This is a genomic window from Pseudomonas sp. HAR-UPW-AIA-41 (genome assembly GCF_002304225.1).
Taxonomy (GTDB): Bacteria; Pseudomonadota; Gammaproteobacteria; order Pseudomonadales; family Pseudomonadaceae; genus Aquipseudomonas.
Window position 1 is genome coordinate 166,793 of record NZ_NSLB01000005.1, and the last position, 54,627, is coordinate 221,419.

Annotated in this window: 55 protein-coding genes (2 of these 55 only partly in view); 31 read left to right on the forward strand and 24 right to left on the reverse strand. The window is 62.6% G+C overall.

Annotated elements, in window-relative coordinates:
- Positions 1 to 206, reverse strand: the 5' end (the start) of a protein-coding gene (locus CK486_RS11840) for a DUF721 domain-containing protein (protein WP_095940503.1). Its footprint begins 247 nt before the window's first position; the window shows 206 of its 453 coding nt (coding positions 1-206); the start codon lies at positions 204 to 206; the stop codon falls past the left edge of the window.
- A gap of 186 nt (positions 207 to 392) precedes the next feature.
- Here CK486_RS11840 and secA point away from each other — a divergent pair, with 186 nt between their 5' ends.
- From secA to CK486_RS11865, 5 genes are all read left to right on the forward strand, one after another.
- Positions 393 to 3,131, forward strand: a complete 2,739-nt coding sequence (gene secA, locus CK486_RS11845; protein ID WP_095940504.1) for a preprotein translocase subunit SecA — start codon at positions 393 to 395, stop codon at positions 3,129 to 3,131.
- 114 nt (positions 3,132 to 3,245) lie between these two features.
- A complete protein-coding gene (gene argJ / locus CK486_RS11850) occupies positions 3,246 to 4,463 on the forward strand; it encodes a bifunctional glutamate N-acetyltransferase/amino-acid acetyltransferase ArgJ (protein ID WP_095940505.1) in 1,218 nt (405 codons plus the stop codon).
- Positions 4,464 to 4,552: 89 nt separating this feature from the next.
- Positions 4,553 to 5,185: a glutathione S-transferase family protein gene (locus CK486_RS11855; RefSeq protein ID WP_095940506.1), complete on the forward strand. Its 633-nt coding sequence runs from the start codon at positions 4,553 to 4,555 to the stop codon at positions 5,183 to 5,185.
- Positions 5,182 to 6,120: a Nudix family hydrolase gene (locus CK486_RS11860; protein WP_095940507.1), complete on the forward strand. Its 939-nt coding sequence runs from the start codon at positions 5,182 to 5,184 to the stop codon at positions 6,118 to 6,120. The genes CK486_RS11855 and CK486_RS11860 overlap by 4 nt, the downstream gene beginning before the upstream one ends.
- Positions 6,121 to 6,142: 22 nt before the next feature.
- Complete coding sequence (locus CK486_RS11865; protein WP_095940508.1) at positions 6,143 to 6,724, forward strand: hypothetical protein; 582 nt, start codon at positions 6,143 to 6,145, stop codon at positions 6,722 to 6,724.
- A gap of 8 nt (positions 6,725 to 6,732) precedes the next feature.
- On the opposite strand, the gene CK486_RS11870 is transcribed toward CK486_RS11865, so the two are convergent.
- The 4 genes from CK486_RS11870 to CK486_RS11885 are packed head-to-tail and all read right to left on the reverse strand — an operon-like array spanning position 6,733 to position 11,245.
- Entirely contained in the window at positions 6,733 to 7,317 is a 585-nt protein-coding gene (locus tag CK486_RS11870; RefSeq protein WP_095940509.1) for a cob(I)yrinic acid a,c-diamide adenosyltransferase, read from the reverse strand.
- Positions 7,318 to 9,333 (reverse strand): ATP-binding protein, encoded by a 2,016-nt coding sequence (locus CK486_RS11875; RefSeq protein ID WP_095940510.1) that lies wholly within the window; start codon positions 9,331 to 9,333, stop codon positions 7,318 to 7,320.
- A 41-nt stretch (positions 9,334 to 9,374) separates the two neighbouring features.
- A complete protein-coding gene (locus CK486_RS11880; RefSeq protein WP_095940511.1) occupies positions 9,375 to 10,283 on the reverse strand; it encodes a putative 2-dehydropantoate 2-reductase in 909 nt (302 codons plus the stop codon).
- On the reverse strand, positions 10,280 to 11,245 hold the full coding sequence (locus tag CK486_RS11885; RefSeq protein WP_095940512.1) for a response regulator: 966 nt from the start codon (positions 11,243 to 11,245) through the stop codon (positions 10,280 to 10,282). Before CK486_RS11885 ends, CK486_RS11880 begins: the two co-directional genes overlap by 4 nt.
- Before the next feature lie 148 nt (positions 11,246 to 11,393).
- On the opposite strand from CK486_RS11885, the gene CK486_RS11890 reads away from it, so the two are divergent.
- Positions 11,394 to 11,873, forward strand: a complete 480-nt coding sequence (locus tag CK486_RS11890; protein ID WP_095940513.1) for a YajQ family cyclic di-GMP-binding protein — start codon at positions 11,394 to 11,396, stop codon at positions 11,871 to 11,873.
- Positions 11,874 to 12,013: 140 nt separating this feature from the next.
- Here CK486_RS11890 and CK486_RS11895 read toward each other — a convergent pair whose 3' ends face one another.
- The 6 genes from CK486_RS11895 to CK486_RS11920 form a co-directional block, all read right to left on the reverse strand.
- Positions 12,014 to 12,352, reverse strand: a complete 339-nt coding sequence (locus CK486_RS11895; protein WP_095940514.1) for a HopJ type III effector protein — start codon at positions 12,350 to 12,352, stop codon at positions 12,014 to 12,016.
- Entirely contained in the window at positions 12,345 to 12,641 is a 297-nt protein-coding gene (locus CK486_RS11900) for a DUF1244 domain-containing protein (protein WP_095940515.1), read from the reverse strand. Before CK486_RS11900 ends, CK486_RS11895 begins: the two co-directional genes overlap by 8 nt.
- Before the next feature lie 81 nt (positions 12,642 to 12,722).
- Positions 12,723 to 13,094 (reverse strand): dihydroneopterin triphosphate 2'-epimerase, encoded by a 372-nt coding sequence (folX, locus tag CK486_RS11905; RefSeq protein ID WP_095940516.1) that lies wholly within the window; start codon positions 13,092 to 13,094, stop codon positions 12,723 to 12,725.
- Complete coding sequence (folE, locus tag CK486_RS11910) at positions 13,095 to 13,652, reverse strand: GTP cyclohydrolase I FolE (protein ID WP_218192101.1); 558 nt, start codon at positions 13,650 to 13,652, stop codon at positions 13,095 to 13,097. It abuts the gene before it with no gap.
- A 19-nt stretch (positions 13,653 to 13,671) separates the two neighbouring features.
- Positions 13,672 to 14,382, reverse strand: coding sequence for a dihydromonapterin reductase (gene folM, locus CK486_RS11915; protein ID WP_095940518.1), 711 nt, complete (start codon positions 14,380 to 14,382; stop codon positions 13,672 to 13,674).
- Between the two features lie 276 nt (positions 14,383 to 14,658).
- On the reverse strand, positions 14,659 to 15,078 hold the full coding sequence (locus CK486_RS11920; protein WP_095940519.1) for a thiol-disulfide oxidoreductase DCC family protein: 420 nt from the start codon (positions 15,076 to 15,078) through the stop codon (positions 14,659 to 14,661).
- Between the two features lie 91 nt (positions 15,079 to 15,169).
- On the opposite strand from CK486_RS11920, the gene CK486_RS11925 reads away from it, so the two are divergent.
- Positions 15,170 to 16,102 (forward strand): MerR family transcriptional regulator, encoded by a 933-nt coding sequence (locus CK486_RS11925; RefSeq protein ID WP_095940520.1) that lies wholly within the window; start codon positions 15,170 to 15,172, stop codon positions 16,100 to 16,102.
- 153 nt (positions 16,103 to 16,255) lie between these two features.
- Positions 16,256 to 18,034 (forward strand): acyl-CoA dehydrogenase C-terminal domain-containing protein, encoded by a 1,779-nt coding sequence (locus CK486_RS11930; RefSeq protein WP_095940521.1) that lies wholly within the window; start codon positions 16,256 to 16,258, stop codon positions 18,032 to 18,034.
- Positions 18,035 to 18,125: 91 nt separating this feature from the next.
- On the opposite strand, the gene CK486_RS11935 is transcribed toward CK486_RS11930, so the two are convergent.
- Both CK486_RS11935 and CK486_RS11940 read right to left on the reverse strand, forming a co-directional pair.
- Positions 18,126 to 18,734, reverse strand: a complete 609-nt coding sequence (locus CK486_RS11935; protein ID WP_095940522.1) for a PilZ domain-containing protein — start codon at positions 18,732 to 18,734, stop codon at positions 18,126 to 18,128.
- Positions 18,735 to 18,804: 70 nt separating this feature from the next.
- Entirely contained in the window at positions 18,805 to 19,251 is a 447-nt protein-coding gene (locus CK486_RS11940; RefSeq protein ID WP_095940523.1) for a PAS domain-containing protein, read from the reverse strand.
- Positions 19,252 to 19,344: 93 nt separating this feature from the next.
- Here CK486_RS11940 and CK486_RS11945 point away from each other — a divergent pair, with 93 nt between their 5' ends.
- The 6 genes from CK486_RS11945 (at position 19,345) to CK486_RS11970 (ending at position 23,573) form a co-directional block, all read left to right on the forward strand.
- Complete coding sequence (locus CK486_RS11945; protein WP_095940524.1) at positions 19,345 to 19,797, forward strand: flavodoxin; 453 nt, start codon at positions 19,345 to 19,347, stop codon at positions 19,795 to 19,797.
- Between the two features lies 1 nt (position 19,798).
- Entirely contained in the window at positions 19,799 to 20,266 is a 468-nt protein-coding gene (locus tag CK486_RS11950; protein ID WP_095940525.1) for a cupin domain-containing protein, read from the forward strand.
- A 93-nt stretch (positions 20,267 to 20,359) separates the two neighbouring features.
- Positions 20,360 to 21,136, forward strand: coding sequence for a class II aldolase/adducin family protein (locus tag CK486_RS11955; RefSeq protein ID WP_095940526.1), 777 nt, complete (start codon positions 20,360 to 20,362; stop codon positions 21,134 to 21,136).
- Positions 21,136 to 22,017: an alpha/beta fold hydrolase gene (locus CK486_RS11960; protein ID WP_095940527.1), complete on the forward strand. Its 882-nt coding sequence runs from the start codon at positions 21,136 to 21,138 to the stop codon at positions 22,015 to 22,017. The genes CK486_RS11955 and CK486_RS11960 overlap by 1 nt, the downstream gene beginning before the upstream one ends.
- 2 nt (positions 22,018 to 22,019) lie before the next feature.
- Complete coding sequence (locus CK486_RS11965) at positions 22,020 to 22,550, forward strand: DUF1569 domain-containing protein (RefSeq protein WP_095940528.1); 531 nt, start codon at positions 22,020 to 22,022, stop codon at positions 22,548 to 22,550.
- A gap of 111 nt (positions 22,551 to 22,661) precedes the next feature.
- A complete protein-coding gene (locus CK486_RS11970) occupies positions 22,662 to 23,573 on the forward strand; it encodes an SDR family oxidoreductase (RefSeq protein ID WP_095940529.1) in 912 nt (303 codons plus the stop codon).
- A gap of 66 nt (positions 23,574 to 23,639) precedes the next feature.
- Here the strand turns inward: CK486_RS11970 and CK486_RS11975 are convergent, their stop codons facing one another.
- The gene (locus tag CK486_RS11975) at positions 23,640 to 24,713 is read right to left on the reverse strand and encodes a hypothetical protein (protein WP_095940530.1); all 1,074 of its coding nucleotides are present in this window, start codon (positions 24,711 to 24,713) and stop codon (positions 23,640 to 23,642) included.
- Between the two features lie 338 nt (positions 24,714 to 25,051).
- Here CK486_RS11975 and CK486_RS11980 point away from each other — a divergent pair, with 338 nt between their 5' ends.
- The 6 genes from CK486_RS11980 (at position 25,052) to CK486_RS12005 (ending at position 31,305) form a co-directional block, all read left to right on the forward strand.
- Positions 25,052 to 25,828 carry a hypothetical protein gene (locus CK486_RS11980; protein WP_141248902.1) on the forward strand — a complete coding sequence of 259 codons (777 nt, stop codon included), beginning with the start codon at positions 25,052 to 25,054 and terminating at the stop codon, positions 25,826 to 25,828.
- 105 nt (positions 25,829 to 25,933) lie between these two features.
- A complete protein-coding gene (locus CK486_RS11985) occupies positions 25,934 to 26,956 on the forward strand; it encodes a Glu/Leu/Phe/Val dehydrogenase dimerization domain-containing protein (RefSeq protein ID WP_095940532.1) in 1,023 nt (340 codons plus the stop codon).
- Positions 26,957 to 27,045: 89 nt separating this feature from the next.
- Positions 27,046 to 28,140: a pyruvate dehydrogenase (acetyl-transferring) E1 component subunit alpha gene (gene pdhA / locus CK486_RS11990; protein ID WP_095940533.1), complete on the forward strand. Its 1,095-nt coding sequence runs from the start codon at positions 27,046 to 27,048 to the stop codon at positions 28,138 to 28,140.
- Positions 28,133 to 29,119 (forward strand): alpha-ketoacid dehydrogenase subunit beta, encoded by a 987-nt coding sequence (locus tag CK486_RS11995; protein WP_095940534.1) that lies wholly within the window; start codon positions 28,133 to 28,135, stop codon positions 29,117 to 29,119. Before pdhA ends, CK486_RS11995 begins: the two co-directional genes overlap by 8 nt.
- Before the next feature lie 51 nt (positions 29,120 to 29,170).
- Positions 29,171 to 30,280: a dihydrolipoamide acetyltransferase family protein gene (locus CK486_RS12000; RefSeq protein ID WP_095940535.1), complete on the forward strand. Its 1,110-nt coding sequence runs from the start codon at positions 29,171 to 29,173 to the stop codon at positions 30,278 to 30,280.
- A 101-nt stretch (positions 30,281 to 30,381) separates the two neighbouring features.
- Positions 30,382 to 31,305, forward strand: a complete 924-nt coding sequence (locus CK486_RS12005; protein WP_095940536.1) for a GGDEF domain-containing protein — start codon at positions 30,382 to 30,384, stop codon at positions 31,303 to 31,305.
- Here the strand turns inward: CK486_RS12005 and CK486_RS12010 are convergent, their stop codons facing one another.
- The 4 genes from CK486_RS12010 to CK486_RS12025 all read right to left on the reverse strand — a co-directional run bounded on the left by CK486_RS12010 (position 31,306) and on the right by CK486_RS12025 (position 36,235).
- Positions 31,306 to 31,563 (reverse strand): YebG family protein, encoded by a 258-nt coding sequence (locus CK486_RS12010; protein ID WP_095940537.1) that lies wholly within the window; start codon positions 31,561 to 31,563, stop codon positions 31,306 to 31,308.
- Between the two features lie 97 nt (positions 31,564 to 31,660).
- Positions 31,661 to 33,103, reverse strand: coding sequence for a methyl-accepting chemotaxis protein (locus tag CK486_RS18085; protein WP_095940538.1), 1,443 nt, complete (start codon positions 33,101 to 33,103; stop codon positions 31,661 to 31,663).
- 117 nt (positions 33,104 to 33,220) lie between these two features.
- Positions 33,221 to 33,913 (reverse strand): 2'-5' RNA ligase family protein, encoded by a 693-nt coding sequence (locus CK486_RS12020; RefSeq protein ID WP_141248903.1) that lies wholly within the window; start codon positions 33,911 to 33,913, stop codon positions 33,221 to 33,223.
- Positions 33,914 to 33,919: 6 nt separating this feature from the next.
- Positions 33,920 to 36,235: a bifunctional diguanylate cyclase/phosphodiesterase gene (locus CK486_RS12025; protein ID WP_095940540.1), complete on the reverse strand. Its 2,316-nt coding sequence runs from the start codon at positions 36,233 to 36,235 to the stop codon at positions 33,920 to 33,922.
- 259 nt (positions 36,236 to 36,494) lie between these two features.
- Here CK486_RS12025 and CK486_RS12030 point away from each other — a divergent pair, with 259 nt between their 5' ends.
- The 3 genes from CK486_RS12030 to CK486_RS12040 all read left to right on the forward strand — a co-directional run bounded on the left by CK486_RS12030 (position 36,495) and on the right by CK486_RS12040 (position 39,125).
- Complete coding sequence (locus CK486_RS12030; RefSeq protein ID WP_095940541.1) at positions 36,495 to 37,232, forward strand: nitroreductase family protein; 738 nt, start codon at positions 36,495 to 36,497, stop codon at positions 37,230 to 37,232.
- Between the two features lie 135 nt (positions 37,233 to 37,367).
- Positions 37,368 to 37,961, forward strand: coding sequence for a TetR/AcrR family transcriptional regulator (locus CK486_RS12035; protein WP_095940542.1), 594 nt, complete (start codon positions 37,368 to 37,370; stop codon positions 37,959 to 37,961).
- A 54-nt stretch (positions 37,962 to 38,015) separates the two neighbouring features.
- Positions 38,016 to 39,125: an NADH:flavin oxidoreductase gene (locus CK486_RS12040; protein WP_095940543.1), complete on the forward strand. Its 1,110-nt coding sequence runs from the start codon at positions 38,016 to 38,018 to the stop codon at positions 39,123 to 39,125.
- A 53-nt stretch (positions 39,126 to 39,178) separates the two neighbouring features.
- On the opposite strand, the gene CK486_RS12045 is transcribed toward CK486_RS12040, so the two are convergent.
- From CK486_RS12045 to CK486_RS12060, 4 genes are all read right to left on the reverse strand, one after another.
- Entirely contained in the window at positions 39,179 to 40,414 is a 1,236-nt protein-coding gene (locus CK486_RS12045; RefSeq protein WP_095940544.1) for a glycosyltransferase family 1 protein, read from the reverse strand.
- Between the two features lie 32 nt (positions 40,415 to 40,446).
- Complete coding sequence (gene cysZ, locus CK486_RS12050; protein WP_095940545.1) at positions 40,447 to 41,184, reverse strand: sulfate transporter CysZ; 738 nt, start codon at positions 41,182 to 41,184, stop codon at positions 40,447 to 40,449.
- Between the two features lie 33 nt (positions 41,185 to 41,217).
- Positions 41,218 to 43,197 (reverse strand): diguanylate cyclase domain-containing protein, encoded by a 1,980-nt coding sequence (locus CK486_RS12055; protein ID WP_095940546.1) that lies wholly within the window; start codon positions 43,195 to 43,197, stop codon positions 41,218 to 41,220.
- 159 nt (positions 43,198 to 43,356) lie between these two features.
- Positions 43,357 to 43,938, reverse strand: coding sequence for a YajG family lipoprotein (locus CK486_RS12060; protein WP_095940547.1), 582 nt, complete (start codon positions 43,936 to 43,938; stop codon positions 43,357 to 43,359).
- Positions 43,939 to 44,071: 133 nt separating this feature from the next.
- Between CK486_RS12060 and CK486_RS12065 the strand changes: the two genes are divergently transcribed.
- The 4 genes from CK486_RS12065 (at position 44,072) to CK486_RS12085 (ending at position 49,506) form a co-directional block, all read left to right on the forward strand.
- Positions 44,072 to 44,296 carry a hypothetical protein gene (locus tag CK486_RS12065; RefSeq protein ID WP_095940548.1) on the forward strand — a complete coding sequence of 75 codons (225 nt, stop codon included), beginning with the start codon at positions 44,072 to 44,074 and terminating at the stop codon, positions 44,294 to 44,296.
- Positions 44,297 to 44,355: 59 nt separating this feature from the next.
- Positions 44,356 to 45,042, forward strand: a complete 687-nt coding sequence (locus tag CK486_RS12070; protein WP_095940549.1) for a response regulator transcription factor — start codon at positions 44,356 to 44,358, stop codon at positions 45,040 to 45,042.
- Positions 45,032 to 46,306, forward strand: a complete 1,275-nt coding sequence (locus CK486_RS12075) for a HAMP domain-containing sensor histidine kinase (RefSeq protein ID WP_095940550.1) — start codon at positions 45,032 to 45,034, stop codon at positions 46,304 to 46,306. The genes CK486_RS12070 and CK486_RS12075 overlap by 11 nt, the downstream gene beginning before the upstream one ends.
- Positions 46,307 to 46,779: 473 nt before the next feature.
- Positions 46,780 to 49,506, forward strand: coding sequence for a LuxR C-terminal-related transcriptional regulator (locus CK486_RS12085; protein WP_095940551.1), 2,727 nt, complete (start codon positions 46,780 to 46,782; stop codon positions 49,504 to 49,506).
- Between the two features lie 4 nt (positions 49,507 to 49,510).
- Here the strand turns inward: CK486_RS12085 and CK486_RS12090 are convergent, their stop codons facing one another.
- Positions 49,511 to 50,389: a hypothetical protein gene (locus CK486_RS12090; RefSeq protein WP_095940552.1), complete on the reverse strand. Its 879-nt coding sequence runs from the start codon at positions 50,387 to 50,389 to the stop codon at positions 49,511 to 49,513.
- Between the two features lie 96 nt (positions 50,390 to 50,485).
- On the opposite strand from CK486_RS12090, the gene CK486_RS12095 reads away from it, so the two are divergent.
- Entirely contained in the window at positions 50,486 to 51,142 is a 657-nt protein-coding gene (locus tag CK486_RS12095) for a TetR/AcrR family transcriptional regulator (RefSeq protein ID WP_095940553.1), read from the forward strand.
- Between the two features lie 245 nt (positions 51,143 to 51,387).
- Positions 51,388 to 52,341, forward strand: coding sequence for an alpha/beta fold hydrolase (locus CK486_RS12100; protein WP_095940554.1), 954 nt, complete (start codon positions 51,388 to 51,390; stop codon positions 52,339 to 52,341).
- Between the two features lie 57 nt (positions 52,342 to 52,398).
- Here CK486_RS12100 and CK486_RS12105 read toward each other — a convergent pair whose 3' ends face one another.
- Positions 52,399 to 53,235: a metal-dependent hydrolase gene (locus CK486_RS12105; protein WP_095940555.1), complete on the reverse strand. Its 837-nt coding sequence runs from the start codon at positions 53,233 to 53,235 to the stop codon at positions 52,399 to 52,401.
- A gap of 161 nt (positions 53,236 to 53,396) precedes the next feature.
- Between CK486_RS12105 and CK486_RS12110 the strand changes: the two genes are divergently transcribed.
- Complete coding sequence (locus CK486_RS12110; protein WP_095940556.1) at positions 53,397 to 54,449, forward strand: AraC family transcriptional regulator; 1,053 nt, start codon at positions 53,397 to 53,399, stop codon at positions 54,447 to 54,449.
- Positions 54,446 to 54,627 carry the beginning of an MBL fold metallo-hydrolase gene (locus tag CK486_RS12115; protein ID WP_095940557.1) on the forward strand. The gene runs 457 nt beyond the window's last position, so only the first 182 of its 639 coding nucleotides appear in the window; it begins with the start codon at positions 54,446 to 54,448; the stop codon falls past the right edge of the window. The genes CK486_RS12110 and CK486_RS12115 overlap by 4 nt, the downstream gene beginning before the upstream one ends.

Sequence of the window (54,627 nt, forward strand, 5' to 3'; positions counted from 1 at the left end):
CAGTGGCCGTTGCTGACGATCAGCAGGAGAGTGCCGTCGCGCCAGGAAGCGACCTTGCAGTGCTCGCGTGCCGCTGGCTCCAGAGCGGCGTCGAGCAGCGTTTGCAGGTGATCCAGACGCCGTGCGGCGCCCAGCAATGCCTGCAGTGGCTGGCTCTGGCGCAAGATGGAATCGGCGGTCTTCGCCGGTGGCGGGCGACGGCTCATGCGGGTGGGCTCCTGTGCGGTAAGTCATGGTAACAAAAGCCCCCGTCGTTCGTTGGCCTGCAAGCTGTCCATAGGCCTTTTCTCGTCAACGTTTCCGAGTAGAATGCCCCCTTTGCTCTAAGCCTCAAGGCAAGACGGGCGACGTCGAAGCGCCCCTCCACTCATACGCTCGGGAAGACACGGTTAATGTTTGCGCCTCTGTTGAGAAAACTGTTCGGAAGCAAGAATGAGCGCGAAGTAAAGCGCATGCAGAAGGCCGTACTGGCGATCAATGCGCTTGAGGAGCGCATGATTGCTCTGAGCGATGAGCAACTGACCGCCAAGACCGCAGAGTTCAAAGAGCGTCTGGCCAAGGGCGAGACCCTCGATCAGTTGCTGCCTGAAGCCTTTGCCGTGGCCCGCGAGGCCGGTAAGCGTGTGATGGGCATGCGTCACTTCGATGTGCAGCTGATTGGCGGCATGACCCTGCATGACGGCAAGATCGCCGAGATGCGCACCGGTGAGGGCAAGACCCTGGTGGGTACCCTGGCGGTGTACCTCAATGCGCTCTCCGGCAAGGGTGTGCATGTGGTCACGGTCAACGATTACCTGGCCCGCCGTGACGCCAACTGGATGCGTCCGCTGTACGAATTCCTCGGCCTTACGGTTGGTGTGGTCAGCCCGTTCCAGCCGCCGCAGGAAAAGCGCGCCGCCTATGCCGCCGACATCACTTACGGCACCAACAATGAATTCGGTTTCGACTATCTGCGCGACAACATGGCCTTCAGCCTGGAAGACAAGTTCCAGCGCGAGCTGAACTTTGCCGTGGTCGACGAAGTGGACTCCATCCTCATCGACGAAGCCCGTACTCCGCTGATCATTTCCGGCCAGGCCGAGGACAGCTCGCGTCTGTATCAGGAAATCAACCGCCTGATCCCGCGCCTGAGTCGCCACGTCGAGGAAGTCGAAGGTCAGGTGACCCAGGAAGGCCACTACACCATCGACGAGAAGACCCGTCAGGTGGAGCTCAACGAGGCCGGTCACCAGTTCGTCGAAGAACTGCTGGTGCAGGCCGGTCTTCTGGCCGAAGGCGAGAGCCTGTATTCCGCGCATAATCTGAGCCTGCTCAGCCACGTCTATTCGGGTCTGCGCGCGCACAAACTGTTCCACCGCAACGTCGAATACATCGTGCAGCAGGATCAGGTGCTGCTGATCGACGAGCACACCGGTCGTACCATGCCGGGTCGCCGCCTGTCCGAGGGTCTGCACCAGGCCATCGAAGCCAAGGAAAACCTGCCGATCCAGGCTGAAAGCCAGACCCTGGCTTCGACCACCTTCCAGAACTATTTCCGCCTGTACAAGAAGCTGTCCGGCATGACCGGTACCGCCGATACCGAGGCTTTCGAATTCCGCCAGATCTACGGTCTGGACGTGGTGGTGATTCCGACTCACCGTACCGTGGCGCGTAAGGACTTCAACGATCTGGTCTATCTGACCCAGGACGAGAAGTACCAGGCGATCATCGAAGACATCAAACAGTGTCAGGCCATCGGCCGTCCGGTGCTGGTGGGTACTGCCACCATTGAAAGCTCCGAGTATGTCGACAAGCTGCTGCAGCAGGCCGGCATCGAGCACAAGGTGCTCAACGCCAAGTACCACGAAAAGGAAGCCGAGATCATTGCCCAGGCCGGTCGTCCGGGCGCGGTGACCATCGCCACCAACATGGCCGGTCGCGGTACCGACATCCTGCTGGGCGGTAACTGGGAGGCCGAAGTGGCAGCCCTGGAGAACCCGACCGACGAGCAGATCGCCGCGATCAAGGCCGAGTGGCAGAAGCGCCATCAGCAGGTCATCGAAGCCGGCGGCCTGCACGTGATTGCTTCCGAGCGTCACGAGTCGCGCCGTATCGACAACCAGCTGCGTGGTCGTGCCGGCCGCCAGGGTGACCCGGGTTCCAGCCGTTTCTACCTGTCGCTGGAAGACAACCTGATGCGCATCTTCGCCTCTGACCGGGTGAAGAACTTCATGAAGGCGCTGGGCATGCAGCAGGGCGAGGCGATCGAGCACCGCATGGTGACCAACGCCATCGAGAAGGCGCAGCGCAAGGTCGAAGGCCGCAACTTCGATATCCGCAAGCAGCTGCTGGAATACGATGACGTGGCCAACGAGCAGCGCAAGGTGATCTACCACATGCGCAACAGCCTGCTGGCCGCCGAGAGCGTGGGCGAGACCATCGCCGAATTCCGCGACGAAGTGCTGACCGCCACCATCGACGCTCACCTGCCGCCGCAGTCGCTGCCCGAGCAGTGGGACATCAAGGGGCTCGAGCACAGCCTGGCCAGTGACTTCGCCATCAAACTGCCGGTACAGCAGTGGCTGGATGACGATCACCAGTTGTACGAAGAAACCCTGCGCGAGCGCATCCGCGAGCAGGTGCAGGCCGCTTATCAGGAGAAGGAAGAGCAGGCCGGTGCTGACGCGCTGCGCAGCTTCGAGAAGCAGATTCTCCTGCGCGTGCTCGACGACCTGTGGAAGGAGCACCTGGCGACCATGGATCACCTGCGTCAGGGCATCCACCTGCGCGGCTATGCGCAGAAGAACCCGAAGCAGGAGTACAAACGCGAGTCTTTCACCCTGTTCCAGGAACTGATGGATTCCATCAAGCGCGATGCCATCCGTGTGCTCAGCCATGTGCAGGTACGCCGCGAAGACCCGGCCGAGGAAGAGGCGCGTCTGCGCCACGAAGCCGAAGAACTGGCCAAGCGCATGCAGTTCCAGCACGCCGATGCCTCTTCGGTACTGGCGGGTGACGAGGCGCAAGAGCTGCCGGAAGGCGAGGTGGTCAACCTGCCGCAACGCAACAGCGAACCGAAGATCGGCCGCAACGAGCCGTGCCCCTGTGGTTCCGGCAAAAAGTACAAGCATTGCCACGGGCAGATCAGCTAACCCTGATCTAGCCTGAACGCGCCGCGACCAGCCTGGCTGCTCGCGGCGTTTTTACCTCACCTTCCCGCATCAGACGGCTTGCAAAGGCCGCACACTTCGACAAGGAGCGCACACATGGCTGTTGGTCTTGGCCCTTTGCCTACTCTGCACCCGGTTCCCGGTTTTGAACTCGGCATTGCTTCCGCCGGCATCAAGCGCCCAGGGCGCAAGGATGTAGTGGTGATGCGCTGTGCCGCAGGCTCGCGCGTGGCGGGCGTGACCACCACCAATGCATTCTGTGCGGCCCCAGTGCTGGTTACCCGTGAGCGACTGCAGGGCGAAGTGCGCTACTTCCTCACCAACACCGGCAATGCCAATGCCGGTACCGGCCCGGACGGTCTGGCCAATGCCCGTCGCACCTGTGCGGCGCTGGCCAGTCTGACCGGTGTGAGCGAAACCGCGGTACTGCCGTTTTCCACCGGCGTGATCGGCGAACCGCTGCCGGTAGAGAAGATCGAAGGTGCGCTGCAGGCGGCACTGGATGATCTGGCCGAAGGCAACTGGGCGCAGGCGGCCGAAGGCATCATGACTACCGACACCCTGCCCAAGGGCGCCAGCCGCCAGTTCCAGCACGATGGTGTCACCGTTACCGTCACCGGTATCAGCAAAGGCGCCGGCATGATCCGCCCGAACATGGCGACCATGCTGGGCTATATCGCCACCGATGCGAAGGTTTCCCGCGAGGTGCTGCAGGCTCTGGTGAGCGACGCAGCGAACAAGTCGTTCAACCGTATCACCATTGATGGCGACACCTCGACCAACGACTGCTGCATGCTGATTGCCACTGGTCAGGCTGCCCTGCCGGAAATCACCAGTACCTCCGGCGAGCTGTTTACCAAGCTCAAGCAGGCGGTGTTCGAGGTGTTCATGGAAGTGGCCCAGGCCATCGTCCGTGACGGCGAAGGCGCCACCAAGTTTGTCACTGTTGAGGTCAACGGCGGTGGCAACCATCAGGAATGCCTGGATGTCGGCTACGCCGTGGCCCACTCGCCGCTGATCAAGACCGCGCTGTTCGCTTCCGATCCCAACTGGGGACGTATCCTTGCAGCCGTCGGCTATGCCGGCGTGCCGCAGCTGGATGTGAGCAAGATCGACGTGTTCCTCGGCGAGGTCTGTATCGCCAGCCAGGGCGGTCGTGCCGCCAGCTATACCGAGGAGCAGGGCGCCGCGGTGATGGCCCGTGAGGAAATTACCATCCGCATCGAGCTGGGCCGTGGTGACTGCAGCGAGACCATCTGGACCACCGACCTGTCCCACGAGTACGTGCGCATCAATGCTGAGTACCGCAGCTAAGCGTTTGCCGGCGGTCGGCTGAGTTGACACAGGGGGCGCTTCGGCGTCCCCTGTGCATTCCCCCTTATGGTGTGCTGAGGAGTGCGGCAATGACTCTGCAACTGGTGATCGGCGACAAAAACCTGTCCTCCTGGTCGCTGCGGGCCTGGCTGGCACTGGAGCTGACCGGCGAGCCTTACGAGGAGCTGCCGGTTCGCCTGTACCAGACCGATACCCGCGAGCAGATCCTGCGTTATTCGCCCACCGGCAAGGTGCCGCTGCTCAATACCGAGGAAGGGCCGGTCTGGGACTCTCTGGCGATCGCCGAATACCTGGCGGAAACCTACCCGGAAGCGCATCTGTGGCCACGCGGCGAATACGCGCGGGCAGTCGCACGCAGTGTCTGTGCCGAAATGCACAGCGGCTTTGCAGCCCTGCGCAGTCATCTGCCGATGAACCTGCAGCGTGATCAGGCGCCGGATGATCTGCCCGAGGCTGCCTTGGCGGATATCCAGCGCATCTGTGCCCTGTGGCAGGATTGCCGGGCACGCTTCGGCACCGATGGCCCCTTTCTGTTTGGCCATGCCAGCATTGCCGATGCCTTCTATGCGCCTGTGGCCAGTCGCCTGCGCTGCTATCGCATCGATCTGCCGGCGGTTGCCGAAACTTATGTTCAAACCATCTATCAATGGCCGCCGTTCCAGCGCTGGTTGCAGGCGGCCCGCGAGGAAGTTCAGGCGTGAAACGAGTGCATGTAGCGGCCGCGGTGATCCGCGGCCAGGATGGCCGCATTCTGCTGGCCAAACGTCCGGATCATCTGCATCAGGGCGGCCTGTGGGAGTTTCCCGGCGGCAAGGTGGAAAGTGGTGAGACCGTGCGCGCCGCGCTGGCCCGTGAATTGAAAGAAGAGCTGGGGATTGAGCTGCAGAGTGCACGGCCGTTGATCAAGGTACGCCACGACTACCCGGACAAGCAGGTGCTGCTGGATGTCTGGGAGGTGTCCTCGTTCAGCGGCGAGCCCCATGGTGCGGAAGGCCAGCCTCTGTCCTGGGCGGCGCCCCGCGAGCTGGGCAATTACCAGTTTCCGGCGGCCAATCTGCCGATCGTGGCCGCGGCGCGCCTGCCGGAGCATTACCTGATTACCCCGGAGGCTCTGGAGCCGGCCGAGCTGCTGCAGGGCGTGCGCGAGGCGCTGGCCCGGGGCACGCGCCTGATCCAGCTGCGCGCGCCGAACATGTTCGATGCGCAGTACCGTGACCTGGCCGTGGACATTCAGGGTCTGTGTGCCGGCAAGGCGCAGTTGATGCTCAAGGGGCCGCTGGAGTGGCTGGGGGATTTCCCGGCGGCTGGCTGGCATATCACCGCTGAGCAGCTGCGCAAGTATGCCGATAAGGGGCGCCCGTTTCCGCGTGAACGCTGGCTGGCGGCGTCCTGCCACAGTGCCGAGGAGCTGGCCCTGGCCGAGCAGATGGGGGTGGATTTCGTCACCCTGTCGCCGCTGCAGGCGACCCAGACCCACCCCGAGGCCGAGCCGCTGGGTTGGGAGCAGGCCGCGCAGTGGCTGGAAACCTGCAACCGCCCGGTCTATCTGCTTGGTGGCGTCGGCCCCGAACATCTGGACCGCGCCTGGCAGATCGGCGCCCAGGGCGTGGCGGGAATCCGGGCGTTCTGGCCGTAAGGATTGAGGCAGGGAGTCAGGGATGAGCGAAAAGCAGATGGCGCTGCTGGATATGAGGCGCGATGGGGCTGAGCGAGTAAGTGCATGGCTATTGTTTGCAGCCATCCTCATTGCTCTGCCTGAGTATCAGGCAGGGAATTGGCTGGTCGATGTGCTGAAGTCGTTCAGTCACTGGCTGGCTGGAGGTCTGCCGCAGATCGAGCTGATCGCGCAGGGGCGAGCAAACCCTGAGCGATCCATGATTGCCTTGTCCCTGCTGCTGGTGGCGTTACCCCTGCTAACGCTGTTCTATCTGATCCGGCTGGATGGGCATGAGCTTGCTCGACGCTACCTGCAGCAGCGCCCTGTCAGGCACCTGATCCTGCTGGTAGCGGCGGTTGCATTCTTCGGTAGCGCGTTTGCGCTTGCGATGGGACATTCGTTGCAGATTGACTGGCATGCAGCGCCGACAGGTTTTTTTGAGAGCAAGATAAGAGCGTTGGTCGAGACCGATTTCGGACTCTCTATCGCTGTGGCGCTGCTGGTAGCTGTTCAGGCCTATGCCACCGCAGCCGCCCTGAAAACGCTGGGTCTGGCTGTGTGGCGGCTCTTTACGCGGGTTTGAGTCCGCACTCAGCTCTGCGGTTCCTTCTCTGCCTGCTGCCACAGCGCCTCGCTGACTTGCGTGCGCTTCGCAATCAGCCGGCCGGCGACGAACAGCAGGTCGGACATGCGGTTGACGTAGGCCATGCCGACTTCGCGCACTGGCTCGACGGCATTCAGGTGCTGGCAGCGCCGTTCGGCGGTGCGGGCATGGCAGCGGCAGACATGGGCCTGGGCCAGCAGGCGTGAGCCGCCGGGCAGGATGAAGTTCTCCAGCGAGCCGACTTCCTCGTTCCAGCGGTCGATGACCTGTTCCAGTCGCGTCACTTCAGCGGTGTCCAGCGCCTGGTATTCGGGCATGGCCAGTTCGCCGCCGAGGTCGAACAGGCGGTGCTGACAGGGGCTGAGCACCTCGATGATCTCTGTTAGTGCCGGGCATTTCGGCTCTTCCAGTGCCAGTTCGGCCAGCAGCAGGCCCAGCTGGCTGTTGAGCGTGTCCAGTTCGCCCATGGCTTCGACGCGCGGGTGATCCTTGCTCACGCGGCGGCCGTCGGCCAGGCCGGTCTCGCCTTTGTCGCCGGTGCGGGTGTAAATCTTCGACAGTCGGTAACCCATTCAGGACTCCAGATTTTGCGGGGCTTCGAGGGGCAGGCGCAGGGTGAAGGTAGTGCCCTTGCGCGGGCGTGACTGCACTTCCAGCTGCCCCTTGTGGTTGTTGGTGATGATGAAGTACGACAGCGACAGGCCTAGGCCCGTGCCTTCGCCGACTTCCTTGGTGGTATAGAACGGCTCGAAGATGCGTTTGCGCACCGTCTCGCTCATGCCCACACCATTGTCGGTGATCTGGATTTCCAGCCACGGCGCCTTGAGTCGGGTGCGCAGGGTAATGCGTCCGGGGTCGTTCTGCTCGCTGCGCTGGCGGATGGCCTGGGCGGCATTCTTGAGCAGATTGAGCAGCACCTGTTCGATCTCGTTGCCCACCACCGGGATAGGCGGCAGCTCATTGTCGAAGTCGCGGATGATCAGCAGGTTGCGGAAGTCGAGGTTGCCACTGAGGTCGAAGTCGTTGCCGGCGATTTCCAGGGTCTGCTCGATCAGGCTGTTGATGTCGCAGGGCAGCAGCTGACGGTTGCTGCGTCGGCTGAAGTTGAGCATGTGGCTGACGATCTTAGCCGCGCGGCTGCCGGCCTGATGGATGCCGTCCAGCAGGGCGGGGATTTCCCGCGCGTCGAGGTACTGGTTGATGGTTTCCAGCGACAGGTGCAGCGCCTCGGCCTGTTCGCGGTTGCGCGGCAGTTCGGTCGACAGGCGCCGGCGGATGTTCTGCACGTTGTGCAGGATGGCGCCCAGCGGGTTGTTGATTTCATGGGCCATGCCGGCGGCCAGTCCACCGACCGAGAGCATCTTTTCCGACTGCACCAGCAGCTCTTCCATCGCCAGGCGGCGGTTGATGTCGTCGATACGGATCACCACGCCGCGACCGGCGCTGCCGGTGAGGGGGTAGAAGGTCAGGTCGTAATGCTGCTGCTCGCCGTTCTGCTGCCAGCTGACCCGCTCGACCTTTTCCACCCGATGCCGTTCGATGCAGCGGCGCAGCTGGTTCTGGTAAGGCTTGAGGGTGGGGAAGGCCAGCAGCAGCGGCTGGTTCAGCGCCTGATCCATGCGCGTGCCGGAGAGGCGGCTGGCCTCCTGGTTCCACTGGGTGACGAACAGTTGCTCGTCGAGGGCGATCAGTGCCGAGGGCATCGAGTCGATGATGCTGTTGAGGTAGTTCTGGAAGCCGGTGAGTTTTTTCTCGATCTTGCTGCGGACCTGCACTTCCAGCTCCAGCTTGCGGTTGGAACGGCGGGTTTCCTCGGCCAGCTCGCGGGCCTGTTCGGAGGCCAGCTGCGCCTCGTCCCGGGCGCGCTTGAGCTGCTGTTCGCGGGCCTCGATGCGTTCGAGCATGGTGTTGAAGGCTTCGGCCAGACTGCCGATTTCGTCCTGATTGCCCGGCTCGGCGCGCAGGGCGTAGTTCTCCTCCAGGGTCACCCGGCGCGACAGTTCTTCCAGGCGCCGCAGGGGGCGGGTAATCAGGCGGCGCGACTGGCGCGAGATGGCAAACCAGAGCAGGGCGCTGACCAGCAGAATAAGCAGGCTGGCGGTCAGGGTGCCGGTAAAGAACGCATTGGGCAGCTCGCCGGAGGCGATCAGCAGCAGGTGGCCGGGCGCTTTGCCGTGCTGGGGCAGGCTGATCAGCTCGCTGGTGCGGTATTCGTTGTCCAGCCAGGGTTTGAGTTGGCTCATCTGCAGCGGGATATCGAGATTCTCGCCAAGCTGCAGCTGGGCCAGTGATACGCCATTGCTGTCGTACAGGGCCGCCGCCCGCAGTGGCTCGAAACCGCGCAGGCGCTCCAGCAGAGCCTGGGCGGTGACCGGCGAGGCGAGGGCTTCGCTGGTCATGGCCGGGCTGGCCACCAGCTGGCCGATACTGCGCATGGTCTGGGGCGCGACGTTTTCCTGGAAGATCCAGTAGGCGGCGCTGATGAAGGTCAGGTTGGCCATCAGCAGCAGGGTGCCGAGCAGAACCAGCAAGGCGGTGAGCAGCTTGCGGCCGACCGGCAGGTTGTCGAGGCGCTGGCGCAGGTTCATGGCGAATCGCCGCAGTCGGGGAAGGGCAGGGTAGCCCGAGCCTAGCGGCAGGGCAATCCGCGTTGCTGAAGGTACTGCTGCAGGCGTTGCTGCAGCTGCTTCAGGGCTGGCAGCGGCAGGCCGTGCTGCTCGGCGCTGCGGCAGGCATGGTTGAGCAGGTAGTCGATTTCCGTACGGCGACCCTGCTGCACGTCCTGGTACATGGAGGAGTAGTTGGCGGCGGTGGCGTCGATCACCTGCCAGACCGTCTCGTGCAGGCCGATGGCGGCCTCCGGTGCGCAACGGGCCAGCAACTGGCAAAGCTCATCACACAGCGTCTGCACTTCGCTCTCATGCGCGCGCAGCACGCCATTACGGCAGTCGTGCAATACCGTCAGCGGGTTGATGGCGCAGTTCAGCGCCAGCTTGCGCCACAGGCGGCTGTCGATATCGCTGACCCAGCTGACGGGAATGCCGGCGCTGGCCAGTTCGCCGAACCAGTCCGGTGCGGCGTTGGCCGGCGAGGTGCCGAGCCAGGTCTGCCCCTGTCCGGCGAAGACCACCTGAAAGTCGTTTTCGCGGTAGGCCCCTTCGGTGCTGCTGGCGCAGATGCACTGGCTGTGTGGCAGCAGGTCGGCTACCGCCTGCTGGCTGCCCAGGCCGTTCTGCAGCAGGATCACCTGGCTGCCAGGCAACAGGCGCGTGGCCACGCTGGCAATGGCATCGGCGGCGTCATAGGCCTTGCAGGCCAGCAGCAGGCGGCGAATCGGTAGCGGGTCGCCGGCGAGGCCGGCGGGCAGGGCATGGCGCAACGTCTGCTCGCCCTGGCGCACCTGCAGGCCACCGGCGCGCAGGTAGTCGGCAAGGCGCTGTTCGTTGCGCAGAATCAGCTCGACGCTGTGTCCGGCGGCGCTCAGTCGGGCGGCCCAGAGGCTGCCCAGGCTGCCGGCGCCCAGCAGGTGCCAGCTCATGCGCTGCCGGTCAGGCGCTCGGCGGTGACGCGGCCACTGTTGTAAGCCTCCGGCAGGCGGCGGCGGGCGTGTTCCAGCAGGGTTTCCGGCTTGACCGGCAAGGCTTTGGCATCCAGACCGACCAGGGCAATCCCGGCCTTGAGGGTGATGAAGCCCTCGCTTGTCTTGAAGGCCTTGAGGTTGAGTCCTTCATGTAGGCGCTTGAAGCTGCTCGGTGAGCATTCCTGCAGATCTTCGAGCATGGCGGCCACGGCGAAGTGCTGTTCGTCCAGGCTGGCGAGGACGTCCAGTGGGCGCATCAGTTGCTGCAGGCGATGGGCCACGCTGGTGCGCAGCTCGCTCAGGTAGGCCTCGCCGTGCTGCTGGCGCAGTTGCTGGGCGTCCTGCAGGCCGATCAGCAGGAAACACAGGGCGCCACCGCGGGAGTCGATCTGGCGCAGGCAGTCGCCGAGTTTCTGCATGAGGTAGCGCTGATTGCCCAGACCGGTGACCGGGTCGACCAGATTGCGCTGTTCGAGGCCGGCAATGTTCTGGGTCAGCAGGGTGTTCTGCTGGATCAGTTGCTGCAGGGTGCTGCACAGGCGGTCTGCGGCATAGACGCGGGGAACCAGTTGCTCGTTCATCACGGCTTTGTTGATGAAGTCGTCGACACCGCGGTCGAAGGCCTCATGCAGGACGTTTTCTCCTTCCTTGCCGGTGAGCAGAATGATGTAGGTGTAGTGGCGGGCCGCTTCATCCAGCTGGCGCACGCGAGAGGTCAGCTCCAGGCCGTCCATTTCCGGCATCAGCCAGTCGGCCAGCAGCACGTTGGCCGGGCGTTGCTCCAGCAGGGCCAGGGCTTCCTTGGCGCTGCTGGCGGAGCGCACATCCTGGTAGCCGGCGTTGGTAAGGGCGCGGCCGATCATGGTGCTGGAGAACTTGGCGTCATCCACGACCAGGATGCTGAGGTGGGGGTTGGGCATGGCAGACTCTTGCAGTGTGGGCTCGGGCGTCTGGTTCATGGCCAGGCGCTATTTAATTCTACAGTTATAATGACCGCGCGTTTTTATCGTCAAGCTATGCGTAGCCCTGCTGTGACACGGGTTACGCCGTTTATCTGGAGAATCAAGCATGCCTTCGTTCGACGTGGTGTCTGAACTGGACAAACATGAAGTCACCAACGCCGTGGATAACGCCATCAAGGACCTCGACCGGCGCTACGACCTGCGCGGCAAGGGCACCTTCGAGTTCAAGGACAAGACCGTGACGCTGACCGCCGAGGCGGAGTTTCAGCTGGAGCAGATGATCGAGATCCTCAAGCTGGCGTTGGTCAAGCGCAAGATCGACGTGCAGTGCATGGAGATCAAGGATCACTACGCCTCGGGCAAGGTGGTCAAGCAGGAAGTGGTGCTGCGCGAGGGCATCGACAAGGAACTGGCGAAGAAGATCGTCGCCCTGATCAAGGATGCCAAGCTCAAGGTGCAGGCCGCCATCCAGGGCGAGCAGGTGCGTATTACCGGCAAGAAACGTGACGATCTGCAGGAAGCCATTGCTCTGCTGCGCACTCAGGAACTGGGGATGCCGCTGCAGTACAACAACTTCCGCGATTAAGACCGCAACGATCTGCTGCGCGTCGGAAAAACTGCGTTGGAAGCGGCTTCGAAATGCGCATTTACGCTTTGTAAACTCCGCTTTCTCAGCCGCTTCCGCCTTGTTTTTCTCTAGCTCGCGAGATCGTATCTCTACGACCGTTATTTGCGTTTGATCGACTGTTGCTCGAAGCGCACGCCGGCGATGCCCGTGTCCATCAGCGCACGGATATTGCCGTGGTCAGTGCCGTCCGGGGTGGCCAGCACGCTGCGGTAGTGCTCGCCGAAAGCCAGCAGGGTCTCTTCCACGCTGAAGCCTTCCAGCAGGGCCAGGCCGAGCAGCTTGCACGAGCCTTCGTTCTGGCCGCTGGCGTTTTCTACCGCACCGTTGCGGAAGGCGCTGGGCTGGTAGTCGTAGTGTTCGGCGATAAAGGCCAGTGTGTCGGCGAAAACATGCTGGCCGCTGCGCAGGCGTGCGCGGAAATCATTCAGATCAGTCATGGGGTTTGCTCTTGTCGAACTGGGCCAGCTGTTCAGCGCTGGCTTCTTTCTGGTGTTGGGCTTTCCACTCTGCGTAGGGCATGCCGTAAATGCCGTCGCGGGCAGCCTCTGCGGTTAGCTCGATGCCCTGCTCGTCGGCGGCGGCTTTGTACCACTTGCCCAGGCAGTTGCGGCAGAAACCTGCCAGGTTCATCAGGTCAATGTTCTGCACATCGCTGCGCTTTTGCAGATGCTCCAGTAGGCGGCGGAAGGTGGCGGCTTCCAGTTCCAGGCGTTGTTGTTCGGTCATGTGCGATCCTCGGAGACAGGCCGCGGATCATAAGAGCCGGGAGGGGGCGGAGCAATGCCGGCGCGGCGGCCGGCATGACTTTCAGCGGTGCCCGGCCAGGGTAATAGACACCGACTCGGCAAAGCGCAGGGCATGCAGCTTGTCCACTTCCACCTCGGCGTAGCGTACGGCCGGGTGCTCCATGACCAGATCGAGGATTTCCTGGGTCAGACGTTCCAGCAGGGCGAAGCGGTTTTCTTCGACGTGACGAATCACTGCCTTGGTGATGGTGCGGTAGTTCAGTGCGTGATCGATGTCGTTGTCACGCACTGCCTCCTGCGCCGGGTAGAGGATGGTCAGGTTGATCAGCACATCCTGCTTGTTGAGGATTTCCTCTTCCTTGATGCCGATAAAGGTGCGCAGGCGCAGATCCTTGACGCGGATGCGCGCCATTCCCGGTTCCAGTCGCGGCATTTACTTGCTCCGTCCAATCAGGGTGAGGAATTCCTGGCGAGTGTTGCACGACTCGCGGAAGGCGCCGAGCATCACCGATGTGTTCATCACCGAGTTCTGCTTCTCCACACCGCGCATCATCATGCACATGTGCTTGGCTTCGATCACCACGGCGACACCGGCGGCGTTGGTCACCTGTTGAATGGCCTCGGCGATCTGCCGGGTGAGGTTCTCCTGAATCTGCAGGCGGCGGGCATACATGTCGACGATGCGCGCAACCTTGGACAGACCCAGTACCTTGCCGGTGGGAATGTAAGCCACATGGGCCTTGCCGATAAACGGCAGCAGATGATGCTCGCACAGCGAATACAGCTCGATGTCCTTGACGATCACCATCTCGTCGTTGTCCGAGGCGAACAGCGCGCCGTTGACGATCTCATCGAGGCTCTTCTCATAGCCGTTGCACAGGTACTGCATGGCCTTGGCGGCGCGCTTGGGGGTGTCCAGCAGGCCCTCGCGCTCCGGGTTTTCACCGAGACCCACAAGAATCTCGCGGTAGTGATCGGAAATAAGCGGCATGGCAATTTTCCTCGCGGCCTTATTTGAGATGGCGGCCGCCGTTGACCGTCAGGGTGGTGCCCGTGACGTAGGGGTTGTCCAGCAGATAGCGCAGGCTCTGGTAGATCACCTCGGCACCGGGCTCTATGCCCAGCGCAGATTTGGCCAGCGTCTTACTGCGGTATTCGTCGTCATCGTCTTCGTTGAACTGAATCAGTGCCGGAGCGATGCCGTTGACCTTGATCTGGGGCGCCAGCTGGGCGGCAAAGGACAGCGTCAGACTGTCCAGGCCGGCCTTGCTGGCGCAGTAGGCAATGCGGTTGGCGCTGCCCTTGCGGGCGACATCGTCGCTGATGTGCACGATGTCGGCCGGCTGCGAGCGACGCAGCAGGTCGGCGCAGTGCAGGTTGATCAGGTAGGGCGCCAGCATGTGCACGCTGAACAGCTGCTGAAAGGCCTGTGCTTCTTGGCCGGGTGTTTCGTTCAGCCAGGCCGAGGCGTTGTGCACGATGGCGCGCAGTTGATCGGTGTGCTGCCTGAGCTGGCTGATAAAGGCGAGGATGCCAGCTTCGCTGGAGAAGTCCGCCGGCAGGCAGGTAGCACCCTGCTGGCGCAGTTTCTCCACCCGGGGTCGTTCACTGCGGTAACTGATGATCACGCTCTGGCCGCTTTCCAGCAGTCGCTCGGCGCAATGCAGGCCGATACGCTGGCTGGCGCCGGTGATCAGGATGGGGGCGGATTGCGTGCTCATGCAGGCCTCGTGGGCAGAAAGAGTAGGGTTCAGCGACCGCCGGCATAACCTGACCAAAGCTGCTTTTGGCCGTCTGAACCTGATACAAACTTATACCACGATTTAATTTTGTACAACCATGCGCTGCGTGTGGATAAAGCGGGTGGGTGAGCTAAAAGCTGATTTTCCGGCATTTTCAGGGTGTTAGTGAGTTTCTTGGGAAGATGAATGCTTTCTCTTTGTTGTACATGTTTGGTTTTCTTGTAATGGAATTGCGCAGATTTATCCGGGAGAGGGTCAGTTCCGGCGTTTGCCGGGAGCGCAGCGTTCCTGAGTGCAGCGGCTGGCGCCATCGGGGTGGGGAAGCCAGGTCAGGCCGGGGCGGAGCCAGCAGAACAGCCGGTACAGTGGATGCAGCAGGCGGCGCAGCGGACGCCAGGCCAGTAGCCAGCTGAGTTGCCAGAGGTCGGCTGCCAGCCAGCTGGCATAGGTGGCGTCGAGTCCTTTCAGCCAGTGGCCGTTGGCGTCCTGTGCGTGCAGCACGGTCTGCAGTTGTATCAGGCTGAATGGTGTGCTGGCCGGGTCGAAATCCGGCTGACTGATATCGATCAGTACCAGCCGCTCGGCGCCGTTACGACGGCGTAGCAGGGCGACTTCTCGCGCGCACAGCGGGCAATCACCGTCGTAGTACAGGCGTAGTGGCCAGTGTGGCGGCATGATGAGCCTCCTTTGTACAGCTTTTGTACAATTTAAGCTGCCGAGCCCCTGAGTTACAATGCCGGCAAGCCCAGCAACGCGATGCCTAGCCATGACTGACCTCGTTTCCGCCTCCCTCAAGCAGGAAGAGCTGTTTCCGATTCGCGAGGTATCGCGGCTGACGGGGGTTAATCCGGTCACTCTGCGAGCCTGGGAGCGGCGCTATGGCCTGATTCAGCCCACCCGTACCGACAGTGGTCATCGTCTGTATTCGCAGGCCGATATCGATGCGGTACGCAGCATCCTCGCCTGGCTGGAACGTGGCGTGGCCGTGAGCAAGGTCGGCAAGATCCTCGAGCGCAGCGAGGCTCAGCGTGCGGCGGCCGCGCCGGTGTACGAGGAAGTGGCGCTGGGCGAGTGGGGTGAATGGCAGCGGCAGGTGCGCCGCGCTGTGGCAGCCTTCGATGAGGCACGTCTGGAGCAGGTCTACGGCCAGGTGTTTTCCAGTTACCCACTGCCGGTGGTGTTTCAGGATGTCCTGCTGCCGGTCTGGCAGGAGCTACTGCTGAGCCAGGACGGTTTCGGTCAGACCAGTGAGTGGCTGTTCCTCGATGCCTTCCTGCGCGGGCGCGTGTTGCAGCGCCTGCAGCTGGCGCGGGGGCAGGGCGCGCGGGTGGTGCTCAGTGCCATTCCCGGTCAGTGCCATGAGCTGGAGCTGCTGGTGGCGGGCGTGCTGCTGGCCAGCAGCGAGATTGCCCTGAGCGTACTGCCGTTGGGGCAGCCGCTGGCCGAGCTGACCCTGGTCTGCGAAAAGCTCCAGCCGCAACTGCTGGTGCTGTTCTCCAATCACCCGCCGGCTGCCGATTTCTCCCGTCAGTTGGGCAAGCTGGCGCTGGCTCTGGATTGTCCGCTGGCGGTAGCGGGTGAAGTGGCTGAGCTGGCCGAAGAACAACTGGCCGGCTCGCCGGTCGCCTGTCTGGGCAGCGATGCGCGCACCCTGCAGCGCCGCCTGCAGCAGCTGTTGCGCGGTCATCTGGATACCTGAGCCCTCCCTCTCTTTTGTGCTGCTTTGTGACCGGATAGCGCAGTCCGGGTCACTTTCTTGCTGTGCCTGAGCGAAAAGTACTTGCACGTCCTTTGCAAAAAGCTATACAAAAGCTGTACAAGAATTTGCCTTGTATAGATTTTGGAGGCCCACATGCCCGCTTACCGTGCCCCGTTACGTGATATGCGCTTTGTCTTTGATGAAGTGCTCGACTCTTATGCCACCCTGCAGTCGCTGCCCACGCAGCGCGAGTTCGGCAACGATCTCGGTGGCGCCATTCTGGAGGAAGCCGCCAAGTTGGCGGAGAACGTGCTTGCCCCGCTCAATGGCCCCGGTGACAAACAGGGTTGCCAGTACGATCCGGCGAGCAAGACGGTAAAAACCCCGGACGGCTTCAAGGCTGCTTATAAGCAGTTCGCCGAGGGTGGCTGGACCGCCTTGGCCTGTACCCCTGAGTTCGGTGGTCAGGGCCTGCCGCATGTGCTGAACATGATGGTCGAGGAGATGGTCTGCTCGTCGAACCTGTCGCTCGGCATGTACCCGGGCCTGACCCATGGTGCGATCAATGCGCTGACCCAGCATGGCACCCGTGAGCAGCAGGAGCAGTACCTGCCCAAGCTGATCAGCGGCGAGTGGACCGGCACCATGTGCCTGACCGAGCCGCAATGCGGCACCGACCTCGGTTTGATCCGCACCCGCGCCGTACCGCAGGCCGACGGCAGCTACGCCATCAGCGGCACCAAGATCTGGATTACCGGCGGCGAGCAGGATCTGGTCGATAACATTATCCATCTGGTACTGGCCAAGCTGCCGGATGCGCCGGACAGCGTGAAGGGTATCTCCCTGTTCCTGGTGCCCAAGTTCCTCGAAGACGGCTCGCGCAACCCGGCGTTCTGCGGCGGCCTTGAGCACAAGATGGGCATCAAGGGTTCGGCCACCTGCGTGATGAACTTCGAAGGCGCCAAAGGCTGGCTGATCGGCGAGCCGAACAAGGGCCTCAAGTGCATGTTCACCATGATGAACTCGGCGCGCCTGATGGTCGGGATGCAGGGGCTGGGTATCGCCGAGAGCGCGTACCAGATCAGTCTGGGCTTCGCCAAGGAGCGTCTGCAGAGCCGCTCGCTGTCCGGTCCCAAGGCTGCCGACAAGCCGGCCGACCCTATTCTGGTCCACCCGGATGTGCGCCGTATGCTGCTGCGCCAGAAGGTGATCATCGAGGGTTGCCGCGCGCTGGCCTACTTCACCGGCCTGCACCTGGATGTCGCCCACGATCACGAGGACGCCGAAGTTCGCCAGCAGGCTGACGACCTGGTGCAGTTGCTGACGCCGGTGGTCAAGGCCTTCCTTACTGATGAAGGCCACAACTGCTCCAACGAGGGCCTGCAGGTGCTGGGCGGCTCGGGCTTTACCGAAGACTGGGGCATCGAGCAACTGGTGCGCGACTGCCGCATCACCCGTATCTATGAAGGCACCAACGGCATTCAGGCGCTGGATCTGGTCGGGCGCAAGCTGGGCCTCGGCGGCGGTCGTGCCGTACGCAGTTTCTTTGCTCTGGTTGAAGGCTGGCTCAAGGCCAATCCCGAGGCGCCGCATGTGGCGGCGGTGGGCAAGGCGCTCAAGCAACTGCAGCAGGCCACCTTGTGGATTGCCAGCGAAGGCATGAAGGACCCCGAGCAGGCCGGCGCGGCGTCGGTGCCTTATCTGCGTCTGTTTGCCCTTACCACGCTGGCCTGGCTGTGGTCGCGTATGGCCCTGGTGGCTCAGCAGAAACTGGCGGCCGGCAGCAGTGAGACCCAGTTCTACGGCGCCAAGCTCAAATCGGCGGATTTCTATGTCGCCCGCGTGCTGACCGAAACCGACAGCCTGCTGGCCGAGGTTCAGGCCGGCAAAGCCACCCTGATGGCCTTTGCCGAGGATGAATTTGCTGCCTGATTGATTGCTTCACACAGCCTGCGCACTCCGGTAGCCGTCCCCACTTTTGGCTACCGGATTTTTTTGCTTGTAATTTTAGGACTGGAGCCGCTCAGCGCTGTTGCAGTTGCGGATGGCGCAGGCGGTGCTGCTGGAAAATGAAGTGGCGCAGGCGCTCGGCATGGCTGGCCGGCGGCATCTCCAGACGGAAGGCGGTGAAGTCGCTGCTGGTGTGGCGCACGCGGTTGCCGCGCAGCAATACCGGCTCCTGACCAGGCAGTGGCAGCCACAGGGCAAAACTGTCCGGCGGCGGCAGCAGATCGGTGGATTTCAGCAGCACGCCGGCGGGGGATAGCTCATGTACTTCCAGGCTGCTGGCCTGGCCATTGTCATGCAGCAGCGTCAGCGGGGTATCCAGCGGAAGCCGCCAGGGGCGCTGCACCCGGCCATTTTGAAAGATGCCTGGGGCCCCGAGCTCAAGGTGCAGGGCATGGAATTCGTCTTCGACCAGTTGCAAGGGAAAGCGCAGATGCTGGTCGCCGAATACGGCCTCCAGATGCAGCTCGGCCTGCCTGCCCAGCGCGGCAAACAGCGCATTGGCCGCAGCACCGCCGTCCACCCGGAATGTCGGGGTAGGGAGTGTGCTGGGGCTGAGGCTGTAGCCGAGAATCTGCTGGATAAATTCCAGTTCATCGCGGTTGAGCAGGGATCTTTCAGTCATGTCGAAATTTTGACGGAAATGGCTTGCTGATGAAACAAGCAATATTCAGTCCTTTCGACGGGTAATGATCTTAATCGTTCCGTTTGGCCAGTTCGGCCTTGAGGGCGGCAACTTCGGCTTCCAGCTGTTTGACCCGCTCGGTGGCTTCGACCTGCTCGGTGACATCCTTCTGGATGCCGATGTAGTAGGTCAGCTGATCGCCTTCGTTGAATACCGGGGTAATGGACAGTTCATTCCAGAAGGGCGAGCCGTCCTTGCGGTAGTTACGGATGATCTGCCGGCAGGGGCGATTGTCCTTAACTGCCTGGCGGATGGCCGCCAGGCCGGCCTGATCACGGTCGCCGGCCTGCAGGAAGCGGCAGTCCTGATACAGGATGTCATCGCTGTGGTAGCCCGTCAGGCGCTCGAACGCCGGGTTGACGTAGATGAGGATGTTGTCATCGCCTTCCTGTTCGGCGACCACGATGCCGTCATTGGAGGCGTTGACTACCAGTTGCAGCAGCTTGGCGTTGATCATCGGCGGACTTCCCGGTCGGATTACCCTGCATTCTAAGGCAAAGTACGCGGTTGCGGCATAATGCGCACCTAGCTCATGTATTTCGGAGTTTTCATGAAAGTCGCGATTCTCTCGGGTTCAGTCTACGGCACTGCTGAAGAAGTGGCCCGGCACGCCGAGCGCCTGCTCAAGGAGGCCGGTTTTGAGGCCTGGCATGCACCACGAATGAGCCTGGATGAACTCAAGGCGTTCGGGCCTGATGCATTTCTCACCGTCACTGCCACCACCGGCATGGGTGAGCTGCCGGATAACCTGCAGCCACTGTACTTTGCCATCCGTGACCAGTTGCCGGCCTGGTTTGGCAAACCGGCGGGGGTGATCGCCTTGGGTGACTCCAGCTATGGCGACACCTTCTGCGGCGGTGGTGAACTGGTGCGCGAGCTGTATGCCGAGCTCAGCCTGCAGGAAGTACTGCCGATGCTGCGTCTGGATGCCAGCGAGACGGTAACTCCGGAGGCCGATGCCGAGCCCTGGCTGGCCGGTTTTATTGCCGCGCTCAGGGGCTGATATGCACCCGCGTGCCCTGCAACTGATCGAGCAACTGGATTTGCAGCCGCATCCGGAAGGCGGCTTCTACCGCCGTGTCTTCGCCTCGGCGCAGCGACTGCCCGGCGGTCGTCTGGCCAGCAGCGCCATTCTCTTTCTGCTGCCGGGCGGGGCGATCAGCCGCTGGCACCGGGTGGATGCCGACGAGTTATGGCACTTCCATGAGGGTGATGGCCTTGAGCTGCTGATAGCCGAGTCGCCGGAGCAACTGCGTTGCGAGCGGCTGGGCCCGGTGGCGGCAGACAGCCTGCCGCAGCGCGCCGTGCCGGCCCATGCCTGGCAGGCAGCGCGGGCCTTGGGCGATTACTGTCTGGTGGGCTGCACGGTGGCGCCGGCGTTCGAGTTCGCAGGCTTTCGCCTGCTCAGTGATGACCCGCAGGCACAGCGTGAATGGCCGCGCCTGATCGCCGAATATCCCGAGCTGCTGTGACCGGCAAAGCCACGATGCTGGCTCGCCGGGCAACTGGTGAGGCGGTGGGCAGTCGCTAGACTCCATCGGCATAACAACACGCCGAGGTGAGTCATGACTGCCCAACTGAATCTGCCCAACGTCAAGGATCAGGTCTCCGCTGCCGAATGGCAGACCCGTGTCGATCTGGCGGCGTGCTACCGCCTGATCGCCCTGCATGGCTGGGATGACCTGATCTTTACCCACATCTCGGCCAAGGTGCCCGGCACCGAAGACTTTCTGATCAATCCCTACGGGATGATGTTCCATGAGATCACCGCGTCCAGCCTGATCAAGGTCGATCTGGCAGGCAAAAAGCTCATGGAAAGCCAGTACGAGATCAACCCGGCCGGCTACACCGTGCACAGCGCGGTGCACGAGGTGCGACCGGATGCCAACTGCGTGCTGCACACCCATACGCCCGCCGGGGTCGCGGTGGCGGCGCAGAAGTGCGGCCTGCTGCCGCTGTCGCAGCAGTCGCTGTTCGTGCTTTCCAGTCTGGCCTATCACGACTATGAGGGCGTGTTCCTGCGCGAGGACGAGAAGCCGCGCCTGCAGGCGGACCTCGGCGACAAGCACTTCTACATCCTGCGCAACCACGGTCTGGTGACCGCCGGCGGCAGCATTGCCGATACCTTCCTGATGATGTTCATCTTCCAGCGCGCCTGCGAAATCCAGGTCATGGCGCAGAGCGGTGGCGGTGAGCTGGTGCATATCCCGCAGGCTGTGCTCGACGGTGCCATGCAAATGATGGCCGGCGTCATGCGCACACCAGTGGGCATGGGCGGAGCGCTGCCGTGGCCGGCGCTGCTGCGCAAGCTGGATGCGCAGATGCCCGGTTACGACCAGTAATGGCGCTGACGGGGATTGCCCTGGGCGACTGGCGCGGCCGGGGCCGGACATTCGACTTCAGGGGGCAGGCTATCGCCTACTGGACGGCAGGCGCCAGTGATGCCGAGCCGCTGCTGCTGATCCATGGTTTTCCCACCGCCGCCTGGGACTGGCACCTGCTGTGGCAGCCTCTGGCCGAGCGCTACCGGCTGATCGCCTGCGACATGCTCGGTTTCGGCGACTCGGCCAAGCCGCGCGGGCATGCGTACAGCCTGCTCGAACAGGCCGATCTGCAGCAGGCGCTGCTGGCGCATCTGGGCGTGAACGGGCCCGTCCATGTGCTGGCCCATGACTATGGCGACAGCGTGGCGCAGGAACTGCTGGCGCGGCACGAGGAGGGGCGCTTTGCGCTGGCCAGCTGCGTATTCCTCAACGGTGGCTGTTCCGGAACCCACCACCCGGTGCTGGTGCAGAAGCTGCTGCTCAGCCCGGTCGGTGCGCTGATCGGCCGCTTGTTCAGCCGGGACAAGCTGGCAGCCAATCTGGCCCGCATCTTCGGTCCGCAGACCCAGCCTGCGGAGGCCGACGTGGATGCCTTCTGGAGCCTGATCCAGCGTCATAACGGCCCGGCGGTGATGCACCGGCTGATCCGCTACATGCCCGAGCGCCGCGAGCAGCGTGAGCGTTGGGTCAGAGTCATGCAGCGAACACGCGTGCCGTTGCGGGTAATTGACGGCGCGGCTGATCCCATCTCCGGGGCGCACATGGTCGAGCGCTACCGTGAACTGATTCCGAACGCCGACTGCGTGTTGCTGGAGACTATCGGCCACTATCCACAGGTCGAGGCACCCGAAGCGGTGCTGGCACATTATCTGGCGTTTCGTCAGGGCAGGGAGGCATGAACATGCAGAGACGACGGTTTTTCGGGGTGCTCGCCGCGGGCGGAGCGGTGGCGCTGGGCGCCGGTTACTGGCGCCTGCCGGCAGGTCCGGCGCCAGCTGCGCTGAGCATCGAGGCCGCGCAGGCACTGCTGCAGCGTCTGGCGGGCGAGCCGCTGGTCAGCCGTCAGGGCTGGTCGCCGGCCGAAGTCTTCAACCACTGCGCGCAGAGCATCGACTTCAGCATCGACGGTTATCCCGAGCTGAAGCCGGCCTGGTTCCGCCAGACCGTCGGACCACTGGCGTTCAGTGTGTTTGCCGCCCGCGGCGCCATGCGCCATCCGCTGGACCAGCCGATCCCTGGCGCGCCGGCCATCGACAGCCCGGTGGCCGTTAGCGATGCACTGGCCCGGTTGCAGCAGGCCTTTGCCCGTTTTGCCGCGCATCAGGGCGCGTTGCAGCCGCACTTTGCCTATGGCGAGCTGAGCCACGCCGAGTATGCCGAGGCGCATGTGCTGCACCTGTACAACCACCTGAGCCTGATCCAGCGCGGCTGATCATGCCGCTGTCTTATCGCTCATCATTCAGCGCCGGCGGCGATTGTTGCCGGCACGCGGAGCCTGCCCGACACTCGCGCCATCCCCAACTTTGGCGCAGGAGTTTTTCGCATGACTGAAGCAGTGCGTTTCGAAGACAAAGTAGTAATCGTCACCGGTGCCGGCGGCGGTCTGGGCCGTGCCCATGCCCTGCTGTTCGCCCGGCATGGCGCTAAAGTGGTGGTCAACGATCTGGGCGGCAGCACCCACGGCGAAGGGGCCAATGCCTCTGCGGCCGACAAGGTGGTGGCCGAGATCCGCGCCGCCGGCGGCACCGCCGTGGCCAACCATGACTCGGTGACTGATGGCGGCAAGATCGTGCAGAACGCTCTGGATGCCTTTGGCCGTGTCGACGTGGTGGTGAACAACGCCGGCATCCTGCGCGACAAATCCTTCGCCAAGATGGAAGACGCCGACTGGGACCTGGTCTACAAGGTCCACGTCGAAGGCGCCTACAAGGTCACCCATGCCGCCTGGCCGTACCTGCGCGAGCAGAACTTCGGTCGCGTGATCTTCACCGCGTCCACCTCCGGTATCTACGGCAACTTCGGCCAGTCCAACTACGGCATGGCCAAGCTGGGCCTGTACGGCCTGACCCGCACCCTGGCCATCGAAGGGCGCAAGAACAACATCCTGGTCAATGCCATTGCCCCTACTGGCGGCACGCGCATGACCGAAGGCCTGATTCCGCCGCAGGTGTTCGAGCAGCTCAAGCCTGAACTGGTCAGCCCGCTGGTGGTGTTCCTTGGCAGTGAGGCCTGCGAGGAGACCGGCGGCCTGTTTGAAGTCGGTGGCGGCTGGATGGGCAAGGTACGCTGGGAGCGCAGCCTGGGCATCGGCTTCGATCCGCGTGCCGGTTTCAGCCCGGATGACGTGGCGGCGAATTTCGCCCGCATCTGTGATTTCGAAGGCGCCGCCCATCCGAAGGACAACATCGAAGCGATGAAGGAAATGATGGCCAACCTGCAGAAGTACGCCGGCTGAGGATTGCCTGCTGACTGAATGCAACAAGGCCGGCGAAATGCCGGCCTTGTTGTTTCTGCCTGAGGCTTAGCGTGCTTGTAGCTTGAAGTTGTCGTCCGAAGGTTCCTTGCTGTAGGCGCCCTGGTCCTGCACCAGCTTCTGGGTGCCGCTCATCAGAGTATTGATGCGGCTGTCACTGGTCTTGGCCGACGCAGCCTGATTGGTGGTGCCGGTGATCAGTGGCGGGTTGAAGCTGAACGACCACAGGTAGTGCCAGACCGCCGCGTTGTGCTTCTCGGTCAGCTGGGTGGAGCCGAAATACCAGGGCTTGAGTTCGGTGAAGGCAGTCATGTTCATCAGGCCGCTGTTGCTGTCGCCGATGAAGCCGGTGCTGCTGGCACCGGAGGAGCGGTAGGCCTCGAAGATCACGCCCTTGGTTTTCAGCTCAGTCACGTAGCTGCGGCAGACCTCGCCGACCCACTTGTTGCCCAGATAGCTCTTGGCGTTGTTGGAGTAGAAGGGGTCGAGCAGGGCCACGCGCTTGGGCAGCAGGTTGCTGTTCATGCTGCCGGCGGTGACGGCGTCGCTGATCTTTTTGGCGATCACGATGGCCATCTGGTTGCCCAGCGAGTGGCCGAGCAGGCGGATGTTGCTGCCACTGTAGCCGGCCAGGTTGTCGCGGTAGCTGCGAAACAGCAGTTCGCCGGCGGAGATGCTCGGGCCGGTGCTGTACACGCCGCTGCTGTTCTTCCAGCGCATGGCGCGCGGGCCGGTGGCGGTCCAGATCTTCGCCTCGGCGTCCTTCACCTCGCCTTCATCGGCGAACTGGTTCCAGTAGAGGATGCCGACGTTGTAACCGGCGGCCAGCCAGGCGTAGGCCAGGTCGAGGTCCGGGCCACCGGCGTCCTTGCGGTTGAAAGTCTCGCGGTTCTTGGCCTGGCTCGAACCGTTCTGCCAGCCGTGGACGTAGATCACCGTGGGCTTGCTGGCGCTGTAGTAGGCGTTGGTCTGGCCGGGCACGGCCTTCTGCCAGGTGTCGCCATAGCCGAACCAGTAGAGGCCGTGGTCGAGGTTCTGGAAGGTGCTGTCGGGAAATACCCCGACGGCGGCGTGGGCGAGGCTGGACAGACAAAGCAGGCAGGACAGAAGTAACTGACGCATGCGGCGAACCCTCTTTTGTTGTTGTGTGGGGTAGCCAGCACAGTACGCCGCTGGTCGGTATTGACCATCGCCCAGATGGGGGAGGGGGAGGTATGACTTCTTGCGGTCACACAGTATGCGTAGTCTCGCTCGCCTGCTGCGCCCTGATGTCGCATGGCTGGCGAGGTGCGTCTGGGCTGTGGCACAGTCGCCGCACGGCCTGCTCAGGTCGTGTCAATGCGCAGTTGCAGGGTTGGTGGAGTGCCTGCTGCGGGTACCGACCTAACCTTCGTCCAGTGTCAGGCGAAAGGGGGCTGTGCCAGCTTCGACAAGGTAGTGAATGCGAGAGGGGTACTAGGATGTCATCTTTGATTCGTAACGGTTCGTTGGGGGCTCTGCTGTTGCTGGCAGGTCAGGCCATGGCGCAGGGGGACTCAGCTGCTTTGCTGGCCAGTCTTGAGCAGCAGCAGCTGACCAGCTATCGGCTGCAGACGCTGTTTCATCTGCACAGCATTCAGGAAGGGGCGGAGAACGTCGGCAGTCAGCTCAAGACGGAAAGCGCCAGCTTCCTCTCCCAACTGGAGCAGCTCGACGAGCAGGCCACTGGGCTGGGGCTGGATACGGAAATCAAGGCTGTGCAGGACGAGGGGCGCAAGTTTGCCGCCATCGTTGCCACCGACGAGCTGCTCGAACAGGGCTATGTTGATCTGCACACGGTCAACGATCTGTCGGCCAGCCAGCATGCGCTGCGTGAAGGTTATCAGCGCCTGGAAGAGCAACTGGCCAGCAAGGGCGTAAAAGGCAACCCTCTGCAGGATCAGGCCATCCTCATGCAGCGTATCGCCGCCGAGTATGTGCGCGAATCGGCCAGTCTCGACGGTGGTTCGGCGATCTACGACAACGCGCAGGACCTGGAAAAGCCGGTCGACCAACTGGCCCAGGAGTTCCGTCAGCAACTGGCCAGCCTCGATCAGCAGTATGCCGGGCAGGCTCAGGTCAGCCAGAAGCTGAAAAAGGTCGGCATCACCTTCGCCTATATCGAGAAGTCGTTGCAGAACTACAAGGAGCGCTCGGTACCCTATGTGGTCAGCCGCTACAGCGACAAGATCGTCGGCAGTCTGACCGCGAGTAACTGAACAGCTAGCGCGGGTTATCAGCCGGGCATTGCTTATGCCCGGCTGATCGGGTTGGTGTCGGCAGGGCTCCTATACTGAGGCTGAACGATCCTCTCGGAGCCGCCCATGTTCAGCCTGATGCAAGCCGCCCGGCTGGAGTCCCTGCACCTGGCCCGTGATCCTGACAGCGGGCTGCAAGCCATCATCGCCATCCACAACAGCCACCTGGGGCCAGCTCTGGGTGGCTGCCGTTATCTGGCCTACCCCGATGAACGTGCAGCGCTTGAGGATGCCGTCCGTCTGGCCCGGGGCATGAGCTATAAGGCGGCGCTGGCCGGTCTGCCGTTTGGCGGAGGCAAGGCGGTGATCCTGCGTCCGCTGCACATTCCCAGTCGTGCCCAGCTGTTCGAGGCCTTCGGGCGGATGATCGACTCCCTCGGCGGTGCCTATATCACGGCTGTCGACAGCGGCACCTCCAGCGCCGATATGGACTGCATCGCCCAGAGCACGCCCTTTGTCACCAGCACCACGGCGGCTGGCGATCCTTCACCGCATACCGCGCTGGGCGTGTTTGCCGGCATTCGGGCCAGCGCCCTCGACCGCCTGGGCAGCGACGATTTGCAGGGGCTGCGCGTGGCCGTGCAGGGGCTGGGGCAGGTGGGTTATGCCCTGGCCGAGCTGCTGGCTGCAGCAGGCGCTGAGTTGTATGTCAGCGATCTCGACAGCGGTCGCGTACAGCTGGCAGTGGATGAGCTGCAGGCCCGTCCGGTGGCGGCCGAGGCGCTGCTCACCACCCCTTGCGACATCCTTGCGCCTTGTGCTCTTGGGGCTGTGCTCAACCCGGCCACCGTGGCGCAGCTGCGCTGTGCGGTGGTCGCCGGGGCGGCCAATAACCAGTTGTCGAGTCTGGAGGTGGCCGATGCCCTGGAGCGGCGCGGCATCCTGCATGCCCCGGACTATGTGATCAACAGCGGCGGCCTGATTCACGTGGCCCTGACCTATCAGGGCGCAGGCGCCGCCGCCGTGACCGCTCACCTCAGTCGTATCGGTGGGCGCCTGAGTGAAATCTATGCCCATGCCAAGGCCGACAAACGCGCCCCGGCGCGGGTGGCTGAAGCCCTGGCCGAACAGTTGCTGTACGCCCGTTAGCTGCCAATCAGTGCTGACGGGGGAGTGTCATGGCCATAAGCCGTGGCGTGAAACCGACATGCCTATCCGGCGTGATAAGGAGTGAGCAGATGCCGCATCTACCGATCGACCTACCCTTTACCCGCTACCTGGACGCTGCCGGCCAGGTGGTCAGAGAGCTGCCGGCCTGGGCCGCGGATGGCCAGCTGCTGGTGCGCCTGTACCGGCAGATGGTGCTGACCCGGCTGTTCGACCAGAAGGCCGTGGCCCTGCAGCGTACCGGCCGGATTGGCACCTACGCGCCCACTTTGGGCCAGGAAGCCATCGGCGTGGCCATTGGCAGCCTGATGCAGCCCCGCGACGTGCTGGTGCCCTATTACCGCGATACCGCCGTGCAACTGCTGCGCGGGGTGAGCATGGGCGAGATCTTTCTCTACTGGGGTGGTGACGAGCGTGGCAGTGCCTACGCCAGTCCGGCCGCCGCCGAGGACTTTCCGCTGTGCGTACCCATTGCCACCCAGGCCCTGCATGCCTGCGGTGTGGCCACCGCGTTCAAGGTGCGCGGCGAGCACCGCGTGGCGGTCACCACCTGCGGTGATGGCGCCACAAGCAAGGGCGATTTTCTTGAGGCGCTGAATGTCGCGGGCGCCTGGCAGTTGCCGGTGCTGTTTGTGGTCAACAACAACCAGTGGGCCATCTCCACCCCGCGACGCATTCAGAGCGGCGCCCCGAGCCTGGCACAGAAAGCCATCGGTGCCGGCTTTGCCGGTGAGCAGGTGGATGGCAACGACATCATCGCCGTCTACGACCGCCTGCAGGTGGCTCTGGAGCGTGCCCGGCAGGGCAAGGGGCCACACCTGCTGGAGTGCATCAGCTACCGTCTGGGCGACCACACCACCGCCGACGACGCCACCCGCTACCGCTCGGCCGAGGAGGTCAAGCAGGCCTGGCTGGCCGAGCCGATCCGCCGCCTGCAACGCTATCTGGCCGATCAGGGATTGTGGGATGAACAGCAGGAACAGGCCCTGATTACCGAGTGTCAGGCGCAGCTGCAGGAGGCGGTGGACGGCTTCGAACAGACACCCGCACAGGACTGGTCGTCGGTGCTTGAGCACGTCTATGCGCAGTGGCCGGCGGCCCTGGCCGAACAGCGCGAGTGGCTGGCCGAGCGTGCCGTGCGCGCCGCAGGAGGCGAACATGAGTGAGGTCAAACGCAGTCTCCTGGAGGCGGTCAACCTGGCGCTGCACCGGGCCATGGCCGAAGACGAAAATGTGCTGGTGCTGGGTGAGGATGTCGGCATCAATGGCGGCGTATTTCGCGCCACCGCCGGCCTGCGCGACACCTATGGCTTCAAGCGGGTGATCGACACGCCACTGGCCGAAACCATGATCTCCGGGCTGGCCGTGGGCATGGCGGCGCAGGGGCTCAAGCCGGTGATGGAAATCCAGTTCCTCGGCTTCATCTATGCCGCCATGGAGCATCTGGTGTCGCACGCCAGCCGCCTGCGCAACCGTACCCGCGGGCGGCTGTCCTGTCCGCTGGTGGTGCGCAGCCCGATGGGCGCGGGCATCCGCGCGCCGGAACATCACAGTGAGAGCACCGAGGCGCTGTTCGCCCATATCCCCGGTCTGCGCGTGGTGATCCCGTCGTCGCCGGCACGCGCCTATGGCCTGCTGCTGGCGGCCATCGATGATCCCGATCCGGTGGTGTTTCTCGAGCCGACAAGGCTCTACCGCATGAACCCGCAACCGCTGGCGGACAACGGCCAGCGTCTGCCGCTGGACTGCTGTTTCACCCTGCGCGAAGGCAGCGACCTGACCCTGATCAGCTGGGGTGCCAGCGTGGTGGAAACCCTGCAGGCCGCCGAGCGGCTGGCCGAGCAGGGCGTCAGTGCCGAGGTGATCGATGTGGCAACCATCAAGCCGCTGGACTTGGCCACGCTGGAAGCCTCGGTGCGCAAGACCGGACGTTGCGTGATCGTGCATGAGGCGCCGCGCAGTGGCGGGATTGGCGCGGAGATCGCCGCCAGCCTTTACGAGCGGGTGCTGCTGGATCTGCAGGCGCCGATCCAGCGGGTCACCGCGCCGGACATTCCACCGCCGCTGTACCGTCTGGAGCCGCTGTATATCCCTGGCGTCGAGGACATCCTCGCGGCCTGTGATCTGGTGCTGCACTACGCCTAATCCCCTCACCCCGTCCCTCTCCCAGGGGGAGAGGGACGCAAGGAGATCATCATGAAGTATTTCAAACTGCCGGATTTGGGCGAGGGGCTGCAGGAAGCCGAGATCGTCGAGTGGCACGTCAAGGCTGGCGAGGCGGTCAAGGCCGACCAGTTGCTGGTCTCGGTGGAAACCGCCAAGGCCATCGTGGATATTCCCGCGCCCTATGACGGCGTGGTGGCGAAAATCTTCGGCGGCCCGGGCGATATCCTGCATGTCGGTGAGCCCCTGCTGGGCTATGAGGGGGAAGGTGACAGCGGCACGGTGGTCGGCGAGCTGGCCGCCGGTGGCGCCAGCGGCAGCGACAGCTTCTGCATCGGCGCGGCGCCCTCGACCCGTGAACACCTGGCGCCCCGGGCTACTCCGGCCGTGCGTCAGCTGGCGCGCCAGCTCGGGGTGGAGCTCAGCAGCCTGAACGGCAGCGGCGCCGATGGTCTGGTGACCCGCGCCGATGTCGAGGCGGCAGCGCAAACCCAGAGCAACCGTTTTGGCGGCGAAAAACTGCGCGGCGTGCGGCGCAGCATGGCCCTGAACATGGCGCGTTCCCATGCCGAGGTGGTACCGGTGGTGCTGGTCGGCGATGCCGACCTGCATCGCTGGCGCGAAGCACGCGACCCGCTGGTGCGCATTGCCCAGGCCATTGCCGTGGCCTGTCGCGCCGAGCCGATCTTCAACAGCTGGTTCGATGGCCGCAGCCTGAGCCTGAAAACCCATGAACAGGTCGATCTGGGCATTGCCGTGGATACCCCGGACGGTCTGTTCGTGCCGGTGCTGCGCAATGTCGGCGTCCGCAGCGCTCAGGACCTGCGTGACGGCATGGCGCGTCTGCGTGCGGACGTGAAGGCCCGCTCCATCCCGCCGCAGGAAATGATGGGGGCAACCATCACCCTGTCCAACTTCGGCACGCTGTTTGGCCGTTATGCCAACCCGGTGATCGTGCCGCCACAGGTGGCCATTCTTGGTGCTGGCGGCATTCGCGATGAGCCGGTGGCCTGGCAGGGGCAGGTGGTGATTCACCCAATCCTGCCGCTGTCGCTGACCTTCGACCACCGCGTGGCCACCGGCGGCGAGGCGGCGCGCTTTCTTAAGGCACTGGTGGATGCACTGGAGCAGGCTGAGGTGTAGGTGTTGGAGAGACAGCAGGCACCTGTTGTCGGCTGTCATGCCGGTGTCCTGATAGGCGGCTATGCTGCCAAGTGTATAAATGTGCTCGTAGAGGCCGGGCAATGGATGACTGGGTGAATGGAGGTGTTGTCAGCAGCGACTTGATGCGCGAGTTGCAGCTTTTCCGCGCCATTGCCGATCATTCCCAAGCAGTGATTGGAGCCAAGGACCTGGAGGGGCGGTACCTGTTCGTTAACGGAGAATACTCACGCCTCTTTCATCGTGCAGGTCATGAGTTCATCGGGCGTACAGATTTGGAGTTATTCCCGCCTGAGATTGCCAGGGAGTTCCGTAAGGCTGACCTTCGGGTGCAGAAGAACAGGCAGACGCTCCAGTTTGAGGAAGTGGCTCCAGTCGACGGCCAGTTGCGCCATTTCCTCTCGGTCAAGTTTCCCATCTTCGATCAGAACGGCGAGTTGTATGCCACTGGGTTAATTGCCACAGACATCACCAGCTTGCGGCAACTGAATAACGAATTGAAGTTGCTTGCAGACACCGATGGACTGACAGGGCTGCACAATCGCCGCAAGTTCTTCGAGATCGGCCAACAGGAGGTGCAGCGTGCGCAGCGCTATAACTTTGCCCTGAGCCTGGTGATGTTCGACCTTGATCACTTCAAAGCAATCAATGACCAGTTCGGGCATGCGGTGGGTGATCGTGTATTGTGCGATTTTGCACATTTGCTGGCCGGCAAGGTGCGCAGCAACGACAGCTTGGGGCGTCTCGGGGGAGAGGAGTTCGCAGTACTGATGCCGCACACCTCGGTAACTCAGGCTGTCAGTTGGGTAGAGCGTTTGCAGAAGCGTCTGCGCAACTGGGCCTTGAAGCTGGACGACGGCAGCACCGTGCGCCTGAGTGTGAGTGCCGGCATCAGCCCGCTGGATGTTGATCAAAACAATTTTGAACAGATGCTCAGTCGTGCCGATGGCCTACTTTACGAGGCCAAGGCGGCGGGGCGTGACTGTGTGATTTATCAAGCTGAGTAATCAGGCTGGAGCCTGCTTGAGTTCCTGCAGGGCATCTGGCTGATTCTTGAAGGCGCGGGCGAAGGTGTCGCGATGCTTGGCCATGAAAATGCCCAATTCCTCGACCTGGCCCTCACTGAGGGACGGCACCGCCTGCTGCAGAACTTCGGCCAGCGACTCGGCCAGCTCGAGCATCTTGTCGTGACGGTCGGCTTCGGCCTTATCCATGAACAAGCGCTCCGGGTCGCGACTGCTGCGGTACACCACTTCGACGGCCATTCATCACCTCATTCCCATCTGTATCAATCGAATGTAATAACTGTATTTCCATACAGTATATGTGCTGCTTTCCGCTGCGTGAAGTCTTCTTGCTACATCAGCTACGGCTGATGCGCTGGTTCAACTGCTGAGCCAGACTGGCCAGGCGCTGGCCAAGATTCACCAGTGAGTCCTGGGCATTAAGAAGCTCTGCGCTCGCATCGCGCTGGCGGGCACTGGCAGTGTGCTGTTGAGCACTCAGATCTCGTAACGTCAGCAGTTGCACGTGCGCCTGATCAAGGTTGTGGCTCTGTTCGAGAATGGCGCCGGATAGATGCCGTGTCTGCTCGGCGCTGGCGCGAAGGGCTTCACCCACATCGGTGACCTGATTGACTCCGGTATCCACTGTATCCTGGGATTGGCTGAGGACAATCTGTACCGCGTCGGCGGTCTGGTTACTGCGCTGTGAAAGGTTGCGTACCTCTTCGGCCACGACCGCAAAGCCGCGTCCCTGTTCGCCAGCACGCGCTGCTTCGATCGCCGCGTTGAGTGCAAGCAGGTTGGTCTGCGCGGCAATGGCGCTGATCATCTGCATCGATTCGGCGATGCGCCCATTACTCTGCTGGATGTCCTGCATGCTTACCTGGGCTTGGCCCATGCGCTGGGCACAGTCGTCCATCTGCTGCGAGCTGCGCTGGGTTTCAGCATTTAGCTCGTGCATCTGCTGGTTGCCGTTATCTACCTGCTGCAGTACCTGAGCCAGAGCGTTGTCCAGTTGCTGACTCAGGTCGGCTTGCTCGCGGGCATCGCCGTCGATGCTCTGACAGCGTTGGTGCATATGACCGAGGGTTTGCTGGAGTTGCAGGCCAACCTCTTGCAGTTCTTCGGCGCTCTTTCGCACTTCCTCCAGCAATACGGCCAGATTGGCACTGCTATGGGCCACTTGAGCGGCATTGGCTTCTGCCTGGCGCAGGCTCTGGCCGGCCTCGTTCAGCGCCTGCTCGCGCAGGTGGGTGTTGTACCACTGCGCCAGCCACAGGGTGAGCATGGGCAGGATGTAGCCGGAAAACTGGTTAACCGTGGCATCCCGGGGACTCAGTTGGAACTGTGGTAACGCCGCGCCGCTGCGGTCGAGACTGATCAGCCAGAGCACGAATGCGATTTGAATGGCTGCCCAGACACTGGCGCTAATGCCGCCAGCCAACAGGTAGGCGAACACAATCAGGGTGGGCGGCCAGAAAATATGGGCCGAGTGCAGACCACCCAGTTGGTAAACCAGAATGGAGGCATAACTGATCATGCAGGTCAGGGCCAGATTGGCGATGACGGTACGTGACATCCAGGCCTGACGCAGAATCAGTAACATCAGTGGCATGCCAATGATCAGCAGTAGCGATCCTTCGACCAGGGCGACGTTACCCAGACGTCCCCATTTGATTGCGCTGTACAGACCAATCAGCAGACCGCACAGGCCCGAAAAGGCCAGCGTACGGCCCTGCAGCAGACTGGCCTGGTCGCTGTGCTGCTGAGGGAGGAAGTGGTTGAGAAAGCCTTGAGACATACGGAGCGCTTCCTTGAATGAGAGTGGCGCCTACTGCGCGGGACACGCCGGTGAGCCAGCTAGTCGAGGGGCTGACTCACTCTTGAGCTTAGTCAATCGGCTGCTCGCGAGTGAGCTTTAGCCGGGGCAGAGTGGAAACCGCTCAATACAGTGCAGCGGCCCTTGTACCCTGTCAGCGCGATAACGGCACAGGCTGATGCTTTTGCAGTAGAGGTGCAGCGGCTCTGTGCTGGGAAAGCTGCGTAACTTCGCCTGTACCTGCGCAGCCTGTAAACGTTTTCGGTACAGACCCACAGTCAGATGAGGCAGGTAGGGGCTGTCCCGAAAGTCATCTCCATGGGCCAATCGTTGGCGCAAACCAGGCAGATGCTGCTGCGGGTCGCCAACCTCAAGGAAGGCGGCACTGGCAAAACTGTCCAGACCACCAATCTTTAGTGATAAGGCCTGTGGCGGTTGTTCGCGGAGTTTTCGACACTGTGCTGCCAGTTGTTGCGGGCAGGCGTCATCGTTATAGCGGGGCTGCTCGACCAGGAAGCCCGCAATCGCCAGTGTGATGTGGGCCTGGCGCTCGCTGTCCATCAGCCAGGTGTCGAGATGGCTCCGGGCCTGCTGTAGCCGTTGCTGGACGTCATTCTGTTCAATCTCCAGCAGCCACACGGCATAGTCCTGACGGCCTTTGTGCCAGTCTGGAGGTACATGTGGTGGGCAGGCCAGGGTTTCGCTGGGTGCCAGCAAAGGGGCAGAAAACAGCATGGTGTCTAAGAAGGTCATTCTTTTGGTGCGGCACCATAGCAGGCGCACGTCGGCCACAGCCAGTCAACTGGCGCGGCTGATGCCGATTGCTGCTCTTGCTTTGGGCTGTTGCAGGGTCAGCCAGGCAATAAGTTCCTGTTCGGGCATTGGCTTGGCGAACAGGAAGCCCTGCATCAATGGGCAGCCCAGATCTTGCAGACGTCGCCGCTCCGTTTCGGTTTCCACTCCCTCGGCGATTACCTGCATTTGCAATTGCTCGCCCAGGGAAAGGATGACTCGGGCGATGCGTTCATCGCCCTGACCGAGCTGCCGGGTGAAGGATTTGTCCAGCTTTAGCGCGCTCATGGGCAAACTCTGTAAGCGCTGCAGTGAAGAGTAGCCAGTACCGAAATCATCCATATGCAGGTCGAAGCCTTCGCTGGTCAGATTGAACAGTTGTTGTTCGAGGCGCTGCTGGTGATCAGTGAAAGCGCTTTCGGTCAGTTCGAAATGCACCTGTTGCCGAGGCACATGGGCGTTGTCGACCAAGTTGCAGAGCCGGGTTGTCAGGTCATCCTGCAGCATTTGCTTAACCGATAAATTGATATTCAGCTCAAGCCCTGGCTGAACGACCTGCAGGCGGGGTAAAGCACTGATGGCGTTTCTGGCGATATACAGGCCCAGCTCGTCGATCAGACCAGACTCCTCTGCTACCGGAATGAACTTGTCTGGAGGGAACAGGCCGCTTTGGCGCGGCCATCGGGCTAAGGCTTCAAGCATGAGCGGGTAGCCGCTGCCAGAGTCGACAATCGGTTGGTACCAGACCTCAATCTGCCCATTGGCCAGGGCTTCACGCAGCTCCTGCTCAATGCTCATACGCTCGCGCACGTGCTCATGCATTTGTGCTGAGAAGAAGGCAAGACCAGCTTTACCACTGTTCTTGGCTTCGTACATGGCGATGTCGGCATTGCGTAGTAATTGGTCCTGGCTCATCCCCGCACTGCTGTCGGCGATGCCCATGGAGGCGCTTAGAGTTATGCGGATGCCATTGATGAAAAGTGGCTGGCGGATGGCTTCAAGCAGACGTTCGGCAAAAATCTGCATGCCCATCTCATCGCAATCACTGATGCTGAGGATGGCAAATTCGTCGCCGCCCAGACGGATGGGGCTGTCGCTGACGCGGATCACGCTCCGGATGCGATCAGCAGTTTGTTGCAGGATACGGTCCCCGGCTTCGTGGCCGAGGCAGTCGTTGACCAGTTTGAAGTTGTCCAGATCTAACAGGTAAAGCGTTGTACGCATGCCTTCATGACGCTGCTGCAGGGCTTGGAACAGCAGCAGGCACTCATCAAAAGACTTGCGGTTGCCCAGGCCGGTCAGGGTGTCACGGCGTACCTCGGTATACAGCTCACGGTGCGCACGCTTGAGTTCATGCAGTGTGCTGTTCAGCGTGTGTGACAGTTGCTCAAGCTCATCGCCGCTGACGTCTTCTCCGCCGGGTGGTTGCTGTAGACGAGTGACTCGCTGAAGGCGGCTCAGTCGGCGAAGAATCAGGCGTTCGACGAGGACGGCGACGCTCAGCGTAACGAGGAGCAGCATCAGCAGACTGTTGCCCAGTTCTAGATACTCAGTCACTGCCAGATGGCCGGGAGTCGGCATGGGCCTTTTAATCTGCAGACGAACATCGCTGTCGCCAAGACTGTCCTTGAGCTGCGCGCTGGCGACGATGGTTTCGGGGGAACTAGCCGGCAGCAAGCTGGTGTTGGCTTGCAAGCTGAAGGAAATACCACTCTCACTTTTCAGGCGTTGCAGCTGGTTGGCGTTCAGGTAGCGAGCGAATACCAGCCAGCCGGCGCTTGGACTGGTCGGCTCGGTGTCGTTGATGGGGGCGATACCGACTTGCACGGCACTACCTTGCGACCACAGCAGGAGTTTCAGACCCCCTTCGATTTCCTGGCGCGGGCGTTTTATCAGCAAACGCTGGATCTGCTGCCAGAGCTCATCGCTTTCGGCGATAGGCTGAAGTGTCCCGTCCAGAAAACGTAGGCTTTCCAGTAGCTGGAAAGTGCTGGAAACGAACAGCACCACATCGACCCGGAGAGTGCTCAGCGAGTTGCGTGTGTAGTTGTTGTTCAAATAACGGGGGGCACGGTTGTGGAAAAAACGCAGCGTTTCGTCCCTTTGGCTGTAGTCGAGCACGCTGTGCAGCAGATTCTGTTGTTGGCTGTGCAGTATTGCTTGCAGGCGACGCAGGTCAGCTTCAACAAGTTGTTGCTCATGTTGCTGCTGGTTACGGGTCAGCAACCAACTGGTGCTCCAGTAACTGATAACGCTGAAAACCAGCAGTATGAGTGCAAGGTATAGCAACAGGCGGCTACGCAGGCTTCGATAGAAGGGCATGGGCTACATCCTCCCTGATGCCAAGTTGTCAGATCACTGACCAACTGCTTGCCAGGCGGCTCTGTGGCTGACTTGGCAAGTGCCTCCCCCTTTCAGCAAAGCCTAGTCTCTTCTGGAGGGTGAGCAAGGCCAGTGATCGGCTGGACGCTGTGTACAGTAGGTGTGGCTTCGGCCAAGAACGCGGCTGTTTTGTCTGGCGTGCTTGTGTTCGCTGAGGCTCCTCGCTAAATAACGCTTGCCCTTACGAACCGAGACGACGATGAACCAGCCGATTACTGATCTGTCAGCAGCTTCTTGTCCTCCTGCACAACTGCGCGCCCTGATCGAGAGCCGTCGCGCGGTACGTCGTTTTACCAGTGAGCCAGTGCCGGACGCGGTGATCCGCGATTGCCTAGAGCTGGCGGTACTGGCGCCCAACTCCTGCAATCTGCAGCCGTGGAGCTTTCAGGTGATCCGCGATCCGGCGTTGCTGGCACGCTTGCACCCAGTGTGCATGGGGCAACATGCGGCCAGAGCGCCGCTGATCATCGCCGTACTGGCCCGCCCGGATACTTGGCGTCAGGCGTGTGCCAACATCGTCGAGTACTGGCCGGAAGCCGAGGTGCCGCAGCGCATCCGGCACTTCTACCGCAAGACGGCGCCCTTTCAGTACAACCAGGGCTGGTGTGGCTGGCGCGGGCTGTTCAAGCGCCAGCTGGTGCGTCTGCTCGGGCTGCGCCGGGCGCTGATGCGCACGCCCAACAGTCAGGCGCAGATGCGTCTGTGGGCGGTCAAGTCCACGGCGCTGGCGGCGGAGAACCTGATGCTGGCGTTCCAGAGCCACGGCTACTCCACCTGTCCGATGGAAGGTTTTGACGAGGTGCGTCTGCGCCGGGTGCTGAGCCTGCCGCGCAAGGCCATCCCGATCATGCTGCTGGCAGTGGGCAAGCCGGGGGAGAAGGCGGTGTATAACCCGCGTCTGCGCTTTCCGCTGGAACAGCATGTCGAGTGGCTGTAGCGGGAGAGCCCCTCACCCCGGCCCTCGCAATGAGGGCGAAGGGAAGGGCGCTCGGGCTAAGTGCCCCGGCATGGTGCTCAATCACTCAGATCAATAGTGCTGGGCGAGCGAGACGACCGGTCATATGCTCGCACCATGAGCAAAAGCATCCGACTCGACAAGCGTGACCTGATCCTGACCAAGGGCTCGGCGGTGATGACCCGCCGCGGCTACCACGGCACCGGGGTGCTGGAGATTGTCCAGGCCGCGGGGATTCCCAAGGGCTCGTTCTATCACTACTTCGCCAGCAAGGAAGATTTTGCCCTGCAGGCGCTGGAGTATGTCTACCGGCCACGCCTGCAGCGCTATGCCGAGGCGCTGAGCAATCCGGCCCTGAGCCCGAGTGCGCGGATTCTGGCCTATTACCGCGAGCTGCTGGCGCACTTTCATCAGCAGGAGCGGGTGGAGTACTACTGCTTCATCGGCAGCCTGAGTTTCGAGATGAGCGAGTTGCTGCCGGCCATAGGCGCTCAGGTGGATGCCATCTATGCCGAGTCGCTGACGATTCTCGAGCGTTGCCTGCTGGAAGCCCGGGCCTGTGGCGAACTGGCCGCGGACGAAGACTGTGCCAACCTGGCCAGCTTCATCACCTGCGCCTGGCAGGGTGTGCTGGGCCGGCTCAAGGTCGGTCACAGCATCCGCCCGGTGGAAGAGTTTGTTGTGCGCCTGCAGCGTCTGCTGCAGGGCTGATTTTTTAACCCATTTAACGAGACGACCGGTCGCCTGGCCGGCAGAGGAGCACGCATGACCGCCCCCGTAAAAGCCCTGTTCGAACCTTTCCGCCTGGGTAGCCTGGAGTTGCCGACCCGTGTGGTGATGGCGCCGATGACCCGTTCTTTCTCGCCGGGTGGTGTGCCCAACAGCAAGGTGGTCGAGTACTACCGTCGCCGCGCCGCGGCCGGTGTCGGCCTGATCATCACCGAAGGCACCACCGTCGGTCACGCCGCAGCCAATGGCTATCCCAACGTGCCGCGCTTCTATGGCGAAGATGCCCTGGCCGGCTGGAAAAAGGTGGTGGATGCGGTGCACGCCGAAGGTGGCAAGATCGTTCCGCAGCTGTGGCACGTGGGTAACGTGCGCAAGCTGGGCACCGAGCCGGATGCCAGCGTGCCGGGCTATGGCCCGATGGAAAAGCTCAAGGACGGCAAGGTGGTGGTGCACGGCATGACCCAGGCCGATATCGATGCGGTGATCGCCGCGTTCGCCCAGGCCGCGCGTGACGCTCAGGCCATCGGCATGGACGGCGTGGAAATCCATGGCGCCCACGGTTACCTGATCGACCAGTTCTTCTGGGAAGGCAGCAACCAGCGTACCGACGGTTACGGCGGCAGCCTGGCCAACCGCTCGCGTTTTGCCATCGAGCTGATTCAGGCCGTGCGCGCCGCCGTCGGCCCGGACTTCCCGATCATCTTCCGTTTCTCCCAGTGGAAACAGCAGGACTACACCGCCCGTCTGGTGACCAGTGCCGAAGACCTGGGCGCCTTCCTCAAGCCGCTGTCTGATGCCGGTGTGGATATCTTCCACTGCTCGACCCGCCGCTTCTGGGAGCCGGAGTTCGAAGGCTCCGATCTCAACCTGGCCGGCTGGACCCGTCAGCTCACCGGTAAACCGACCATCACCGTGGGCAGCGTCGGTCTGGATGGCGAGTTCCTGCAGTTCATGGTCAACACCGACAAGGTGGCGAAGCCGGCCAGCCTGGAGAATCTGCTGGAGCGTCTGAACAAGCAGGAATTTGATCTGGTGGCCGTGGGTCGCGCCCTGCTGGTCGATGCCGACTGGGCGGTGAAGGTTCGCGATGGCCGCGAGCAGGACATCCTGCCGTTCAGTCGCGATGCCCTCATGAGCCTGAACTGAGTTTTCCGCAGTACCCCCTGCAGCGGCTACGGGAGCGTTACCGCTGCAGCTTTTCAGCCCCGTGGCGTAAGCCCCGGGGTTTTTTTATGCGTCAGCGAGTGGGATTGCGGCAGGGGCGGGGCGCTTGTCATGGCTTGGAGCAGGCAGCTCTCAAACTGTTCGATGATCGCCGTCCAGCCCTGGCGGCTGGCGTGCTGACGCGCATTCAGACGAACCCGGCGCAGGTGTTCGCGGTCCTCCAGCAGCCAGTTGGCCGCCTCGATGAAGGCCGCTTCGTCGCCGGGCATGGCTAGCGCGCCGGTGTGGCCGTGCTGGATATGCTGGGCGGCAGCGGCCTGGTCATATGCCACCACCGCCAGCCCTGCGGCCATGGCTTCGAGCACCACATTGCCGAAGGTCTCCGACAGGCTGGGGAAGAGGAACAGATCGCCCGAAGCATAGTGACGGGCCAGCTCTTCGCCGCGTTGCAGGCCGCAGAAGACAGCGTCTGGCAGCTCTTTTTCCAGCACCTTGCGCTGTGGTCCGTCACCGACCAGAACCAGCCGCAGGCGTTTGCCGGGATGAGCCAGCTGCAGGGCATGGAAGCTGTCGGCAAGCAGGCTCAGGTTCTTTTCCGCGGCCAGACGACCGACATGCAGCACGGCAAGGTCCTGCTCGCCCAGCCCCCAGCACCGGCGCAGTTGCGGGCAGCGCCGGCTAGGGTGAAACAGCTGGCTGTCGACCCCACGGCTGAGCAGGGAAAGGCGCTCGAAGCCGCGTCGCTGCAACTCCATCTGCTGGCTGGGGCTGGGCACCAGGGTGGTCTGGCAGCGATTGTGAAAAGCCCGCAGATAGGCGCCGAGCAGACGTCTGAACAGGCCCAGGCCGTAGTGTTCGCTGTAGTGCTGGAAATTGCTGTGAAAGCCGCTGACGACCGGAATCCCCAGCCGGCGCGCGGCCCGAAGGGCGGACAGCCCCAGCGGCCCCTCGGTGCTGATGTACAGCACATCCGGGCGTTGCCGGCGCCAGCGGCGCAGCAGTTTGTGCAGGGCCGACTGCCCCCATTGCAGGCCTGGGTAGCCGGGTATAGGCCAGCCGCGGGTCAGCAGCAGATCGTCACTGGCGGGCAGGCGGGCATCGCCGGATTGGCGTGGGCGAATGAGCTCTACGCGGTGGCCGCGCAGACGCAGTCCGTCGACCAGACGCGCCAGGGTGTGGGCCACGCCGTTGACTTCCGGGGGGAAGGTTTCGCTGATCAGGGCGATGTGCAGAGGTTGTGCATTCATGCCTGCAGTCTTGGCTGCCGGCATGAATGCCGTGTGTCAGGCGGATGACCGAGCGGTTACGCCTGCGCCTGGCGCTCGCGCACCCAGAACAGAGTAGCGCCGGCCACCGCTGCCGGCATCACCAGGATATTGGCAAAGGGAACCAGCAGCGCAAGGTACACCGAGCCGCCAAAGCCGAGGCTCTGCCAGCGCTTCTCGCGCAGCCAGGCGAGCATCTCGTTCCAGCCCAGCTTGTTGTTGTCCGCCGGGTAGTCGATGTACTGGATGGCCATCATCCACACGCCGAACAGCAGCCACAACGGAATGGCTAGCAGGTTGATCACCGGGATAAAGGTGAGAATCAGCAGAACCAGCGCGCGCGGCAGGAAATAGCCGAGCTTGCGCAGCTCGCGGCCGATGGTGCGGGGCACCATGGCGGAAAGTTCGGCCAGGCTGAAGGGCGGGAAGTCGTCCGTGCCACGCAGTACGACTTCCACCTTCTCGGCGAGAAAACCGTTGAAGGGCGCGGCAATGATGTTGGCCAGCAGGCTGAAGGTGAAGAACACGGTGAACAGCAGCAGCACGACGAACAGCGGCCACAGCAGCCAGTTCAGCCAGCTCAGCCAGTCCGGCACCGAGTTCATCAGTTGGTCCAGCAGGCCGCCGAACTGTTGCACGGCGAGCATGATCAGGCCGCCAAACACCAGCAGGTTGACCAGCAGTGGCAGCAGCACGAACAGGCGCAGACCAGGGCGCAGCATCAGCTTGAGGCCTTCGGCCAGGTATTGCGGGCCGTTGAGGACGACTGGGGGCATAACAGGCTCCGGGGCAGGAAAACTGCGGCGACCTTAGCGATTTTCCGCAGCAGGGGAAAGTAGGTCGCTCTGGTAGACACAGGCGCGGTTGCGCTGCTGTTTGGCCTGGTACATGGCAGCATCTGCCGCGCTGATAAGGGTTGCCGCTTCGCTGGCATGCTCCGGGTAGAGGGCAATGCCGATGCTTGGGGTTACAAAATCAACCATTACCTGTTTCAGATAGATCGGCTCGTGCAGGGCGGTCAGTAGTCTCGCTGCCAGACGCTGGGAGCTTTCGAGTGTCCCGCCGGGCATGAGCAGGGTGAATTCGTCACCTCCCAGGCGGTAAACCCTGTCGGGGGCGCGCAGGCTATTGCGCAGGCGTTCGGCAATTTGTGTCAGTAGCTCGTCACCGGCTTCATGGCCAAAGCGATCATTAACTTCCTTGAAACGATCCAGATCGATGTAGAACAGGGCCAGGGAACGGTGCAGGCGGTCAGCTTCGTCGAGCGCCAGTTTCAGTTGTTCCAGGAAGGCTTTGCGGTTGCCCAGTCCCGTGAGGGTGTCGCGGTACGCCAGCTCCAACAGTTGATTCTGCAGTGCCACCTGGCCGCTGACATCGCGGACGATACCGCGATAGCCAAGCAGTGTCCCTTTACTGTCGTGAATGACCGAGAAGCGTCCTTCGAAGTGGCCATAGCTACCATTGCGTCGCTGTAACGGCACACTTAGCAGCGTGTTCCCATCGCCACGGATGGCCTCGCGGAATAGCTGGCGCGCGCGAGAGGCATCCTCTGGGCTGAGCGCCTGGAGCATGTCCATGTTTTCCAGGGCGCCACTGGGATAACCGAGCATTTTTTCCAGCGCAGGGTTGGCTGTGAGTACGCGTCCGTTGATGTCCAGTTCGAAGAAGCCATCTTGAATGTTATTTAGGATTGCCAGGTCGCGACTTTCGCTCTGTTCGACACGCTCCAGCATGTGATTGATTTCGCCGGCCAGTTGTCCCAGTTCATCGCGTCCTTCCAGGCTCAGCCGGTCTAGCTGGTTGTCCTGTCCAATCTGGCCGATCTGCTGGTTTAGCAGTAGCAAGCGGCGCAGGACCCAAAGTTCAAGCCCCAGATAGCCAATGCAGGAGGCGAGAACCAGAATCAGCAGCATGCCGATAAAAAACAGGTTGGTTACCTGTTGGCCCTGCCGATAAATCGGTCGCGAACGATCCAGCAGGAGGGTCAGTGCGGCTTCGCGTTGCTGGTTGACCATGCTCAAGCGTGTCGCCTGATGCTCGCCTGATACCTGGCGAGGTGTCAGCCAGGCCATGCTATTGAGGTGCTTGGCGGAGATGTCGAGGACAAAGGCATTACCTGGCGCGCTAGGGTTGTCTTCTATCTGCAGTTGCTGCAATAAGCGGTTTTCCAGCGTTTTTTTCCACTCGTGGGTGATGAAGAAACCCATTACGAGGCTGCCATTGGGCAGCCGTTGGCCTGATGAGTTGCTGATCGGCGTGCTGGTGGCCAGTAGGGGGCGACGGTCGAGGGCAAACCATTCTGTCAGGCTGTCGCTGGCTTGCTGACGCGGTTTGTTGAAGCCTGCACGCGCCAGTGCGGAGAGTGTGCGCAACTTGAGCAGAGTTGGGTCGTGCAGACGTGGTAGCGGCAGCCCCGGAAGCTCCTCGGCAGCCGGCAAATGCCAGAGTTCCTCAAACAGACGGCCTTGATCGTCATAGAAGAGGATGAAATGCAGGCCGAGGTTATCCAGAGTGTCGGTGTTGAGATTGCTGGCGATGTAATCCTCATTTTGACCCGCTACAAACTGGTAGCTCTCATCCCACCAGGCCCAGTCACGGCTTAGGGTAAGCAGGTTGCTCATTTGCTGGTGCAATTCGCGGTGCAGTTGATTGGCAGATTCTGCCAACTGCTCGGCATCCAACTGGTCGAAACGTTGTAATAGCAAGTGCTGGCTTAGCAGCCAAACGGCGCCAAGGCTGATTAGCATCAACGGCAGAAACAACATGAGTAGGCGGCGACGCAGTGGCATCACAGGCTCTCGTGACGGAAGTGACTTCACCAGAGTATAGGCAGCTATCTCAGTGCCTCACGAACGAGGTCAACTGAGGCTTGGCTGTTTTCAACTATTCGAAGCGTCAAGGGCACAAAAAAGCCCGCTTACGCGGGCTTTTCTTCAGCACGACAGGTTTCAGCGCAGGGCCTGGCCGATGCTCTGGTCCTTGAAAACACGGGTCAGTGCATCGCTGAGCACATCGCTGACCAGCTTGCTGTTGGTCTCTTCGTTGGGCGCCATGCCGAAGCGCTGGTTCAAGCTTGCCGAGTAGCGGCCGGAGTAGCGGCGACCATTGTTCTGCACATCGGCGCGGAAAACGGCCTTGATGTTGGCTTCGGTGACGTAGGAACCATCCTTGGGCGACTGATAGGTCAGCTCGGCCAGGGTCAGGGTGATCTGCGGTGCGTTGTAGGCATTCGGCGTCGGGGTAAAGCCGAGCAGACGCACGCCAGCGTCGGCCTGGGCTTGCAGGCGCGGCAGCAAGGTCTGGCCGTTGACCGTGATGTTGCTGGTTTCGGCGTACAGGCCGCCGCGGCTGCCCAGCACCGGGGAGGGGCGACCATCAACCACCTTGACCGAGACCGGCTGGCCCTGACCAACGGCCACCAGCGGGCCATTGAGCAGCGGCTGTGGCTCCAGTTGTTGCGGGCTGAGGGCGCAGCCGGTGAGGCTCAGGCTGGCAACGGTGAACACTCCGAGCAACAGACGGTGCAGCATGCGTGACTCTCCAGGAAGGGTAGAAATGGCCGGCAGTATAACGAGCGCCTCGCCGCTGTGGCAGTGCGCGGCGCTGTCATGCGCGTGTCACTTGGATGGTGGATAAAGGCAGCAGTTCCCGGAGGTGTTGCCCATGCTGGCTTTACTGATGCTGTTTCGTCCGGCGCCGCGGCGCCAGTTTGTTCTGCTGGATGCCGAGGAGCGCTGCCTGGTCATGCGCTGTGCCCGGCAGTGCCCGGCGGCTGGAAACTGGGTTGAGGTCAGTGAGTTTTCCCTGTTCTGGCTGGGGCAACCGTTGCCTCCGGAGGCTGTATTGCGGCCCCTGCCAACACGTCGGCCATGGTTGCTGGCGAGCTGAAGTTAAGCCAGCGCTAAGTCTCTCGCGGTATGCTGCCTCCCTCTCTGGGGGAGATGAACATGCGTATCCTGCTGGTCGAAGACAATCGCGACATTCTGGCCAATCTGGCTGATTACCTGACGCTCAAGGGCTATACCGTTGACTGCGCTCAGGATGGCCTCAGTGGGCTGCAACTGGCGAGCAGCCAGCATTTCGATTTGCTGGTGCTGGATGTGATGCTGCCTGGCATCGATGGTTTTACTCTGTGTCAGCGCCTGCGCGAAGAATCCCGCAGCAGCACGCCGGTGATCATGCTCACCGCCCGAGACACCCTGGATGACCGTCTGCAGGGGTTTCGCAGCGGTGCCGATGACTACCTGTTAAAGCCCTTCGCCCTTTCCGAACTGGCCGCACGGATTGAGGCGGTGCTGCGCCGTAGTCAGGGCATGAACCGGCGCAATCTGCAGGTCGGTGATCTCGCCTATGACCTGGATACCCTTGAAGTCAGTCGTGCGGGGCGCCCTCTCAAGCTCAATCCGCTGGGTCTGAAAATCCTCGAAATCCTCATGCAGCGCAGTCCCAATGTGGTGCGCCGCGATGCGCTGGAGGAAGCCATCTGGGGTGAGGACTGCCCGGACAGCGACAGCCTGCGCAGCCATATCCACCAGCTTCGTCAGGTGATCGACAAGCCTTTTGCCCAGCCGTTGCTGCACACCGTGCATGGTGTGGGCTATCGGCTGGTGGCGGAGCCAGCTGATGTGGTTTAAGCCAGGTCTCGCTCAGCGCATCATCATTGCCTTCGTGGTGATGACCACGCTGGTCGCCGGTGCCTTTGCTATGGGTATTGTCGGCACTGTGTACATGATCGAGGAACGGCTGATCTCCCAGACCCTCGGCGGCGACCTTGACCGTCTGTTGCGTATGGACAGCATGGAAAGCTGGCGGCACCGTCCGGAACGTGACCAGCTGTTCTATATCTCCCGCGGCCCGGGCGATTTTGCCATGCCGGCCGACCTGCAGAATCTCAGTCAGGGCTTTCATGAGGTGTTTCGCCCGCCGAAGGCCTATCACGCCGTAATTCGCGAGGTGGCCGGGCGCCGCTATGCCCTCTTGCAGGATCAGAGCGATTTCGAGGAGCGCGAGCATGTGCTGTTCGGGGTGGTTCTGGTCGGCTTCCTGATCAGCGTGGCCATGGCCTGCGCCCTCGGGGTGGTGATGGCGCGGCGGGTCATGGCGCCGCTGATCAATCTGGCCGCCAAGGTGCGTTTGCGTGAGCAGCAGCTCAGTGAGGCTCCTGCTCTGGCGCCGCAGTTTCCATCTGACGAGGTCGGGCAACTGGCGGCGGCTTTCGATGCCACCCTTGGGCAGCTGCGCCAGGCCCTGACTCGTGAGCGGCTGTTTACCAGTGATGTCAGTCATGAACTGCGTACGCCGCTGATGGTGATTGCCACGTCCTGTGAGCTGCTTCAGGCCAATCCCGCACTGGGGGAGCGTGAACAGGGGCATCTGAGCAAGATTGCCCGCTCCTGCGAGGAGATGCGCGATCTGGCGCAGACCTTCCTGCTGCTGGCGCGGGCCGAGCACCAGCAGGTGACGCATGCCGCGCAACAGAGCGTGCGTGAGGTGGCCGACGATCTTGCTGCACAGTGGCGCGGCGAGATCGAGCGCAAGGGGCTGCGTTTTGACTATGACCCGACTGAGACTCCGCCGGGGCTCTATCACGGGCCATTTCTGCGCACCGTACTGGGTAACCTGCTGCGCAATGCCCTGCACTACACGCAGAGTGGCCATGTCGCCCTGACGTTCAATAGCGAGGGCTTTGTGGTCGAGGACAGTGGCATCGGTATTCCCGAAGAGTTCCAGGATGCCGTGTTTCAGGCCTTCCAGCGTGGTGCCCAGGCGGGAGGCGAGGGAAAGGGGGTAGGGCTGTCGCTGGTGCAGCGTATCTGTCACTTGCAGGGCTGGCAGGTGCTGCTCACGGAAGCGCAGCCACACGGCTGCCGCTTCTGCGTGCGCTTGTTGCCGGCTTGACGCTTTTTTCATGGAGAGCAGGGCACAGTGGTAACCATTGGTCAGCTGGCGCTGGCGATGGAGCCTATCTGAACTATTTTCCTGATAGGCGTGTTGCTGCTTTTTCAAGAGGTTGCGGATATGAAGCTAGAAATTACTCGAGCTTTGTTTCTTGTTCTGTCAGTGGGCACCATGGGTGCTGCTGTCGCAGCCTGGCAGGAGCCGGGGCTCAAAGTGGTCAGCAGTGTGACCCGTTGTAGCGCTCCTGTGAGTTCACCTGCGTTGTCGGCTCAGCCATCCCAGGATGATCTGTTGCTGCTCATGTTTGGCTTGTCGCAAGGTATGCGCGCCTCCAGTTGAGTGCCTATGCCCCTCGCGAAATGCTTTGCGTGGGGCCTTTGGGGCCTTTGGGGCCTTTGGGGCTTTTCTGTGCCTCATCAACTGGTTAGTCTGCCCGCAGCAATTTCTGCCAGAACCAGAGACCTGTGCGGCGGATGAATGACCTGTCCCGTACCTCAGTCAGTCCCACCAGCCTGACCCCGGCTGCCGCGACGTTCCGGCCTCCGCTGCCGGCGGGCCACGTGCCGCGTCCGCGTTTGTGCGAGCGCCTGCTGCAGGGCCTCGACGGACGCTTGCTGCTGATCTGTGCGCCGGCCGGTTTTGGCAAGAGTTCCCTGGCCAGTGAGTTCTGTGAGCACCTGCCGACACCCTGGCGCAGCCTGTGGCTGTCGCTCAGCGCTCGTGACGGTGATCCCGGTCGCTTCCTCGAGCGCCTGCTGGAAACCCTTCGCCAGTGCTTTCCGCTGCTGGGTGAGCAGGCGCTGGGCATGCTCAAGCTGCGTCAGCGGCATCAACCCTTTGCCTATGAAGAGTGCCTGGACAGCCTGCTCGATGAGCTGGCTGAGCAGTTGCGTGTTGATCAGCCGCTGCTGCTGGTGCTGGATGACTATCACCTGGCTCAGGGTGCGGTGCTCGACCGCTGCCTGCAGTTCCTGCTCAATCATCTGACGGCGGGCCTGGTCCTGCTGGTCACCAGCCGCCAGCGCCCCGACTGGCATCTGGCACGCCTGCGCCTGTCACGCCAGTTGCTCAAGCTGACCGAGCAGGACCTGCGCCTGACCGCTGAGGAAAGTGCCGCGGTGCTGGCTGAACAGGGCGCCAGCCTGCCACGCGGCGAGCTGGAAGGGTTACTGGCGCGCAGTGAAGGCTGGGTCGCCGGTTTGCGCCTGTGGTTGCTGACTCAGCAGGGGGGAACGGCACCCGGTAGCGCCTTGCCCCATGGCGGTGAAGGCCTGATCCGCGACTATCTGCTGGAAGAAGTGATTGAGCGGCTGCCCGCCGAATTGCAGAGCTTTCTCTACGAAACTGCCTGCCAGGAGCGCTTCTGCGCCGAACTGTGCGATGCCGTGCGCGATGCCCATGACAGCGCGGCCCTGCTCGAACACCTGCGTGAGCACCAGGTCTTTCTGGTGCCGCTGGATGAGCAGGGCAAGTGGTTTCGCTATCACCACCTGTTTTCCGACCTGCTGCGTTCGCGCCCAACCCAGCGCCTGAGCGTGCCACCGGCCAGCCTGTACCTGCGTGCCTGTCGCTGGTTCAGCAGTCAGGGGTTGCTGGACGATGCCATCGAGCAGGCCCTGCGGGCCGGCCAGCCGGACGTGGCGGCCAGTCTGGTGCAGAACCTCTCCGAGGAGCAGCTGCTCGCCGAGCAGAACGTGGCCATGCTGCTGCGCTGGAAGATGGACCTGCCGGACAGCCTGCTGGCCAGCTCGCCGCGGTTGATCGTGCTGTACAGCTGGGTGCTGGCGCTGGCCTGTCAGCTGGACGCCGCACAGGACCTGATCGGTCAGCTCGGCCGCTTCCTGCCGGCGCCTTCGGCACAGGAGCAGGGGGAGCTGCTGGGTCAGTGGCTGGCCCTGAGCGGTGTGGTGGCCCGCGCCCGTGGTGATATGGGCACGGCTGAGCAGTACTGCGCCGCCGCGCTGGCGGCCTTGTCCGAAGGCCGTTACGGGCAGCGCCTGATGTGCCTGTCGACCCTGGCCAACCTGGCGGTGGCGCGCGGCGATCTGTGGCGTGCTCGTGGCCTTAACCGCGATGCGCTGGAGCTGACTCAGCGCATTGGCAATCCGCTGTTCGAGGCGCTGGCGCATTACGACCGTGCCCGTGTGTTGCAGGCCCGCGGTGAAGTGCTGCGGGCCCAGGAGGAGGTCGGGCAGGGGCTGGCCTGTCTGCAGCACCTGCCGGCCGGGCGCCTGTATGCGGTGCGCGCGCGCCTGAACATCTACCGGGGGTATCTGCTGACCCTGCGCCTGCAGCCGGAGATGGCCATCCAGGCGCTGCAGGCGGGTATCGCCGAGGCCCGTTCCTGTCGCGATATCAGCCTGCTGCTGGGCTACTGCGTGCTGGCGAGTCTCAAGGCCCGTCAGGGCCAACTGGCCGAAGGCTTCGCCGAACTGGCCGAGGCCGAACGGCTGATGCATATCTGGGATATTCCGCCGGTGTTTTATCTGGCGATGATCACCTTGGTGAAATGCGAGCTGTGGCTGCACCAGGGACAACTGGAGCTGGCCGAGGCCTGGCTGCAGCGCATGGCCCATACCTACGGTGGAGACCTGGCCGCGGCGGCGCCGGAGTTCCACCCTCAGCTGCCCTTGCATGTGGCACTGAATCAGGCGGCTCTGGTGCGGTTGCAGGGAAATCTGGGCGAGACAGAGCGCCGCCTGCGTGGCCTGATCCTGCATGCGCAAAATACCGGGGCGCTGCTGTTGGCGGTGATGGCGCAGGTTCAGTTGAGTCTGCTGCTGCATGTCGACGGACGCGAGCGCGAGGCTCAGCAGAGCCTCTCGGTTGCCCTGCAGGGCGCCGCTGGTGGTGCCCTGTTGCCGTTTCAGGAATTACTGCGCCATCAGCCGCAGTGGCTGGCCGAGCAACTCGCCCTGCTGGCGCCGGGCGCCCTGCGCAGTGACCTGCAGGCCTTGTTGCCGCTTAACCCCGGTGAGATGCCTGCTGTTCAGCCGGCCGGAGGCGAGGCGCTCAGTGCGCGCGAGCTGGCTGTCCTGCGTCTGATTGCTCAGGGTTGCTCCAACCAGGAAATCAGCGAGCGCCTGTTCATCTCCCTGCACACGGTCAAGACCCATGCCCGTCACATCAACAGCAAGCTCGGTGTGGAGCGGCGCACCCAGGCCGTGGCGCATGCCAAGGTGCTGGGCCTGCTGGATTGAATCGTCAGGGTTTGCCGGCTGGCAGGGCCGGGGTTTCCTCGCTGGCCGGTAGCGTCAGGTCGAGAGCTTTGGCCGGTGCCGCGCCGGGAGCGGGCTTGGCCAGCTGGCGGCTGACATCTTCCTGAATCGTGCTGAGCACCGGCAGCAGATCGGCCATATTGCTGCGTACCTCGCTGTAGGCATGCTGGCGGCTCAGGGCCTCGATACGGGTGAGCAGGTCGACCCGCACCGGTTGCGGCAGGTGAACAAACAGGTCGGGCATCTGCTTGGCCAGCTCGGCGCTGTACAGCACCAGTTCCTCTCGGTCGAACTGTTTGGTCAGGTCGAGGTAGTCGATGGCGCTGGAGGTCAGCATGGCCGCTGCCGCCTTGGTTTCACCAAGACCTTTCAAACGTATCGGACTGCCTTGCTCACTGGCCGCCAGGGTCATCCAGAACTCGGTGGTGAGGGTGAATAGGATGGCCTGCTGGCGCAGCGAGTAGGTCATCAGACCGAGCGCTTCGGCACCATAGGGCTGCTGCACGGCCTTGAAGTCGAAGTACAGGCGCATCAGCTCCTTGAGCTGGAACAGCACCTCGCGCGCCTCGTTCTGACGCAGCTCCAGTGGCGCATAGATGTTCAGCTGTGGCTTGAAGTTGTCTGGGCTGGTCATGCGCTGGTAGATCGGCCCGGTGAACTCGCCGCTGCGCCGGGGCAGGGCGTTGACCTGGGTCTTGTCGATCTTGTCCAGCGCCTCGATGAGCAGGCGGTAGTCGCCACTGCTCCAGGGGCGCTGGATGTCCGGAATCTTCTGCCCCAGATAAAACAGCTCGGCGGCGGGCAGACGGCTGCTGACCAGTAAAAGGATGGCCAGCGGCCAGAGCAGTCGGCGTGTTAGGGTCATGACGGGTATCCGCAACTAGGGGCGCGGCAAGAGTAACGGCTTGTCCCTGAAGGAGTCACCCTGTCTTGGGTGGGGTTTGGCAGTTCTGGAGCGAAGATGAATCAGGCCGATCTGGGTGTGGTGCGCGCGGTATTCGAGGACCTCGGCGGGGTTCAGGCGGTGGCTCGCGAACAGGGTGAGGGACCCTTGGTCAGCCACCTGCAGCGCACCAATATCCAGCTGGCGGCAATCCCGGTTTTCGTGCGCAAGGGCCTGGCCGATACCACGGTGAATGATCTGCTGGAGGCCGCGCAGGTTTCGCGGCGGACCTTCTACAAATATTTCGCCAACAAGATGGATGTGCTCGAGGGCATCTACTGCACGGCGGTGGCGTTGCTGCTGGCGCGCTTTCGCGAACTGCAGCCGGGCGCCGACATGGAGAGCTGGTTGCGCGCCATGGTCGGATTGTTCTTCGACTATCACCTGTCGGTGGGGCCGATCATCCGACTGATGCAGGAGGAGGCCCTGCGCGGCGACTCGCCGCTGGCGGTGCATCGTCAGCAGGCTCATGCCGAAATGCAGGCGCTGCTGCAGCAACGCCTGGCCCTGAGCGGCAAGGAGTTCCCGGCGCTGACCTTCCAGGCACTGATCTGGGCGATGGAGTCCGCCTCGCTCAACCTGCTCAGTCGCGCCGCGCCGCGGCAGGAGATCGGTGAGGCCAAGACCGTGCTGGGCGATCTGCTGCTGGCGGTGCTTTGTCCGCGCACGACGTAGGGTCTGTTTCCGCTTCGGCACAAGCCGCGTTGCTGCGCAACCCGAAGGGACGGGTCGTTTTTTGCGTACAGCGGTGTTGCTCGATGGCTCATTTAGCTGGCTAAACCTCGCATCTCGCGCCTTGCTGAACGTAAAAAGCGGCTCCGTCGCAGCCGTTCCGAAGCGGAAACAGACCCTAGGTTGGGGCGCATGATGGCCGGCGGCGTGCTCTGATGGTGGAACAATAACAAGTCAGGAGTTCTGCCATGTCTGCTTCCACCGCCTCCCTGCCAGCGACCATGCTGCCACCACTGGCCAGTGGCCTGGCCCGTCTGGGGTTTGGTGAGTTGTCGCTGGATGCCGTGAAGTCGCGCTATGGCAACGCCCGTGATGGCTCACGCTATGTCGAGCTGGACGGTTTCAATGTGCATTACCGCGATGAGGGCAATGCCAACGGCCCGGTGCTGGTGATGATTCATGGCGTGGTGGCCTCGCTGCACACCTGGGATGGCTGGGTGCAGGCCATGGCCGGCGATTACCGCATCATCCGTTTCGACGTGCCCGGCTTCGGCCTGACCGGCCCGGCGCGCGATGGCGTGTACAACGCCGAGCGCATGCTCAAGGTCATGACCAGCCTGCTGGATTTCCTCAAGGTCGGCAAAGCTTCGATCATCGGAAACTCGCTGGGTGGCTACATCGCCTGGAACTTCGCCCTGGCGCAGCCGCAGCGGGTGGAAAAACTGATTCTGCTCGATCCGGCGGGCTACCAGATGCGCAAGGTGCCGTGGATGATTGCGGCGGCCGAACTGCCCGGTGCCACCTGGGCCATGCCGCTGTGGATGCCGCGGGCTCTGATCGCACAGGGTATCAAGGAGGTCTACGGCGACTCTGGGCGCATCAAAGAAGGTGTGGTGCAGCGTTACTATGACCTCACCCGACGTCCGGGTAACCGGCGCGGCATGATGGAAATTTTCCGCGTGCTGCTGGGCGTCAACCGCACCGAGCTGGAAGGCACCGGGGCCCGCGTGGCCGAGCTGAAAATGCCGACCCTGCTGATGTGGGGCGAGCTGGACCGCTGGATTTCGCCCAAGCACGTACCGCTCTGGCAGCGCGACGTACCGGGGTTGCAGGTCAAGGTCTACGCCGGTGTCGGGCATATCCCGATGGAGGAAATTCCCGAACTGTCGGCGGCCGATGCGCTGGCTTTTCTGCGTAGCTGATTGATCTGCCAGACAACAAAAAGGCCCCGCGAGGGGCCTTTTTAGTTTGCGCCGCTGTCAGGCGGCGGCGCTGCTTTGCGGCTCGTAGTCACCCTTGAACTGGGCCACCAGCTCCAAGTTGTTGTGCTGCCAGGGATGGAAGTCGCCGCGGTAGAAATCTAAGTACACGCCGACCAGCTTGCGGTAGATGCCGTCCTTGCCCCACAGCCAGGTCAGGCCGTCACGCCAGACTCGCCAGTTCCACAGCAGGCCATCGCGTTTGAGCATGTGCAGCAGGCCCTTGGTAGTGTCCCAGGTGAAGAAGAAGGTGCTTTGCAGCATGGCGCGGCGCAGCAGCCAGCGGCTGCCACAGGTCTGCTGGTAGACATCGAAGGCCACAGCCTTGTGTTCGGTCTCTTCCAGGGCATGCCAGCGCCACAGGCGGGCCATCTTGGGATCGGCACCGGCGAGCCACTGCGGATCTTTCAGTAGGGCGTCGGCCATGATCGCGGTGAAGTGCTCGACCGCGCAGGTCGAGGCCAGCTGGGCATCGTGCGGCAGGTGCTTCTTGACGAAGGCCAGGCGCCTTTTCAGGCCGCGCTCCAGATAGTCGATGTCGTAGCCCAGTTCGCGCAGCCGCTGGTTGTAGGCCAGATGCTCGTGGCTGTGGTGACCTTCCTGGCCGATGAAGCCGCGGATCTGTTCCTTCAATACCGGGTCTTCGATCTGCTCGCGGAACAGGCGTACCGACTCGATGAAGAAACGTTCGCCATCGGGGAACAGCACCGACATGGCGTTGAACATGTGGGTCTTGAAGGCATTACCGCCGTGCCAGTGGCGCGGCAGGGGATTGGGCAGGTCGAAGTCCAACTGACGTGGGCGGATTTCCAGACCGGCGGGTGTGGTACTGGCCATGGCAGGCTCCCGGTATCGAGGTCGTTTTTCTTGTTGTGGACCAGCACGAAGCTGGATGAGGTAGCGTCGACTATGGGCTTGTGGTGGTTTGTCGGACAAGGTTATCTTCTGCCAAATTGCAGGTCATTTCTGGCCATGTGCGCTGCAGCGAGACTCTCACGATGAAGCAGGCCATTACTCCTACCGCCGAGCTGGTGCCGGTCGCCTATGCCGAGGTGCTGCTGGGCCTGGCCGAGGAGCGCGGTATCCGCCGCGAGCAACTGCTGCAGCGGGCCGGCGTGCGTGCGCAGGTGCTGGGTACGCCCAATGGCCGTCTGTCATTTCTCGATTTCAATCAGTTGGCCTTTGCCGCATTGGCGCTGACCGCCGATGAGGGGCTGGGACTGGCCATGGGCCAGCGCCTGAATGTGTCGACCCACGGCATCCTCGGCTATGCGGTACTGTCCAGTGCGAGCTTCGGCCAGGCCCTGCAGTTCGCGCTCAAGTACTACCGTGTGCTGGGGCTGGCCTTCGATCTGGAGCTGCTGGAGGGCGATAGCCATCTGCTGCTGCGGGCCAGTGAGAACCTGCCGCTGGGACCGCTGTCGCGCTTTGCCGCCGAAGGCCTGTTCGGCAGCCTGCACACCATCGCCGGTTTTCTGCTGGGTGAGCCGCCTGCGGATTTCGCTCTGGGCTTTGCCTATCCGGCGCCACCCTATGCCGAGCGTTACCGCCAGCAGTTCGGTGTGACCCCGCAGTTCGACCAGCCCCAGCACTGGCTGAGTATTCCCCGGCATTACCTGATACGGCCCATGGCGCTGGCCAACCCGGCCACGGTGCAGATGTGCGAGCAGCAGTGCGAGGCGCTGCTGGCCACGCTGGACGTGCAGGAAGGCCTGCTGCCAAGGCTGCGCCGCCTCCTGCTGGCGCGCCCCGGCGAGTTCCCCGATCTGGACAGCGTGGCGCGTGCCCTGCACACCAGTGGGCGCAGCCTGCGCCGGCACCTGGCCAGTCAGGGCACCAGCTACCAGCAGGTGCTCGACGAGGTGCGCAAACGCCTTGCTCTGCAGTACCTCAGCACCACCCACCTGCCGCTGCAGGAGATCGCCTGCCTGCTGGGCTTCAACGATGCCTCCAACTTCCGCCGCGCCTTCCGCAAATGGACGGGGCGGCTGCCCAGCGATTATCGTGGCGACCTTTGCCCGCCCGATTCGTCTGTGGAGACCGCCCCATGAGCCAGCCGGCCCTGATCCGTGAAACTTTCCCCGTCGGCCCCCTGCAGTGCAACTGCACCATCATCGGCGACCCGGTTACCAAGAAGGCCATCGTGGTCGATCCGGGCGGCGATCATGAACATATCCTCGCGCGCCTCGATGCCCTGGGGCTCAAGGTGGTCAGCATCATCCACACCCA

What these genes read in the sequence shown, in the direction of transcription:
- CK486_RS11895 (WP_095940514.1), bottom strand. Translation starts at nt 12,352, where the DNA reads ATGACTGATCTGAATGATTTCCGCGCACGCCTGCGCAGCGGCCAGCAT.
- argJ (WP_095940505.1), top strand. Translation starts at nt 3,246, where the DNA reads ATGGCTGTTGGTCTTGGCCCTTTGCCTACTCTGCACCCGGTTCCCGGT.
- folM (WP_095940518.1), bottom strand. Translation starts at nt 14,382, where the DNA reads ATGAGCACGCAATCCGCCCCCATCCTGATCACCGGCGCCAGCCAGCGT.
- CK486_RS11975 (WP_095940530.1), bottom strand. Translation starts at nt 24,713, where the DNA reads ATGCGTCAGTTACTTCTGTCCTGCCTGCTTTGTCTGTCCAGCCTCGCC.
- CK486_RS11980 (WP_141248902.1), top strand. Translation starts at nt 25,052, where the DNA reads ATGTCATCTTTGATTCGTAACGGTTCGTTGGGGGCTCTGCTGTTGCTG.
- cysZ (WP_095940545.1), bottom strand. Translation starts at nt 41,184, where the DNA reads ATGCCCCCAGTCGTCCTCAACGGCCCGCAATACCTGGCCGAAGGCCTC.
- CK486_RS11855 (WP_095940506.1), top strand. Translation starts at nt 4,553, where the DNA reads ATGACTCTGCAACTGGTGATCGGCGACAAAAACCTGTCCTCCTGGTCG.
- folX (WP_095940516.1), bottom strand. Translation starts at nt 13,094, where the DNA reads ATGCCGCGACTGGAACCGGGAATGGCGCGCATCCGCGTCAAGGATCTG.
- CK486_RS11930 (WP_095940521.1), top strand. Translation starts at nt 16,256, where the DNA reads ATGCCCGCTTACCGTGCCCCGTTACGTGATATGCGCTTTGTCTTTGAT.
- CK486_RS11955 (WP_095940526.1), top strand. Translation starts at nt 20,360, where the DNA reads ATGACTGCCCAACTGAATCTGCCCAACGTCAAGGATCAGGTCTCCGCT.
- CK486_RS11950 (WP_095940525.1), top strand. Translation starts at nt 19,799, where the DNA reads ATGCACCCGCGTGCCCTGCAACTGATCGAGCAACTGGATTTGCAGCCG.
- secA (WP_095940504.1), top strand. Translation starts at nt 393, where the DNA reads ATGTTTGCGCCTCTGTTGAGAAAACTGTTCGGAAGCAAGAATGAGCGC.
- CK486_RS12000 (WP_095940535.1), top strand. Translation starts at nt 29,171, where the DNA reads ATGAAGTATTTCAAACTGCCGGATTTGGGCGAGGGGCTGCAGGAAGCC.
- CK486_RS11885 (WP_095940512.1), bottom strand. Translation starts at nt 11,245, where the DNA reads ATGCCCAACCCCCACCTCAGCATCCTGGTCGTGGATGACGCCAAGTTC.
- CK486_RS11920 (WP_095940519.1), bottom strand. Translation starts at nt 15,078, where the DNA reads ATGCCGCCACACTGGCCACTACGCCTGTACTACGACGGTGATTGCCCG.
- CK486_RS12025 (WP_095940540.1), bottom strand. Translation starts at nt 36,235, where the DNA reads ATGCCCTTCTATCGAAGCCTGCGTAGCCGCCTGTTGCTATACCTTGCA.
- CK486_RS12035 (WP_095940542.1), top strand. Translation starts at nt 37,368, where the DNA reads ATGAGCAAAAGCATCCGACTCGACAAGCGTGACCTGATCCTGACCAAG.
- CK486_RS11960 (WP_095940527.1), top strand. Translation starts at nt 21,136, where the DNA reads ATGGCGCTGACGGGGATTGCCCTGGGCGACTGGCGCGGCCGGGGCCGG.
- CK486_RS12010 (WP_095940537.1), bottom strand. Translation starts at nt 31,563, where the DNA reads ATGGCCGTCGAAGTGGTGTACCGCAGCAGTCGCGACCCGGAGCGCTTG.
- CK486_RS12045 (WP_095940544.1), bottom strand. Translation starts at nt 40,414, where the DNA reads ATGCCGGCAGCCAAGACTGCAGGCATGAATGCACAACCTCTGCACATC.
- CK486_RS11870 (WP_095940509.1), bottom strand. Translation starts at nt 7,317, where the DNA reads ATGGGTTACCGACTGTCGAAGATTTACACCCGCACCGGCGACAAAGGC.
- CK486_RS11965 (WP_095940528.1), top strand. Translation starts at nt 22,020, where the DNA reads ATGCAGAGACGACGGTTTTTCGGGGTGCTCGCCGCGGGCGGAGCGGTG.
- CK486_RS12075 (WP_095940550.1), top strand. Translation starts at nt 45,032, where the DNA reads ATGTGGTTTAAGCCAGGTCTCGCTCAGCGCATCATCATTGCCTTCGTG.
- CK486_RS12090 (WP_095940552.1), bottom strand. Translation starts at nt 50,389, where the DNA reads ATGACCCTAACACGCCGACTGCTCTGGCCGCTGGCCATCCTTTTACTG.
- CK486_RS12105 (WP_095940555.1), bottom strand. Translation starts at nt 53,235, where the DNA reads ATGGCCAGTACCACACCCGCCGGTCTGGAAATCCGCCCACGTCAGTTG.
- CK486_RS12110 (WP_095940556.1), top strand. Translation starts at nt 53,397, where the DNA reads ATGAAGCAGGCCATTACTCCTACCGCCGAGCTGGTGCCGGTCGCCTAT.
- CK486_RS12070 (WP_095940549.1), top strand. Translation starts at nt 44,356, where the DNA reads ATGCGTATCCTGCTGGTCGAAGACAATCGCGACATTCTGGCCAATCTG.
- CK486_RS12100 (WP_095940554.1), top strand. Translation starts at nt 51,388, where the DNA reads ATGTCTGCTTCCACCGCCTCCCTGCCAGCGACCATGCTGCCACCACTG.
- CK486_RS12005 (WP_095940536.1), top strand. Translation starts at nt 30,382, where the DNA reads ATGGATGACTGGGTGAATGGAGGTGTTGTCAGCAGCGACTTGATGCGC.
- CK486_RS12040 (WP_095940543.1), top strand. Translation starts at nt 38,016, where the DNA reads ATGACCGCCCCCGTAAAAGCCCTGTTCGAACCTTTCCGCCTGGGTAGC.
- CK486_RS11970 (WP_095940529.1), top strand. Translation starts at nt 22,662, where the DNA reads ATGACTGAAGCAGTGCGTTTCGAAGACAAAGTAGTAATCGTCACCGGT.
- CK486_RS12085 (WP_095940551.1), top strand. Translation starts at nt 46,780, where the DNA reads ATGAATGACCTGTCCCGTACCTCAGTCAGTCCCACCAGCCTGACCCCG.
- CK486_RS11880 (WP_095940511.1), bottom strand. Translation starts at nt 10,283, where the DNA reads ATGAGCTGGCACCTGCTGGGCGCCGGCAGCCTGGGCAGCCTCTGGGCC.
- CK486_RS11935 (WP_095940522.1), bottom strand. Translation starts at nt 18,734, where the DNA reads ATGACTGAAAGATCCCTGCTCAACCGCGATGAACTGGAATTTATCCAG.
- CK486_RS11925 (WP_095940520.1), top strand. Translation starts at nt 15,170, where the DNA reads ATGACTGACCTCGTTTCCGCCTCCCTCAAGCAGGAAGAGCTGTTTCCG.
- CK486_RS12030 (WP_095940541.1), top strand. Translation starts at nt 36,495, where the DNA reads ATGAACCAGCCGATTACTGATCTGTCAGCAGCTTCTTGTCCTCCTGCA.
- CK486_RS11865 (WP_095940508.1), top strand. Translation starts at nt 6,143, where the DNA reads ATGAGCGAAAAGCAGATGGCGCTGCTGGATATGAGGCGCGATGGGGCT.
- CK486_RS11985 (WP_095940532.1), top strand. Translation starts at nt 25,934, where the DNA reads ATGTTCAGCCTGATGCAAGCCGCCCGGCTGGAGTCCCTGCACCTGGCC.
- CK486_RS12060 (WP_095940547.1), bottom strand. Translation starts at nt 43,938, where the DNA reads ATGCTGCACCGTCTGTTGCTCGGAGTGTTCACCGTTGCCAGCCTGAGC.
- CK486_RS12065 (WP_095940548.1), top strand. Translation starts at nt 44,072, where the DNA reads ATGCTGGCTTTACTGATGCTGTTTCGTCCGGCGCCGCGGCGCCAGTTT.
- pdhA (WP_095940533.1), top strand. Translation starts at nt 27,046, where the DNA reads ATGCCGCATCTACCGATCGACCTACCCTTTACCCGCTACCTGGACGCT.
- CK486_RS11875 (WP_095940510.1), bottom strand. Translation starts at nt 9,333, where the DNA reads ATGAACCTGCGCCAGCGCCTCGACAACCTGCCGGTCGGCCGCAAGCTG.
- CK486_RS11940 (WP_095940523.1), bottom strand. Translation starts at nt 19,251, where the DNA reads ATGATCAACGCCAAGCTGCTGCAACTGGTAGTCAACGCCTCCAATGAC.
- CK486_RS12055 (WP_095940546.1), bottom strand. Translation starts at nt 43,197, where the DNA reads ATGCCACTGCGTCGCCGCCTACTCATGTTGTTTCTGCCGTTGATGCTA.
- CK486_RS11900 (WP_095940515.1), bottom strand. Translation starts at nt 12,641, where the DNA reads ATGACCGAACAACAACGCCTGGAACTGGAAGCCGCCACCTTCCGCCGC.
- CK486_RS11890 (WP_095940513.1), top strand. Translation starts at nt 11,394, where the DNA reads ATGCCTTCGTTCGACGTGGTGTCTGAACTGGACAAACATGAAGTCACC.
- CK486_RS18085 (WP_095940538.1), bottom strand. Translation starts at nt 33,103, where the DNA reads ATGTCTCAAGGCTTTCTCAACCACTTCCTCCCTCAGCAGCACAGCGAC.
- CK486_RS11945 (WP_095940524.1), top strand. Translation starts at nt 19,345, where the DNA reads ATGAAAGTCGCGATTCTCTCGGGTTCAGTCTACGGCACTGCTGAAGAA.
- CK486_RS11995 (WP_095940534.1), top strand. Translation starts at nt 28,133, where the DNA reads ATGAGTGAGGTCAAACGCAGTCTCCTGGAGGCGGTCAACCTGGCGCTG.
- folE (WP_218192101.1), bottom strand. Translation starts at nt 13,652, where the DNA reads ATGCCGCTTATTTCCGATCACTACCGCGAGATTCTTGTGGGTCTCGGT.
- CK486_RS12095 (WP_095940553.1), top strand. Translation starts at nt 50,486, where the DNA reads ATGAATCAGGCCGATCTGGGTGTGGTGCGCGCGGTATTCGAGGACCTC.